Annotated in this window: 48 protein-coding genes (1 of these 48 running past the window's edge); 19 read left to right on the top strand and 29 right to left on the bottom strand. The window is 62.8% G+C overall.

Annotated elements, in window-relative coordinates:
* On the top strand, positions 1–1,859 hold the 3' portion of the coding sequence (locus LDN75_RS20485) for an ABC transporter ATP-binding protein (protein WP_275959794.1). It extends 115 nt beyond the left edge of the window; the window shows 1,859 of its 1,974 coding nt (coding positions 116–1,974); its start codon lies beyond the left edge, outside the window; it ends in the stop codon at positions 1,857–1,859.
* Positions 1,860–1,885: 26 nt separating this feature from the next.
* Here the strand turns inward: LDN75_RS20485 and LDN75_RS20480 are convergent, their stop codons facing one another.
* A complete protein-coding gene (locus tag LDN75_RS20480; protein WP_223934514.1) occupies positions 1,886–2,458 on the bottom strand; it encodes an MOSC domain-containing protein in 573 nt (190 codons plus the stop codon).
* Positions 2,459–2,548: 90 nt separating this feature from the next.
* Here LDN75_RS20480 and LDN75_RS20475 point away from each other — a divergent pair, with 90 nt between their 5' ends.
* Positions 2,549–3,328, top strand: a complete 780-nt coding sequence (locus LDN75_RS20475; RefSeq protein ID WP_223934513.1) for an alpha/beta hydrolase — start codon at positions 2,549–2,551, stop codon at positions 3,326–3,328.
* Between the two features lie 62 nt (positions 3,329–3,390).
* On the opposite strand, the gene LDN75_RS20470 is transcribed toward LDN75_RS20475, so the two are convergent.
* From LDN75_RS20470 to LDN75_RS20455, 4 genes are all read right to left on the bottom strand, one after another.
* On the bottom strand, positions 3,391–4,752 hold the full coding sequence (locus LDN75_RS20470) for a phenylacetate--CoA ligase family protein (protein ID WP_223934512.1): 1,362 nt from the start codon (positions 4,750–4,752) through the stop codon (positions 3,391–3,393).
* A gap of 10 nt (positions 4,753–4,762) precedes the next feature.
* Positions 4,763–7,129, bottom strand: coding sequence for a heavy metal translocating P-type ATPase (locus LDN75_RS20465; protein ID WP_223934511.1), 2,367 nt, complete (start codon positions 7,127–7,129; stop codon positions 4,763–4,765).
* Between the two features lie 87 nt (positions 7,130–7,216).
* Positions 7,217–7,483 carry an SHOCT domain-containing protein gene (locus tag LDN75_RS20460; protein WP_223934510.1) on the bottom strand — a complete coding sequence of 89 codons (267 nt, stop codon included), beginning with the start codon at positions 7,481–7,483 and terminating at the stop codon, positions 7,217–7,219.
* A 78-nt stretch (positions 7,484–7,561) separates the two neighbouring features.
* Positions 7,562–8,077: an NUDIX domain-containing protein gene (locus tag LDN75_RS20455; protein ID WP_223937656.1), complete on the bottom strand. Its 516-nt coding sequence runs from the start codon at positions 8,075–8,077 to the stop codon at positions 7,562–7,564.
* A gap of 242 nt (positions 8,078–8,319) precedes the next feature.
* On the opposite strand from LDN75_RS20455, the gene LDN75_RS20450 reads away from it, so the two are divergent.
* Positions 8,320–9,690: a hypothetical protein gene (locus LDN75_RS20450; protein ID WP_223934509.1), complete on the top strand. Its 1,371-nt coding sequence runs from the start codon at positions 8,320–8,322 to the stop codon at positions 9,688–9,690.
* 79 nt (positions 9,691–9,769) lie between these two features.
* Here the strand turns inward: LDN75_RS20450 and LDN75_RS20445 are convergent, their stop codons facing one another.
* From LDN75_RS20445 to LDN75_RS20430, 4 genes are all read right to left on the bottom strand, one after another.
* Positions 9,770–9,946 carry a hypothetical protein gene (locus LDN75_RS20445; protein ID WP_223934508.1) on the bottom strand — a complete coding sequence of 59 codons (177 nt, stop codon included), beginning with the start codon at positions 9,944–9,946 and terminating at the stop codon, positions 9,770–9,772.
* A 7-nt stretch (positions 9,947–9,953) separates the two neighbouring features.
* Entirely contained in the window at positions 9,954–11,069 is a 1,116-nt protein-coding gene (locus LDN75_RS20440) for a glycosyltransferase family 2 protein (RefSeq protein WP_223934507.1), read from the bottom strand.
* A gap of 191 nt (positions 11,070–11,260) precedes the next feature.
* Entirely contained in the window at positions 11,261–11,431 is a 171-nt protein-coding gene (locus tag LDN75_RS20435; protein ID WP_216926503.1) for a hypothetical protein, read from the bottom strand.
* Between the two features lie 180 nt (positions 11,432–11,611).
* Positions 11,612–12,442 (bottom strand): oxidoreductase, encoded by an 831-nt coding sequence (locus tag LDN75_RS20430; protein ID WP_223934506.1) that lies wholly within the window; start codon positions 12,440–12,442, stop codon positions 11,612–11,614.
* Positions 12,443–12,797: 355 nt separating this feature from the next.
* On the opposite strand from LDN75_RS20430, the gene LDN75_RS20425 reads away from it, so the two are divergent.
* Entirely contained in the window at positions 12,798–14,816 is a 2,019-nt protein-coding gene (locus tag LDN75_RS20425; protein WP_223934505.1) for a rhamnogalacturonan lyase, read from the top strand.
* 79 nt (positions 14,817–14,895) lie between these two features.
* Here the strand turns inward: LDN75_RS20425 and LDN75_RS20420 are convergent, their stop codons facing one another.
* The 4 genes from LDN75_RS20420 to LDN75_RS20405 form a co-directional block, all read right to left on the bottom strand.
* Positions 14,896–15,537 (bottom strand): SRPBCC family protein, encoded by a 642-nt coding sequence (locus LDN75_RS20420; protein WP_223934504.1) that lies wholly within the window; start codon positions 15,535–15,537, stop codon positions 14,896–14,898.
* Between the two features lie 68 nt (positions 15,538–15,605).
* The gene (locus LDN75_RS20415; RefSeq protein WP_223934503.1) at positions 15,606–16,862 is read right to left on the bottom strand and encodes an amidohydrolase family protein; all 1,257 of its coding nucleotides are present in this window, start codon (positions 16,860–16,862) and stop codon (positions 15,606–15,608) included.
* Position 16,863: 1 nt separating this feature from the next.
* Positions 16,864–17,358, bottom strand: a complete 495-nt coding sequence (locus tag LDN75_RS20410; RefSeq protein ID WP_223934502.1) for a GAF domain-containing protein — start codon at positions 17,356–17,358, stop codon at positions 16,864–16,866.
* 11 nt (positions 17,359–17,369) lie between these two features.
* Complete coding sequence (locus tag LDN75_RS20405) at positions 17,370–18,764, bottom strand: MFS transporter (RefSeq protein WP_223934501.1); 1,395 nt, start codon at positions 18,762–18,764, stop codon at positions 17,370–17,372.
* Between the two features lie 108 nt (positions 18,765–18,872).
* Between LDN75_RS20405 and LDN75_RS20400 the strand changes: the two genes are divergently transcribed.
* Complete coding sequence (locus tag LDN75_RS20400; protein WP_223934500.1) at positions 18,873–19,751, top strand: MurR/RpiR family transcriptional regulator; 879 nt, start codon at positions 18,873–18,875, stop codon at positions 19,749–19,751.
* Between the two features lie 20 nt (positions 19,752–19,771).
* Here LDN75_RS20400 and LDN75_RS20395 read toward each other — a convergent pair whose 3' ends face one another.
* A complete protein-coding gene (locus LDN75_RS20395) occupies positions 19,772–22,432 on the bottom strand; it encodes a Tat pathway signal sequence domain protein (RefSeq protein ID WP_223934499.1) in 2,661 nt (886 codons plus the stop codon).
* 167 nt (positions 22,433–22,599) lie between these two features.
* Between LDN75_RS20395 and LDN75_RS20390 the strand changes: the two genes are divergently transcribed.
* From LDN75_RS20390 to LDN75_RS20365, 6 genes are all read left to right on the top strand, one after another.
* Positions 22,600–22,947, top strand: coding sequence for a metalloregulator ArsR/SmtB family transcription factor (locus tag LDN75_RS20390; RefSeq protein WP_223934498.1), 348 nt, complete (start codon positions 22,600–22,602; stop codon positions 22,945–22,947).
* Between the two features lie 13 nt (positions 22,948–22,960).
* Positions 22,961–23,458 carry an SRPBCC domain-containing protein gene (locus LDN75_RS20385; RefSeq protein ID WP_223934497.1) on the top strand — a complete coding sequence of 166 codons (498 nt, stop codon included), beginning with the start codon at positions 22,961–22,963 and terminating at the stop codon, positions 23,456–23,458.
* Positions 23,459–23,620: 162 nt separating this feature from the next.
* Positions 23,621–24,199: an adenylate kinase gene (locus LDN75_RS20380; RefSeq protein WP_223934496.1), complete on the top strand. Its 579-nt coding sequence runs from the start codon at positions 23,621–23,623 to the stop codon at positions 24,197–24,199.
* Between the two features lie 258 nt (positions 24,200–24,457).
* The gene (locus tag LDN75_RS20375) at positions 24,458–26,770 is read left to right on the top strand and encodes a bifunctional SulP family inorganic anion transporter/carbonic anhydrase (protein WP_223934495.1); all 2,313 of its coding nucleotides are present in this window, start codon (positions 24,458–24,460) and stop codon (positions 26,768–26,770) included.
* Positions 26,771–27,176: 406 nt separating this feature from the next.
* Complete coding sequence (locus LDN75_RS20370) at positions 27,177–28,358, top strand: VCBS repeat-containing protein (protein WP_223937655.1); 1,182 nt, start codon at positions 27,177–27,179, stop codon at positions 28,356–28,358.
* Positions 28,359–28,455: 97 nt separating this feature from the next.
* Positions 28,456–29,061 (top strand): DUF1992 domain-containing protein, encoded by a 606-nt coding sequence (locus tag LDN75_RS20365; protein WP_223934494.1) that lies wholly within the window; start codon positions 28,456–28,458, stop codon positions 29,059–29,061.
* 133 nt (positions 29,062–29,194) lie between these two features.
* Here the strand turns inward: LDN75_RS20365 and LDN75_RS20360 are convergent, their stop codons facing one another.
* The 5 genes from LDN75_RS20360 to LDN75_RS20340 form a co-directional block, all read right to left on the bottom strand.
* Positions 29,195–30,517 (bottom strand): ammonium transporter, encoded by a 1,323-nt coding sequence (locus LDN75_RS20360; RefSeq protein WP_223934493.1) that lies wholly within the window; start codon positions 30,515–30,517, stop codon positions 29,195–29,197.
* A gap of 194 nt (positions 30,518–30,711) precedes the next feature.
* Positions 30,712–31,872 carry an MFS transporter gene (locus LDN75_RS20355; protein ID WP_223937654.1) on the bottom strand — a complete coding sequence of 387 codons (1,161 nt, stop codon included), beginning with the start codon at positions 31,870–31,872 and terminating at the stop codon, positions 30,712–30,714.
* Between the two features lie 233 nt (positions 31,873–32,105).
* On the bottom strand, positions 32,106–32,837 hold the full coding sequence (locus LDN75_RS20350) for a glutamine amidotransferase (protein WP_223934492.1): 732 nt from the start codon (positions 32,835–32,837) through the stop codon (positions 32,106–32,108).
* A 96-nt stretch (positions 32,838–32,933) separates the two neighbouring features.
* Positions 32,934–35,114 carry a transglycosylase domain-containing protein gene (locus tag LDN75_RS20345; protein WP_223934491.1) on the bottom strand — a complete coding sequence of 727 codons (2,181 nt, stop codon included), beginning with the start codon at positions 35,112–35,114 and terminating at the stop codon, positions 32,934–32,936.
* 105 nt (positions 35,115–35,219) lie between these two features.
* A complete protein-coding gene (locus LDN75_RS20340; protein WP_223934490.1) occupies positions 35,220–35,720 on the bottom strand; it encodes an ATP-binding protein in 501 nt (166 codons plus the stop codon).
* Between the two features lie 475 nt (positions 35,721–36,195).
* Here LDN75_RS20340 and LDN75_RS20335 point away from each other — a divergent pair, with 475 nt between their 5' ends.
* Positions 36,196–36,492, top strand: coding sequence for a hypothetical protein (locus LDN75_RS20335; RefSeq protein ID WP_223934489.1), 297 nt, complete (start codon positions 36,196–36,198; stop codon positions 36,490–36,492).
* An 81-nt stretch (positions 36,493–36,573) separates the two neighbouring features.
* On the opposite strand, the gene LDN75_RS20330 is transcribed toward LDN75_RS20335, so the two are convergent.
* The 4 genes from LDN75_RS20330 to LDN75_RS20315 are packed head-to-tail and all read right to left on the bottom strand — an operon-like array spanning position 36,574 to position 41,694.
* A complete protein-coding gene (locus LDN75_RS20330; protein ID WP_223934488.1) occupies positions 36,574–37,386 on the bottom strand; it encodes a bifunctional allantoicase/(S)-ureidoglycine aminohydrolase in 813 nt (270 codons plus the stop codon).
* Between the two features lie 13 nt (positions 37,387–37,399).
* Positions 37,400–38,662 (bottom strand): aldolase, encoded by a 1,263-nt coding sequence (locus LDN75_RS20325; protein WP_223934487.1) that lies wholly within the window; start codon positions 38,660–38,662, stop codon positions 37,400–37,402.
* Between the two features lies 1 nt (position 38,663).
* Positions 38,664–40,277, bottom strand: a complete 1,614-nt coding sequence (gene aceB / locus LDN75_RS20320; protein ID WP_223934486.1) for a malate synthase A — start codon at positions 40,275–40,277, stop codon at positions 38,664–38,666.
* 16 nt (positions 40,278–40,293) lie between these two features.
* Complete coding sequence (locus LDN75_RS20315; RefSeq protein WP_223934485.1) at positions 40,294–41,694, bottom strand: NAD-dependent malic enzyme; 1,401 nt, start codon at positions 41,692–41,694, stop codon at positions 40,294–40,296.
* A 221-nt stretch (positions 41,695–41,915) separates the two neighbouring features.
* Between LDN75_RS20315 and LDN75_RS20310 the strand changes: the two genes are divergently transcribed.
* Entirely contained in the window at positions 41,916–42,671 is a 756-nt protein-coding gene (locus LDN75_RS20310) for an IclR family transcriptional regulator (protein WP_223934484.1), read from the top strand.
* Positions 42,672–42,839: 168 nt separating this feature from the next.
* On the opposite strand, the gene LDN75_RS20305 is transcribed toward LDN75_RS20310, so the two are convergent.
* Positions 42,840–44,348: a nucleobase:cation symporter-2 family protein gene (locus tag LDN75_RS20305; protein ID WP_223934483.1), complete on the bottom strand. Its 1,509-nt coding sequence runs from the start codon at positions 44,346–44,348 to the stop codon at positions 42,840–42,842.
* A 158-nt stretch (positions 44,349–44,506) separates the two neighbouring features.
* Positions 44,507–45,421, bottom strand: coding sequence for a factor-independent urate hydroxylase (gene pucL / locus LDN75_RS20300; protein WP_223934482.1), 915 nt, complete (start codon positions 45,419–45,421; stop codon positions 44,507–44,509).
* 370 nt (positions 45,422–45,791) lie between these two features.
* On the opposite strand from pucL, the gene LDN75_RS20295 reads away from it, so the two are divergent.
* Positions 45,792–45,968, top strand: coding sequence for a hypothetical protein (locus LDN75_RS20295; RefSeq protein ID WP_175538651.1), 177 nt, complete (start codon positions 45,792–45,794; stop codon positions 45,966–45,968).
* Between the two features lie 174 nt (positions 45,969–46,142).
* Here the strand turns inward: LDN75_RS20295 and LDN75_RS20290 are convergent, their stop codons facing one another.
* Positions 46,143–47,078, bottom strand: a complete 936-nt coding sequence (locus LDN75_RS20290; RefSeq protein WP_223934481.1) for a type IV toxin-antitoxin system AbiEi family antitoxin domain-containing protein — start codon at positions 47,076–47,078, stop codon at positions 46,143–46,145.
* A 151-nt stretch (positions 47,079–47,229) separates the two neighbouring features.
* Positions 47,230–48,573 carry an 8-oxoguanine deaminase gene (locus LDN75_RS20285; RefSeq protein WP_223934480.1) on the bottom strand — a complete coding sequence of 448 codons (1,344 nt, stop codon included), beginning with the start codon at positions 48,571–48,573 and terminating at the stop codon, positions 47,230–47,232.
* 401 nt (positions 48,574–48,974) lie between these two features.
* Here LDN75_RS20285 and LDN75_RS20280 point away from each other — a divergent pair, with 401 nt between their 5' ends.
* The 5 genes from LDN75_RS20280 (at position 48,975) to LDN75_RS20260 (ending at position 56,413) form a co-directional block, all read left to right on the top strand.
* On the top strand, positions 48,975–49,469 hold the full coding sequence (locus tag LDN75_RS20280) for a nucleoside deaminase (protein WP_223934479.1): 495 nt from the start codon (positions 48,975–48,977) through the stop codon (positions 49,467–49,469).
* 6 nt (positions 49,470–49,475) lie between these two features.
* Positions 49,476–51,050 (top strand): NCS2 family permease, encoded by a 1,575-nt coding sequence (locus LDN75_RS20275; RefSeq protein ID WP_223934478.1) that lies wholly within the window; start codon positions 49,476–49,478, stop codon positions 51,048–51,050.
* Positions 51,051–51,403: 353 nt separating this feature from the next.
* On the top strand, positions 51,404–52,660 hold the full coding sequence (locus LDN75_RS20270) for an XdhC/CoxI family protein (protein ID WP_223934477.1): 1,257 nt from the start codon (positions 51,404–51,406) through the stop codon (positions 52,658–52,660).
* Entirely contained in the window at positions 52,651–53,586 is a 936-nt protein-coding gene (locus LDN75_RS20265) for an FAD binding domain-containing protein (RefSeq protein WP_223934476.1), read from the top strand. Before LDN75_RS20270 ends, LDN75_RS20265 begins: the two co-directional genes overlap by 10 nt.
* Complete coding sequence (locus LDN75_RS20260; RefSeq protein ID WP_223934475.1) at positions 53,576–56,413, top strand: molybdopterin cofactor-binding domain-containing protein; 2,838 nt, start codon at positions 53,576–53,578, stop codon at positions 56,411–56,413. The genes LDN75_RS20265 and LDN75_RS20260 overlap by 11 nt, the downstream gene beginning before the upstream one ends.
* A 48-nt stretch (positions 56,414–56,461) precedes the next feature.
* Here the strand turns inward: LDN75_RS20260 and LDN75_RS20255 are convergent, their stop codons facing one another.
* Positions 56,462–56,929: a GNAT family N-acetyltransferase gene (locus tag LDN75_RS20255; protein ID WP_223934474.1), complete on the bottom strand. Its 468-nt coding sequence runs from the start codon at positions 56,927–56,929 to the stop codon at positions 56,462–56,464.
* A gap of 28 nt (positions 56,930–56,957) precedes the next feature.
* Complete coding sequence (nboR, locus tag LDN75_RS20250) at positions 56,958–57,569, bottom strand: nicotine blue oxidoreductase (protein WP_223937653.1); 612 nt, start codon at positions 57,567–57,569, stop codon at positions 56,958–56,960.
* Between the last annotated feature and the right edge of the window lie 102 nt (positions 57,570–57,671).

Raw genomic sequence — 57,671 nt, 5'->3', positions numbered from 1 at the left:
CCTCCGCCCGGAGGCTCTTGGGGACCCTGCGGCCTGAACGGTTCTGGCTGACACTTGTGGTGGTCTTCGCAGTGGTCAGCGTTACTTTGTCGGTGATCGGACCCAGGCTGCTCGGCGAAGGAACCAACCTCATCTTCGCCGGCGTCGTCTCCAAACAACTGCCGGCAGGGGTCTCCAAAGCCCAAGTGATCGCCGGCCTGCGAGCCTCCGGCGAGAACAACAAGGCCGACATGCTGAGCGCCATGGACCTGACACCCGGCATCGGAATCGACTTCGGTGCGCTGTCCTCCGTGCTGCTCTGGGTGCTGGCGCTGTATGTCCTGGCCTCAGCGTTCGGTTGGATGCAGGCGTACGTGCTCAACGGCGTCGTGCAGCGCACCGTATACCGCCTCCGCGAGCGGATCGAGGCGAAAATCCATCGGCTTCCCCTGCGCTATTTCGATTCCATCCAGCGCGGTGAGCTGCTCAGCCGGGTGACCAACGACGTCGACAACATCTCCCAAAGCCTGCAGCAATCCATCAGCCAGGTGGTCTCTTCGCTGCTGACTGTGCTGGGCGTACTGGTGATGATGTTCCTGCTCTCGCCCCTGCTGGCCCTGATTGCGTTGGTGACCATCCCGCTCACCCTGGGGACCACGATGGTGATTGCCAAACGCTCGCAGAAACTGTTCGTCGCGCAATGGAAAAACACCGGCGAGCTCAACGGGCAGATCGAGGAAACCTACACCGGACACGCGCTGGTGAAGGTTTTTGGCCGCCAAAACGAAGTCCAGGAGAAGTTCAGGGCCAAGAACACTGAGCTGTTCGAGGCGAGCTTCGGGGCGCAGTTTGTGAGTGGCCTGATCATGCCGGCCATGACCTTCATCGGAAACCTTGTGTATGTGGGCATCGCCGTGGTGGGCGGCCTGCAGGTGGCCTCAGGCGCGATGCAGTTGGGTGACGTGCAGGCCTTCATCCAGTACTCACGGCAATTCACCATGCCGTTGGCGCAGCTCGGTTCCATGGCCAACCTGCTGCAGTCCGGTGTTGCCTCGGCGGAGCGGGTGTTTGATCTGCTGGATGAGGAAGAGGAATCCGCGGAACCTGTTTCCGGTACGTCCAGGGGCGCGGCGCGTGGGCGGCTCGTGTTCGAGAATGTGTCCTTCCGGTACCTGCCCGACAAGCCGCTGATCACGGACCTCAGCCTTGTGGCTGAGCCCGGCCAGAGCATTGCCATCGTGGGGCCGACGGGTGCGGGCAAGACCACCCTGGTGAACCTCATGATGCGCTTCTACGAGCTCGACGCCGGGCGAATCACCCTCGACGACGTGGATATCGCCTCCATGTCACGGCAGGAGCTGCGCTCACGGATGGGCATGGTCCTGCAGGATACCTGGCTTTTCGGTGGGACTATTCGCGACAACATCGCGTACGGGCGGCCTACTGCTTCCGAATCCGAGATCCTTGAGGCTGCCCAGGCCACCTATGTGGACCGGTTCGTTCGTTCGCTTCCCGAGGGCTATGACACATTGCTCGATGACGAAGGCGGCAACGTCTCAGCTGGCGAGAAGCAGTTGCTCACCATCGCCCGGGCCTTCTTGTCCCGCCCGTCCGTGCTGATCCTGGATGAGGCGACCAGCTCGGTGGATACCCGCACCGAGGTCCTGGTGCAGAAAGCCATGAATGCGCTGCGCTCGGACCGGACCAGTTTCGTCATCGCACACCGGCTTTCCACCATCCGCGACGCCGATCTCATCCTGGTGATGGAATCCGGGCAGATCGTGGAACAGGGGACTCACTCTGAGCTGCTCGCCGCTGGTGGGGCGTATTCGAGGCTGTACGAGGCGCAGTTCGCGGCACCGGCGGCTGAAGAGGTGTGAGCCCTTGGTTTTGGGCGCCACGGGAATCAAGGGAGCCGTGACGGCCTCATGACCGAGGCCTCGCCCGCGCGGGATGGGTCCAATGGCACTGGACTTACCAAGACGGCAGGTCCGCGGTGCAGGAGACCGCTGGAAATCACCTGGCATCTGACGCCACCCCTGCCCCGCATGGCTTTGTGTGCCCCCGGCGCCAGCATCTGGTCCATCCAGGCGCAGGGATGTGCTGGCCTGCCTGCCTTTAGCCGGACGGAGTCCCCGCCAGACTCCAGAGTGAACTCATGCCCCAACAAGGGGGCCAACTCGGCTCCGCGAAGCACTACGTTTCGCCGGGTTACCAAGGGATCGAAAGGCCCTGCATCCAGTTCAGAGGCGATGGTCTCAAGTGCTTCCACAGCGAATACGGTCACGGCGGCGTCCATGTGGGCTGCCTTGCCGAAGAACCTGTCCCCGACGATGCCCTTGCCGGCAACAAGCTGGGCCTGCTCAGCGTCCGTCGTCGGAACGTCCGCAGCGCCTTCGCGGGCACGGCCAAAATAGGCGTGCGCCGGCGACACCAAAAGATGCAGAACCTCAACGTCGTACCTGTACTCAGCGGTCATCTTTCAACGCTAGCGCCTCGAGGCTTCGTGCGGCAGCGCCCTATGCCCCAGGCCACAGCGCAAAGTTCACCGCGAAGATAAAGTGGCACAGTGAACTTTGCCCTGGCCCCTGATGGTGCTGAACTCGCCTGGACGTCCGAAGGCCACGGCGAACCAATGCTGTTGATAGCCGGCCAAGCGACCGCCATGGACGGTTGGGGCCCGACGGCGGAGCTTTTGTCCCGCTGTTACCGCGTCATCCGCTTTGATCACCGAGGCATAGGCAGCAGCGGCAAGGGGGACGCCGAGCGGTACACGACGAGGCTGATGGCGGCAGATGCAGCCGCGGTCCTTGAAGCTGCAGGCGTTGATTTAGCACACGTGTACGGCCACTCCATGGGTGGCCGCGTAGCGCAATGGTTGGCCATCGACTACCCACGGAAAGTACGGACATTGATCCTCGCCGCCACCAGCGGAGGGAAGTGGCCAGGTGAGGGCACCCAGCCGGAGAGGGCTGCCCTGGAAGCCCTGGTCAGCGGCGATATGTCCCGGCTCGAGCCGCTGTTCTTCGACGCTGACTGGGTGCGGAACAATCCGGAGGCAACCCACACCTTCTTCAATTCAAAAGCATCGGCGTGGGCGAAGGCACGCCATTTCAACGCCAGCCGCGAGCACGATGCCTGGAATGAGCTCGGCGCCATCACAGCCCCGACGCTCATCGTTCACGGCGCCGACGACGTCCTGACTCCGCTGCCCAACGCGCTGCTGCTGCGTGAACACATCAGCCGTTCGGTGCTGGTTCGCGTTCCCGGCGCGGGGCATGGGTTGCATCTCGACCGTCCTGAGACGGTCCAGTGGATCAGGCAGTTCATCTCACGGAAGACCGCCTAGCTGGCGAGAAGCATCTTGCTTGATGTTGGTCCGGAGCGTGAATCGCAACACGCTGCGGGCCCTTATGGTGCGGTTTTCATTGCGTGTACGAAAGGGGCCTTGCCGAGCGCTGTTCTTTCGAGCCTGTCCACGATTCTTACGTCCAAGTCTGTCTGTACCACGCCGGCTTCGGTTAGGGCGGTGTTCAGGCGGGCGCGAATTGCCTCTTGTGAGTTTCCAGGGGCAAGACCGGCCAAGAGGACGCGCAGCTTGCCAGGTTCCTGGATGACTTGCCATCCTGCGAGAGCTGCCTGGTCCAGCACGTCGTGGAACACGATGGGATGGACGGTGGCAGCTCCTTTCGTGCCAGGCAGGTGCAGGATGTCTTCGAGCCTGCCTTCGATGTCGTCCATGAGCGTGAAGGAGCGGCCGCAGGGGCAGCCGCGGCTGCCAAGGCGGACGGTGTCGGACATTTCGTAGCGGATCAGCGGGAGGGTGCGTGAGAACAGGACGGTCACGAGGAGCTTTGCGCCGGTGGTTCCCGGCGGCACGGGGCTTCCGTCCTGGTCCACCGGTTCGATGATCAGCAGATCTTCATGGACGTGGCGGTTCCTGAACTTGCAGGGGGAGGCGATACCTGCCGTTTCCGTCGCAGCGTAGACGTTGAAGGGCGCGGTTCCCCAAGCCGCCTCCAGTTCGACTGCGGTCTGCGGGGTGAGTACTTCGGAGGTAGACATCACGCCATGGGGGAAGATGTGCAGCCGTCCGGCGTGCTGTTCCGCGGCGAGGGGTTTGAGTGCTGAGGCGTAGCCGACCAGGATCCTGGGCTGGAACCGGTTCAGAGCGGCGACGGTGTCTTTGATGGGGTCGGTGACGTCCAGCCGGAGCGTGGGGACGAGCCTGGAATGCAGCGAGGCCCCGACGACGGCAGATTGGTGCGTGGGGACCCGGGAGCTGACCAGCGCCACTTTCACTGGCAAGGGCGGTCCGGCGGAGATCTCGGCCCAGTCGTTTGCCCGCGCGTAGGAGGCCAGGACGGTGCCCCATTCGGAGCGGTTCCAGACGAAGGTTCCGCGCCGGCCGGTGGTCCCTGCCGTGGCCGCCGCCCACCACTGGCCCCGCCAGGGCACTCCGGGGTCTCCGCCCTGTTCGGTCAATGACTTCAGGTGGGTTTCAATGTCCGCCAGCCTGAGTGCCGGTGTGGTGATGGCCTCGTCGAAGTGTTCCATCAGATCTGCCTTGGTTACAGTCGGCAGCTGGTTCAGGGGCGCGTCACGCAGGCCGGCGTGATGGCGCCGATAGAACTCCGACCCAGCGTAGGCGGCCTGGCGCAGCTCCTGCAGGGCGTGGTCCTGGTGTTGGATGATCCGGGCGGCGTCCCACCGGTCCCGCTTGCGCCACGAGGCCCGCAGGAACAGCACCCTGGAGACGAGGCGGAGGTCCATGGCCTGGGGACTAACGGTTGCCGGCCGGGGCCAACGGACGGTTCGGGCGGACAGGGATGGCCTCGGGCGTTTCGGGGCGGGGCAGCCTGAGCCTTTTGAGCAGCAGGGCGTTGACGGCGACCAGGAAGCTGGAACCCGACATCGACAGTGCCGCGATCTCCGGGCTGAGGACGATCCCGGCGAACGCGAACACCCCTGCGGCGATCGGCAGCGCTATTGCGTTGTACCCCACCGCCCAGCCCAGATTCTGGCGCATCTTCCGCAAAGTTCCTTTGCCGATCCGCAGCGCGATGGGGACATCCAGCGGGTCCGAGCGCATCAGTACGACGTCGGCCGTTTCAATCGCCACGTCCGTGCCGGCGCCGATAGCGATGCCGAGGTCAGCCTGGGCCAGGGCGGGAGCGTCGTTGACGCCGTCCCCGACCATGGAGACCTTCTTCCCTGCCTGTTGCAGTTGGGCGATCTTGGCTGACTTGTCCCCTGGCAGCACTTCGGCGATTACGTTGTCGATGCCGAGCCGGCCGGCGATCCGTTGCGCGGTGGCTTCGTTGTCGCCCGTAAGCATGACCACCTCGATCCCGGCGTCGTGCAAGGCAGCAATCGCCGCTGGCGCGGTTTCCCTGGGGGCGTCCGCCAGGGCAATCACTGCCGCAGCGCGGCCATCGACGGCGACGAGCACGGCAGTCCGGCCGGTTCCCGCCAGATCACTGCGTACCGCGGCGAGGCGGCCGAGGTCGATGTTCCCGTCGGCCATGAGTTTGCGGTTGCCAACCAGGACCCGGTGTCCGTCTACGGTTGCACCGGCGCCGTGGCCGGGAACGCTCAGGAAATCGCTGGAGTCCAGGGCGGCGGCTCCGTGTTCCCGGGCGTGCCGGACCACTGCTGCGGCGAGGGGGTGTTCGGATTCCTTTTCCACGGCGGCGACCAAGGCCAGTAGGTCTCCTTGGTCGATGCCGTCGACGACGACGTCGGTGACTTCCGGTTCGCCCTTGGTCAGGGTCCCGGTTTTATCCATCACAACGGTGTCGATCCGTGCGGAGACCTCCAAGGCGGCGGCGTTCTTGAACAGGACGCCGCGTTTCGCGCCCAGCCCGGTGCCAACCATGATGGCCGTTGGTGTGGCCAGGCCGAGCGCGTCGGGGCAGGTGATGACGACGACGGTGATGGCGAACAGCATGGCCGCTTGGAGCCCAGCGCCAACGGCGAGCCAGACCGCGAAAGTCACCGTGCCGCCGATCAGGGCCACCAGGACCAGCCAGAACGCAGCCCGGTCGGCCAGCCGCTGGCCTGGGGCTTTGGAGTTCTGGGCTTCCTGGACGAGGGCGACGATCCGGGCCAGGGAGGTGTCCGCTCCGACCTTGGTGGCCCGGACCCGCATGGTGCCGGTGGTGTTGATGGACGCGCCGATCACTTCCGATCCGATGGTCTTGGTTACCGGCAGGCTTTCCCCAGTGACCATGGACTCATCGACCTCTGATTGGCCTTCTTCGACTTGGCCGTCGACGGGGATTTTGGATCCTGGCCGGATCAGCAGCAGGTCCCCCACCTGGACGTCGGAGGTGGGGATCTCGATCATCTCGCCGTCGCGGATAACGACCGCAACTGGAGGTGCGAGCTCGAGCAGGGTGCGGATGGCCTCGTTCGCCCCGCCGCGTGCGCGCATCTCGAACCAGTGGCCCAGCAGCACGAAGGCGGCCAGGACTGTCGCGGCTTCATAGAACACTTCTCCGCCGCCGGTGAGGGTGACCCAGGCGCTGTACAGCCAGCCCGTGCCGACGGCGATGGCCACCAGCACCATCATGTCCAGCGTGCCGGCTTTCAGTGCCCGCCAGGCGCCGTCGAAGAAGATCCAGGCCGAGTAGAAGATGACCGGCAGGGACAGGATCAGGCCCATGACGTCATCGCGGAGCCCGAACGGTGTTGGGGCCGTGAAGCCCAGCATGTCCCGGCCCATCGGGGACCAGAGCGTCACGCCGATGGACAACAAGGCGGCAACCAGGAAACGGTTGCGCATGTCCTTGACCATGTCATCCATCGACATCCCGGCGTGGTGTCCGCCGTGACCCATCATCTCCTGCGGGGTTTCGTCCATCGGGTAGCACACGTGCTCCGGAACCGAAACGCCTCGGCAGTGGTATCCGCAGTCCCGGACCCATCCGGAGATCTGCTCCTCGGATGTCAGGGACGGGTCAAACTTCACGCTCGCGGTCTGGGCGACGGGATTCGCGTCGACTGCCGCGACTCCTGGCCGCCGCAGCAGCACGTGCTCGATGACTGCTTTGGAGGTTGCCCAGTGCTGGCCGCGTACCTCCACAACAGTGCTCTTCAACGTAGCGCTCAATGCTCCGTGGGCGGTGGCCTTCGGGTCAGCTGTCATGGCTGGTCCTTTCGCAGAGTTGTCCGAGCGGGCAGCCGGGGTTTTCACCCGGTGCCGGACGTTCACTGCGTGGGGGCGAGTTGCCGTTCACCGGGGCGCGGCGCGTCCGCGGCGCAGTACCGCCAGCCGTGCCGTGTATTCGTTTTCATCGATTTCCCCGCGGGCAAACCGTTCTGCGAGCAGGTCCTCGGCGATGCCGTGACCTGGCGCTACGCCCTCGTGCCGCCGGCCGCCAGCTCCCGTGGAGCGGGCGAAAAAGACGATCGCGGTGATGATAGCGCCCCAGAACAAGACGAAGCTCAGGACCATCAGCACGTAGCCCCAGCCGCCCATGTCTCCGCCCCAGTACATCATCGCCCTACCTCCTGCGCCCAAACCGTCCAGTATTCCTACCGTTCACTATCCTTCCCGGAGCTGTCGGGCGTCAGAGTCTTAGGTCCCGGATGCCCGGGTGGGTGCGGGCTCGCCGTCGTTGGGTTCTTCACGAAGCTGCCGGACCAAAGCGTCCACAATAGGCAGCTGCCCTTTGACGAGCTTTGTCCGGGCCGTGGTTTCCCGAAACCAACGGGCGTCGTCTATCTCAGGAAATTCCTTGATGGACCCGGACCCCTTGGGCCATTCCATGGGAAAGGTATTGCTGACGATTTCTTCGGGCTGGAAGGAGCCTGCCTCTGCTGCGAAAGTCGTGATGAGTTTGCCTGAGGGTTGTTTGAAAACCCCCAATAACTGGTAGTCGCCAGGTGGCGGTGGAGTACCAATTTCTTCGGCGAATTCGCGTCGTGCAGCAATCAGCGGGTCTTCATCCTCAAGGTATTCACCTTTGGGAATTGACCAGGCATGCTCGTCCTTGTGCGCCCAAAAAGGTCCTCCCATGTGGGCAATCCAAAGCTCCAACTCTCCAGTGGAACCTGCCCGGTAGAGCAGGATTCCGGCGCTGCGAATGGTGATATGACCTCCCGAAGCCAGGCCGTGTACGCGAAATGAACAGACAATGCCAAGGTTACTCCGCGCCGGGGTGCCGTTATCCAATTGATGGCATATCTCCCACTTTGGTTCTTCAATTAGCTTCCTCAGGACCGACGTCTACTTGATAATCGAGGAACTGCACGTTCCTCGTGGGGGTGGAACGTTGTTGCGGTCTCTGGCTTTTGCCGGCGACGAGTCTGGGCGCATCAATGGAGGACACGGCTATGGCATGGTCAGTAGGGCTCATTCCGCATGGGCGAATCAAAACAACAGGTTTGGCCGTCGTGCTGGCGGTCGGTTTATCAATGCTCGCTGGAACAGGCCCATCACAGGCGGCCGATACAACCCCCATGGCTGAGGACCCCGGCCCTGTGGGGAGCTTCGCCTGGAAGGGTTTCAACTGGCAGAAGCGTTTCTGGGGAGGGGCTCCGATGTACAACGCGAGTTGGGACGCGAACAACGTGAGCAACCCGGACACCAACGGGTACGTCAAACTCTCCATCACCAACCCAACCGGCTCGGCTCCCAAGGGCGCGGAGTTCCAATCCACGCGTGAGGGCTTTGGCTACGGAACGTACAGCACCACCGTGGAAAAGGACGTGAGCGCGCTCCAGAAGGAAGTCGTGTGGGGTTGCCTGTTCACCTACGACCCCGCGGCCCAACCCGGCTATACGGAAATCGACCTCTGCGAGGCGTCCGCCTGGGGAGGTGGAGCTGCCTATGGCCAGAACTGGCCCGTCACTCAAGGGCATGGCTATTGGTTTGACGCCACCCTGCCGCCTGGGCAGGGGAACAACACTGTCACGTTCGATGTCACGAACGCCCCGATCCTTACCCACAGGATGGTTTGGGAACCGGGCAAGCTCACCTTTGAGACGTTTGCCGGCGAAGGCTACGGCGGAACGCTGCTGAAGAGGACGGTCCTGCAAGGCTCCACGGTTCCACTTCCGGCCAATGAACAGATCCACTTCAATCTGTGGGTTACCGGAGGTGGTGGCGGTGATGCTGCCCATGTGGCACCTGAATCCGTGACGATTCGTGATTTCTCGTTTGTTCCGGGGATCCCGTTGACGGCCCCGACCCCCACTATTTCCGGAACGGCGTCGGTGGGATCCACGCTGACCGCCAACCCCGGCACGTGGACCACCGGAACTGCACTGACCTATCAGTGGTACAAGAACGGCACGGCCATCGCCGGTGCAACAGCAGCCACCCGTGTCCTTGCGGCCGCGGATCAGGGCGCCAGGTTGACCGTCCGCGTTACAGGGACAAAGGCCGGCTACGCAACGACCACCAAGGAATCGGCGCCCACGGCTACGGTAGTGGCAGGCACGCTGATCGCACCCACTCCCACCATCACGGGGACGCTCACGGTTGGCTCCACGCTCACAGCCAACCCGGGGACGTGGACGTCCGGAACCACCCTGACGTATCAGTGGTACCGGTCAGGTGTTGCCATCACGGGAGCAACTGCCAAGAGCTACGTAGTTGTCAGTGCCGACCAAGCAGACACCATGAGCGTGCGGGTTACGGGAAGCAAGGCCGGGTACACCACAGTTTCCAAGTACTCCGCCAATACGGGGCCCGTAACGTAGGGCAGGCATAAAACAACAAACCCGCGGTTGTGTCGCGCTGGGGGCATGATCCGACACAACTGCGGGTTTGCTGGGCCTGCTAGATTTTCTGAGCGCGGACCGGGACCATCCTCTTGATGGCCAGGCCAACGGCCAGCATGGCGAAGGCGGCCAGTGCGAACCAGAAGAGGTTCCCGGCGCCGGTCATGGCAAGGGTGCCGGAACCGGCGCCTCCTGCAATTGCTGCGCCTGCGGATCCTGCTGGGTTGTTGTACATGAGTCGTTTACCAAACTTTCTTTCTGTTGAGGACGGCATCCAGGTAGGCCTTGGCGTGGACTGCCTGGAGGAAAACGTCGATGACGGCTTCGTACATGGTTGCGGCAAGCAGCATGTACCTCCAGCCCCGGAGACGCAGGGTAATGATGCGTTCCAGGACGAAGATGCAGGTGACCGTGATCCAGAACGGGTGGAGATTCAGTCCCATTCCGGTGGTCAGGGCAAAGACGATGGACCCGAGGTAAGCCAGCGTCACCAGGACACCGATCATGGAGAGAAACTGGCGTCCCCAGTATGGGCGCGTGACTTTGGTCCACCCGTACTGCACGCAGTTCTCCACGGCTCCGCGCTTCCAGCGGAGCCGCTGAGCCCATAACTCACGCCACGTCGGCATGACTTCGGTGACCAGCGTGCAGTTTGACGGTGACGCTATGCGGTATCCGAGCGTGAGGAGCGCGAAGGACAGTTCGTTGTCTTCGGTCAGCACAGAGGTGTCATAGACGCCGCCCTCGCCGTTGCCGGGAGGAAGTGCACCGTTCAACCGTGATGCGACGACGTCCCGCAGGGTCTTGATGCGGAAAAGCGCGGCAGTCCCGGTGACTACCAGGCATTTGCCGTGGAGGCGCTCCACGTCCCTGGCGTAGCGGGCGTATTCATTTCGCTGCAGGTGTCCGACGAACCCGCCTCCGGGGCCACCGCTGAACACTCCGCCAACGGCGCCCAGAAGTTCATCCTTGAGGAGGTTGTTCGTGGCATTTTCAATGAAGTCCGGCGCCAGCTGCGAATCGGCGTCCTGCACCAGAACAAGGTCTTCGGGATCGGCTCCTGGGAGGAACTGCCCAAGGGCGAAGTTCAGCGCACCGGCCTTCTTATCCTTGTTGCCAACAGTGCGGAGGACTTCGGCGCCCTGGGCCAACGCCAGTTCTTCAGTATTGTCAGTGCAGTTATCGGCCACCACGATCACGCGATCCGGGCGGCGCGTCTGGTTATTCAGCGAGAAAAGTGTTTCGGTAATGCCGCCGGATTCGTTGTGTGCGGGGACCAGAACCGTAACCACTCCACCTGGCGCACGGTGGGATCCCCGGGGTGCAGCAATTGTCTCTGAATTGACGACCTGGTGCACTTGGGATCCTCCGTTCGGAACCTCGTAGTGGTGTTTCACTTAGGGTTCCAACGCAAACGCAAGAAAGCTGCCCGCAAAGCATCAAGGAAGTCTCAAGGTTTGATCAGGAGTTCCAGCCAGGTATTCAGGAAACGCAAGAGGACGACGCCGGGGGTGCCGGCGTCGTCCTCTTGTGGTGTGTTTGAGCTGCTTTAGCGGCTCAGGCTAACGGTGAAGGTCTTCGGTCCGCTGAGCGTTACGGCAATGCCGCAGTTTTCTGCAGCGGCGCGAGGGGAAAGATCCCGGATGGCGGCGTCGATAGTGTGGTCGATCGCCGACTTGTCCCAGATTTTCAGCGTGATGGAGTCAGTATGTGTCGTCATTGTCAGTACTTTCACTCAGGCCGTTAACAGCCCCAAGCTTCTTCGCAGGGGCCGCATCCTCGTCGGTGAGGATTGCTGATTCAGCTTGTACGGGAAACGAATTCCCTCATTCATGGTTCATGCTGCCCACCGCGATTGACAAGCTCATCCGGCCAAGTGTGACGGATTACACGTTGGAGGTTACTCCGTGTAACCCGTGCTCAGGCTCTGCTCGCGCCACCGATCCACCTCGGCACGCTGGGCCTCTTCCACCGCGCCGTAGGCGTAGACGGCGTCGGCGCCCAGGAGCAGGAAGGCCGGTGTCTCAGCTGCCTCGACGGCGGCGATAATCACCTCTGCTGCTTTGTCCGGGTCGCCGGGCTGGGTGCCGTGGACGGTGTCATTTTCCTTGCGACGCTTGCCGGCCGTCTCGGCATAGTCATCAATCGCCTGGGCCGACTGCGTCAGTGAACGCCCCGCAAAATCGGTCCTGAACGCACCGGGCTCCACCACTGTCACAGAGATACCCAGAGGCTTCAGTTCCTTCTGCAGCGAACCGGACAGGCCCTCCAGCGCAGCCTTCGTTGCTGAGTAATAGCCGGAACCGGGCGGGCAGATCCGGGCGCCAATGGAGGAAATATTCACGATCGCACCGGATCGGCGGGAGCGCATCCCAGGCAGGACGGCCTTGATCATGGCCACCGGACCAAAAACGTTCGTGTCGAACAGCGCCCGGACATCGCCGTCGTCGCCCTCTTCAATGGCTGCGCGGTAACCGTAACCGGCATTGTTGACCAGGACGTCAACCGCACCAAAGCGTTCCTCGGCCTCCCTCATGGCGGCTTCTATCTGCGACTGCTCGGTGACATCGAGTGCGACGGCGAGGGCTGTCGTCGGAAATTCTGCGGCCAGGTCCTGCAGCTTGGAAGTATCGCGGGCCGTGACGACGGCGTTGTCGCCACGCGCGAGGACAGCTTGGGCCAGTGCGCGGCCGAGTCCGGTGGAGCATCCAGTGATGAGCCAGGTGGTCATGATGTTCCTTTCATGGGTGGACGACTCCCTTGGAACGGTACCCCTGCGAGGGGTCGGCGTGGGCTCCTGACCTTCTTTGAATCTTGGGCGGCGTCAAAACAACTCCAAGCAGTTGCATTTGGCGGCAATCGACAGCAAAGAATGTAGGGAAGCAGCGAGTTCAGGCCTATTCAACTTCTGTCAAACTCTTGACTGCCATGTTTTGTCACTGGTAAACATTGAGGCGGAAAGCGTTTTCTCACCCCCTCGGACCCTCAAAAGGTGTTTCGCTTTGCGATTTATTGAAACGTTCCAACCTATGTGCGGCAGACCTACTGCCGCCCAGCATCAAAGGAGATGTTCTTTGGCTAACCCCATGAAGTGTTCCTCTCGCAGTACCAACGGCCGTGCGTTCAGGGGCCTACCGTTGGCAGCGGCGGCTTCCCTGGCCGCAGCAGCCATAGCCCTGACAGGAGTCCCACTCGCCCAAGCAGCTCCAGCCACTGTCAGCCCGACAACGCAAACCGGTCTTCCCGGCGTCGTGCCTGCCGAAAAGGCAGCCCCGACGCTCAAACGCCAGGTGGAATACCTGGATCGGGCTCCCGTCGCCGTCTTGACCGACCAAGGCGTTACCGTGAGCTGGCGCATGCTCGGCCTGGATGAGGACACCGTGGGTTTCCAGGTGCTGCGCGACGGCGTCAACATCACCGAGGAGCCCATCCGCAACGCCACCATGTTCGTGGACCCGGACGGAACGGCGGCGTCCAGCTACGTCATTAAGACGGTTGGAAATGGCCAAGGGCAGGACAAGTTGACCGAAGCGGTCAAGCCGCTGACGCAGAACTACCTGGCCATCAAGCTCGATAAGCCCGCCGACGGCGTGACTCCCGACGGCAAGGCCTACACCTACGGGGCCAACGATGCGACGGTGGCCGACCTCGACGGCGACGGCAAGTATGAGGTCATCCAGACGTGGGCGCCGTCCAACGCCAAGGACAACTCGCAGTCCGGCTACACGGGCAACGTTTACGTCGATGCCTACAAGCTGGACGGCACCAAGCTGTGGCGCATCGATCTGGGACGCAACATCCGCGCCGGCGCACACTATACCCAGGTTCTGGCCTACGACTTCGACGGCGACGGCAAGGCCGAGGTTTCCTTCAAGACGGCGGACGGCACCCGTGACGCGGCGGGAACGGTGATCGGAAACGCCGACGCCGACTTCCGCAACAGCGCCGGTTACGTCCTGTCCGGCCCGGAATTCCTGACGGTCTTCAGGGGCGAGACCGGAACCATCATGGATACCGTGGCTTACGCGCCCGAGCGCGGCACCGTTTCCAGCTGGGGCGACAACTACGGCAACCGCGTGGACCGGTTCCTGGCTGGCGTCGCGTACCTCGACGGCGAGCACCCCTCAATGATGTTCAGCCGTGGCTACTACACGCGCACAGTCCTGGTGACATACGACCTTGTGGACGGGAAGCTCGTGAAGCGGTGGACGTTCGATTCCAACGTTGCCGGGGACGAGTACAAGGGGCAGGGCAACCACAACCTCTCCGTAGTTGACGTGGACGGTGACGGCAAGGATGAATTCGTCTTTGGCTCCATGACCATCGATGACAACGGCCAGCCGCTTTACAACACCAAGTTGGGCCATGGAGACGCGATCCACACCAGCGACCTTGATCCATCCAGGCCAGGCCTTGAAACCTTCGCCGTCCACGAAAGTATGAGCCAGAGCGGCAACAGGGGAGCTACCTTCCGTGACGCTGCCACGGGTGAGGTTCTCTGGAGCATCCCGGCCATCAAGGACACTGGCCGCGGAGCCGCAGGGGACATCGATCCCCGATATGCCGGGGCTGAAGGTTGGGCGGTAGGCGGTTCCGCCTCCTGGGATTCGCCTGTAGGCCAGCTGATGTCCGCCAAGGGAGAGCTGATCGCGGAGAAGATTCCTGCCGCGAACTTCCTGGCCTGGTGGGATGGCGATCTCCTCCGCGAGATTGTGGACCACGATTACGACGCAACGGTGTCCCGTGGCGTTCCCACCATCTCCAAGTGGAATTGGGAAACCGAGCAGAGCGACCGTCTCCTGACGGCCGACGGCGCCCGCAGTAACAACACCACCAAGGGAAACCCGTCCGTCCAGGCAGACATCCTGGGAGACTGGCGCGAAGAGATCGCCTGGCCATCCACTGACAGCACCGAGCTGCGCATCTACACCACCACGGCTCCCACCGAGGTTCGCCTGCGGACGCTGATGCACGACACCGCGTACCGCACGTCCGTCGCCCGGGAGAACGTGGCCTACAACCAGCCGCCGCACCCGAGCTTCTACATCGGCGAGGGCATGCAGACGCCGGCGATGCCCGCCGTCGCCTATGCAGGCCAGAAGTAGCGGTCACTTATTAACCGCAGTGCCGCCCGGATCGTATTGATTCGGGCGGCACTGGTTGTTTGTTTCGTGCGGGTGGCTGCTACCGCTGCCCCGGCAGCCCACCCATCGGTGGGATGTAACCCGGGCCGAAGCCCTCGTCGTCCTTCCGTTCCGCGGCACTGCGCGTATCGCTGTCCGCAGTCTCGTCGGATTCGCCTTCCAGATCTGCGAGGCCATTGGTCTGATCGAAGGTGTGCGTGATGGGATCTACGATCGGGACGTCGGCGGGTGTAGCCATGGTGCTCGTGTCGGCATCCCGTTCGGGTGCCTTGTGCTCGACGTATTCCTTGAACTTCTTCAAGTCCGATTCCGCCTGCCTTTCAACCACATGCAATTTGTCGCCCAGGAATTCAAGGACGCCGTGGGGTTCGTATTCCAGTGACAGATGCAAGGACGTCTGGCTCGGTCCGGCTTCCTTGAAGTCCACCCAGCCGGCATTCTTGGCACCTTCCACAGCGGCCCATGCCACGGCCCGGTCCATGTCCTGCTGGACGATCTTTGCTTCCCAGCGGCGATGGACGCCAGCGATTTCGGCTACCCATTCCAGACGGTCCTCGCCCAGGCGCGTCACGCGTTCCACTCCGCCCATGAAACGGGGGAACTCTTCGAAATGCGTCCACTGACTGTAGGCCGTACTCACCGGAACGTTGACCAGGATTGTCTTGTCTACCTTCGTGGTCACAATGTCCTCCTCTGACTCGGTTCGGTTTGCCCGGGACGACGTCATGCGCCATCCATTAATAAGCTTACTTACCGTGGATCCCCGGGCCCAGACCAGGAGATCACCCGGCCGTCCTGGATCAGGAACTCCAAATGCTCCGATATGTCTGCCAGCACGGAAATGTCCGCCACTGGGTCCGCGCCAAGCACCAGAATGTCCGCGTCCGCGCCAGGTGCGATCACGCCAAGTTCACCTTCGCGCTCAAGCAGCTGGGCCGCCGTCGTGGTTGCTGAGCGGATGGCATCGATTGCTGGCTGGACCTTGCCAAGCAGCCTGAACTGTTCGTTCTGATGGCGGTGCATGCCGCCCAGGAGGTCGGAGCCGAACGCCATTTTCACGCCGGCTTGGTGGGCTCGGGAGATGGCCTCCAGCCCGCTGGTTAGTACGGAGTCCACCTTGGCCCACATCTCCTCGGTGAGCCCGAATTCCTTGCCCTCTTCCTTTAGCGCCCAGTAGGTGACGAGCGTGGGAACCAGGAAAGCGTCCTTCTCGATGAAGAGCCGGAGGCTTTCGTCATCCAGGAGGTTGCCGTGTTCGATCGAGCGGACGCCGGCTTCGAGTGCGCGATTGATGGCACGGGCTGTGTAGGCGTGGGCTGCGACGTAGCGATTGGCGGCTTCGGCTTCTTCCACCGCGGCCCGCATTTCTTCCATCGAGTACTGCGTGGAGTCGATGCGGTCCGTGGGGGAGGAGACCCCACCGGACGCCATGATCTTGATGTGGTGGGCGCCCTTGCGGATCTCGTCGCGAGCGGCTGCCCGGACTGCGTCAACTCCGTCGGCTACGCGACCGATTCCGCAGCACCCGCGGCCATTGGGATCGTGGTCTTCACCCGGAAGCCGCATGTCGCCGTGTCCGCCGGTCTGGCTCAGGGCGTGGCCGCAGAAGTGGATCTTCGGACCCTCAAGCAACCCTTCCTGCTGGGCCATCGCCAGGCCGAAGTCAGCGCCGGACAGGTCGCGGACAGTGGTGAAACCGCGGCGCAGCATCTCTCCCATGATCCGGGCAGTCTGTGCGTACACGTACGACGCCGGGGTCCAGGTCAGCGAGCGGAAGTCAGCACTGGAAGCGACCACATGGACGTGCGCATCAATGAGCCCCGGGATGACGAACTTACCGGTGCCATCAATGACCCGCGCACCGGCAGGGACTGATGCGTTCGGCCCGACGCTGACGATCTTTCCATCAACACTTACGACGTCGGCAGTGGAGTACGTGCCTGCCTCGACGTCCAGGACGCTTGCGTTGCGGATGACGAGCGGGGCGGCTTTGGGGGTGGTGCTCATGCTAGACATTGTCCTTCCCGGGGACTTCGGTGGCTGCGGGGACTTCGGTGGGATGGGATTCAAAGGCTTGGACGAGTTCGGCCAGATTCGTGTTGACCAGTTCGACGGCGGTTGCCACGCTGTGCTGCGTGTACTTGCCTTCTGCGTCCAGTAGCGCCAGGACTCCTACAACGTTGCGTTGCTGGTCGAGGACAGGCACGTTGATGACGGCGCCGCAGCCGAGTTGCTGAATGAGCGCGGAGTCTGCAAAGACCTCCCTCAGTGCTGTCAGATCGGCGGCCAGGAACGGCTTCTTGTCCTCGATGACCGTCCCAAGCCAGCCAGGTGAGATTTCGACCGTCTTCTCACCGCCCACCGGATACTCGGCCGGGTGGCTGGTGAACAGCCGCTTGAGGCTGGAGCGCTGGGGGATCCACTGGAGGGCGGTGAAGAGGATGACGCCGGGGTCCTGCTGCAGGGCGTCGAAAGCGTGTTGGAACGTGGTGTCGGTTTTCATGAAGTTTCCGCTCATTTGCTCACTGTCCCTGCCGCTGCCGGATCATGTTCGGCGCGGGCGTTGATGTCCTCCAAGGACTTGCCCGCCGTGGATGCGCCGAAGATCACCACGCCAAGAACGCCAATGGTCAGAACCACTGTGGTCATGGTGAACACCCCGCCGAAGCCAAGGGAAGCGGCGAAGATACCGATGATGGACGGTGCGAGGATGCTGCCGATACGGCCAACTGCGCTGGCCAGGCCAACACCGGTGGCGCGCATCCAGGTGGGGAAGAGCTCAGGGGTGTAGGCGTAGACGCCGGCATACGTGCCGTTCAGGAAGAAGGACAATGTTGCGGCGGCCACCAGGATCATGCCGGAATCGTTGGATTGGCTCAGCCAGAACGCGCTGAGAGCCGATCCCGCAAGGTACAGGGCGATCGTGTTCTTGCGGTCGATCCGGTCGCACAGCCATGCTGCCGAGAAGTAGCCCGGAATCTGCGCCAGGTAAATGATGATCGAGTATTCAAAGCTCTTGGTTACGGTGATACCCCGGCCCACCAGCAGTGTGGGAATCCAGGAGAAGAAGCCGTAGTAGGAGAAGGTGATCACGAACCAGATCAGCCAGATGACGGCCGTCCGTCGGCGCATGGCCTTGGACCACATGAACTTCAGTGCATTCCAGATGCTGATCTTCTGCTCATGCGTGGCGATTTCCTCCGGGGCTGGAGGCAGGGAAGCGAGGTTTTTGCCCGTGGCCTTGACCACGCTCTGCTCAAAGCGCTCCACCACCTCTGTTGCTTCGGCTACGCGGCCACGGCTGATGAGGAAGCGCGGTGATTCCGGCAGGCTGCGCCGCCACCAGAGCAGGAGAAGGATCGGTATGGCCGTGACCACTTGGGCCCAGCGCCAACCGTCCTCGCCCATCGGCACAATGAACCGGCCAATTAATGCAGCGCCCACAAAGCCGAAGGAGAAGAAGCCGGCAAGGGTTCCAATGAACCAGCCGCGACGCTTCGGGGGAATGAACTCTGACAGGAACGGGGCGATGATGACGCTTTCTGCGCCTGCACCCAATCCTGCAAAGATCCGTGCAATCAGGAAGACCTCGAAGTTGGGAGCCATGGCTGCCACCACTGACATGAGGCAGTAGAAGGCGAGCGCCCACAGCATGACCTTCTTCCGGCCAAATCGGTCGCCCATCCATCCGGAGAGGATGGCGCCAAAGAAGAAGCCCAACGGGGCGGCTGAACCTACCAGGCCGAGGCTGGCAGTGCTGAGGCCCCACAATTCCTGGATTCGAGGGAGCAGGAACGCGACCACTGCGCCGTCCATGCCGTCGAATGAGTAGCCGAGGCCTCCGATGAGGAGAAGCTTGTAGTGTGGTCGACTGAGAGCCAGACGATCCAAGCGTGCGGTGAGAGACATGGTGATTCCTGCCAAAGTGGGCCAAGTTGTACATTTTTAGGAATATGCACAAGTCTGTGCAGATGCGATGTATCGAAGGTACGGCGAAAGTGTGAGGTAGGTCAATAGGTGGAAGAAGATTTCGACTCGTCAACGTTGACCGAGTGGCTGGATAGCCGTGTTCAGGGCCGCAAGCTTGCAGCTCGTCAGATGCAGGTAGTTGGAATCCTGCGCTCGCAGCCCCGCCTTGCTTCCTACGGGTCCGTCAGTGACATTGCTGCCGCGGCCAATTCGAACGCCTCCACAGTGACCAGGACCGCGCAAACACTGGGATTCAAGGGCTGGGCTGACTTCCAATTTGAGCTCAGGTCACGGTTCCTGGCGTCGCTGAGCGCAGTGGAAGTTGCTGCGGAGCACAATGGCCATATCAGTAGTCCTGCACAGGCTGCCGTCTCAACCGATCGCGCCAATTTGGCCCATTTTGAACGAACTCTGGATGCCGACACAATCCACCAGATTGCCCAGGCCATTGCCGGTGCCCGGCAAACCTTCATTGTGGCAGCAGGAAGCTACGCCATCCCCGGCAAGGCCTTGGAGCACAACGCAATCATCGCCGGTTACAACGTCCGGCTCCTCGATGCCGACGTCGCCGCCCTGACCAATGCCATTGCGCGGCTGGGCGCCGAGGACCTCGTCATCGCCATTAGCCTCTGGAGGGTTTACGACAGCACCATTCGCGCCGTGGACATTGCCCACAACATCGGGGCGCCGGTGGTTTCCATCACGGATAGCGCGGGATCGCCTGTGGCAGTGCACGCCCTGCACCGGATCGTCGTCCCCACCGAAGGTGCCGGCTTCTTCCCGTCCCTGACAGGTGCGGTGGCCGCGGTCCAGGCGATCGCCGTCGAACTTGCCTCCCTGGACCGCGAACGCTCCAACCAGAACATCGCTGCCTCCGAGCGCACATGGGACCAGATGCGGATCATGCATCCGCGGTCGAGTTCCTAGCGCCGTGGCTTCCGCAGGACTTACGACGCCGGGACCTCCAAAGCGGGCAAGTCGCCTCCGATGAGGGCCAGGTTTTGGATGACGGCCAGGCCGAACTGGGCGGTGTCATTGGTGGAAACGGTTGGAGCCTCGTCCACCGGCTGAAGGACGAGCGGTGGCAGGATCTCCTTCAGCGTGAAGGCCTCGGCATGGTTGAGGTTCTCGCCGCCCTCGGCAAAGCTCTCCCACGCCAGCTCCGCCAAATCCGGGGACCCGAGTCGAGCTGCGGCGTAGGCCGTGAGTCGGCTGTGCGCCTGAGTCAGGTAGATGCCTGCAAGTGGCTGTCCAACCTCGGCCTTTTGCTCCTCCGGGCTGGCCAGGAATAACCGGCAGTACTGCAGCCACGCGTTCTCAAAAGATGCATCCGGTACCAAGCTGATCAGTTCGCTGCAGATTTCCACCAAACCAAACACGGCACTTAGGTGCGAGACGCTGATGACTTCGCGTCCGGCGTCGAACCTTCCTTTGTCCAGGTCGTAGAGCGCCTCGCCGGTGAGGAAGCCGTACTTGAGCGCGCCGATGTCAGCCATGGTGCCTAAGAGCCGGTCGCGCGAGCGCGGGTTGCCGGTGCGTTCCCAGTCGGTGAGCCACGTGGCGGCGAGCGAGCCCCAGTCGGTACCGAGCCCGACGCCCAACGCGCCGCGGTCCGGGCGGTAGGTATCGGCGTCGGGACGCACTTTGCGGACGGGGTCCAACCCGAGGAAGTTCTGGTCGCTGTCCACAAGCTCGGTGAGGAGATCGCCGGTGCGCTCGTCCGCCGTGAGGTAGTAGTAGAAGCGCCGGTATGCCGGGGTGCTGATGCGTAATTGCTTGGCGCTGCACCCCCAGTGCTGCACGTTGTGCCGGGAGCCCAGGCCACGACACGGGCCCACATGGTAGACGTCCACCTCGCCAGTGTGGCGCGTCATTGCCTCGGCGAAGCGGAAGACGTCGGCCCGGCCCGAGCGCAGGTACATGTACCAAAGCCAGAGGTCGGGCGAGAGTTCCGAGTTGTCCCACGCGTAGCCGCCGACGTCGTACCGCCAGACGTGCCTGTCCGAATCGTAGGTGTGCATGACGTCCCCGTAGTTCCAGAATCCGTACCAGCGGCGCTGCTCCCTTTGGCCTTGGTAGAAGTCGAACAGGAAATCGAGCTTGTCTTCGAGTGCCGCCCGCGCCGGGGTGCTGCGGTCCACCGGCGTCCAGTCGCCAAAGACACCCGCGGAGTGCAGGTACTCAGGTGATGGCTGCAATAGCGGGGGAGTGGACGCGCCCCGGGCGTCCGCGGCGAGAGATTCGGTGCTGGGCGTGGCGTCGTACGCGAACAGCGTGAGCTCGTGGGTTCGTGCAATTCCCGTGGGATTGCCGAAGCCGGGCTCGTAATCCTCGTACGTGATCTCGAGCCCCTCGAGTTGTTCCTCGAAGGTGTCCTGGCCGAGGCCGTCGTGATAGAAACGCAGGTCCATCGGCTGGGCTTCGGGGGAGTAGAGCCAGGCAGTTACTGTTGCGTTGTCTGTTGCGGCTCCGCGGATGTCCAACTGCCCCGGGTGCGACTGCCAGAAATCCCGCACGCCCACCCCGAATCCGCCCCGCAGGTCACTCAGGGAGCAAAAGCCCGCGGACCGGGTTCCGCCGGAAATGCCCACCCAACCGTTGCCCGGTGCCGTGCGTTTGCGCAGCTCAAAGCCGTCCGCGCTCAGCTGTGTGAGGGTGTAGTCGTTCCATGCGGGGATGAGGTGGAGCCGTTCGGAAACCAGTGTGCTCCATTCGTTCAGCGGCGGCGTTGGCCGCCCGGCGACCTGTGCGGCGCGCACATCCTCGCCCGGATCCCTTCTCAGGCCTGTGATTCCACGGACCGCCTCCACAAGGAATCCGCCGTCCGCACCGGCAATCCGGACGTGGCGATCGTGCAATTCGCTCTCGAGCGGGACAGTGAACTGGACGCCGAGTCCTGCCAGAAAGTCCTGCGCGGCATCGCCGTCCCAAATGAATGAGTGCATCACCCGCACACTCCGGGCGCCGGCGTAGAAGTAGAACCGGACGGTGAAAGGGAGCCACTCCCTGGTGCCGGCGTGGGCCTTGTGCTTGCCTTCCAAGCGCACGACGGTGCGAACGGGACCGCGCTGCTCGACCGTCAAGGCCGTGACTTCTCCAGTGAAGCCTTCGCGCGTAATGCTGCCCGCGCCTTCCGCAACGCCGTTCTGCAGCAGGCTCACGAGCCGTGCGTCCTTCGCCACCACGGAACCGTCGCGGGACAACTTGCTGAACAGGCTCGCGCCAGACCGCGGCAGGACCATTTCCAGGGGCCCAGTGGAGACGGTGACCGAGTCACCTGTTTCGGTGACCCTCACTTCAGGGGAGCGTTCGACGGCGCCTGCCGGGTCGCCGTCGTGCGCTTGCGTACCGCTTGAGGTGACGGAGTATGCGCTCGTCGGGTTGCTCGTTGCGCCAAGTGCGATGCCCGCCCACTTGAGTGAGCCGTCCGGCCAGGTGGCGAGCGGCCAGGTTTGGGCGCTGACTTTGCGGCCTGTGCTGTCGAGGACGGACAGCTCTTTGGCGTCTTGGACGGTGCCGCGTTGGAATGGCACCCCCCACGTCGTGCCACCACTGAGTCCGGTTGGCGGTTCGCCATCGATCCACGTGATCGGGGCGTGCTGAGTCATGATCGATTCCACCTAAGGGTTGGGAAAACGCTTTCTTTGTGACGTTTCAAAAAGCTACTCGCCTGCGATGCGGGCCGCAAGGGGTGGCCACGTATTGGTCGCGATCTGGGGGTCCCGTAGCCGGAAATCGTTGACAGTCCTCTTCTCCGGCGCTATCGTACAACCAAATGGTTGTAGATCAGCTCAGTTCGGTACCCGAAAAAGACGTCCAGCTTGACCGCCTGTTCCAAGCCTTGGCAGATGCCACTCGCCGGGACATTTTGACCCGAGTGACGGCCGGGGAGTATTCGGTCTCCGGCTTGTCCGCGCTCTACGCCATGAGTTTCGCGGCCGTACAGAAGCATGTCGCGGTCCTGGAACGGGCCTCCCTTGTGGCAAAGGAGAGGCGAGGGAGGGAGCAGATCGTGCGGGGGAATCATGATGGACTGCAAAAAGCCCGGCGTCTGCTGGATCAATACGAAATGATCTGGCGGGAACGTGCCCACCGGATCGCCGAAATTCTCGCTGAAGATTAGGAAGGGATCTGCCATGACCGTGGTCAGCGTGGACAAGAATGCCGAGGCCCTGAGCCTTACCGTCGTTGCCGAGTTCGATGCCGATGTCCAGCGCGTTTGGAAAATCTGGGAGGATCCGCGCCAGCTCGAACGGTGGTGGGGGCCGCCTACCGTGCCGGCCACGTTCGAAACCCACGATTTCACTCCCGGAGGCGAGGCCGCTTATTACATGACGGTGCCCGACGGCACAAAGGCCCACGGCTGGTGGCAGTTCACTACCATCAACGCCCCGGATCACCTCGAATTCGACTACGGATTTGCCGACGAACAGGGCATCCCCTTGCACGAGCATGGAGCCGCTCACGCCACCGTCAAACTCGAGCCCGTTGGCAACCGCACCCTCATGACCATGTCCACGCGCTTTGACTCTGAAGAACAGCTTCAGAAGATGTTGGACATGGGCATGGAAGAAGGGCTGCGGCAAGCGATCGGCCAGGTCGACGCACTCCTTGCGGAGCCGGCCAACGCCTGACTCCCGTACCGAATACAAACCAAAGCCGACGACGGCGGGAGGCTCCCGCCGTCGTCGGCTTGCTGTTAGGTTCCTGCTGACACTGCCGCTGCGCCGCGCCCGTTGCTATGCTCAGTCCCACGCGCGCTGGAGCGCGCGGGCCCTTCGCGAACGGACAGTGACATGGCGCGGCTGATCATCATGGGACCTCCTGGCTCTGGCAAGGGCACCCAAGCGGAGCACATCGCACGGCACTTCAACATTCCCGCCATCTCCACCGGAGACCTCTTCCGGGCCCACGTCGGCAAGCAAACGGAGCTAGGAATCGAGGCCGGCAAATACATGGACAACGGTGAGTTCGTCCCCGATTCGATCACCATTTCGATGCTCCGGGAGCGGCTGGCTGAACCAGACGCGAATGCCGGGTGCCTGTTGGATGGATACCCGCGTACAGTCATCCAGATCGGCGCGCTCGATGAAATGCTGGCTGCCAGGCGGGAGCAGCTTGACGCTGTCATCGAGCTGACCGTTGCTGACGAGGAACTCGTTGACCGGATGCTCAGGCGTGCCAAGGAACAGGGCCGCAGCGACGACACAGAGACGGTCATCCAGCGCAGGCTCGAGCTGTATCGGGATGAAACCCGGCCCGTGGTCACCGCCTACTCGCAGCGTGGAATCCTGCTGACGGTGGACGGTTCCGGCGAGAGGGAATCGATTACGGCTGCTGCGATCGCTGCGGTGGAGAAGGCGTTGGCGGGCTAGGCACCCTGCGAGCATCGGAAGCGCGAACTACGTTGCCTCAATTTATGCCGGCCAAGGCCTGCATGCCGGATCCCACACCTTTGGTGAGGTAGAGGCGGAACTCCCTAACGCCCGGCACCCCTGCAAAAGTTCCCTTTGGTCGCCACATGACGGCGCATGTTCACAGATTTTGTCACAAGAATCACATCATCTTGTCATTGCACGTGACAGCATTCCTAGGCTGGAGTGGTCAGCATTTCCGAGCCAAAGGAAAACCAAGTGCCACAGTCGAACGACTCCGCGTCCATCTCCACCGACTCCCACAGCCCGCCGGGCAAGAACCCGCCCGGAAGCCCGGGCAAAGCAACCAAGCCCAACTTCCTCAGCAACCTGAGCGCCGACCTCCCCGCATCCCTCGTCGTCTTCCTCGTTGCCCTTCCGCTCTCGCTCGGTATCGCCGCTGCCTCCGGAGCACCCGTCATGGCCGGGCTCATCGCAGCAGCCATCGGAGGAATCGTCGCGGGCAGCCTGGGCGGCTCCCCACTGCAGGTGAGCGGCCCTGCCGCCGGACTGACAGTCGTCGTGGCCGGTCTGGTTGACGAGTTCGGCTGGCAGGTGACCTGCGCTATTACCGCAGCCGCCGGCGTCGTGCAGTTGTTGCTGGGTATTAGCCGGGTAGGCCGGGCGGCGCTGGCAGTTTCGCCGGTGGTGGTCAAAGCGATGCTGGCTGGCATCGGCATCACGATCATCCTGCAGCAGTTGCATGTGCTGCTCGGTGGCCAGGCGGCTGGGTCCGCCGTCGAAAACCTGACCGCATTGCCAGCGGCCATCACCAACGTCGAACTGCATTCCGCCCTGCTGGGCTTGGCAGTTGTGGCCATCCTCCTTGCCTGGAAATACCTGCCCACTGTAGTGCGGAAGATTCCCGGCCCGCTGGCGGCGGTCGTCGCCATCACCGCTTTGTCTGCAGCAGTTGCGCCCAGCGTTGAGCGCATCAGCTTCAGCGGTTCGCTGTTCGACGCCATTGCCTTGCCCAGCTTGCCCGACGGCAACTGGCGTGCCGCCGCCATGGCAGTCATCACGGTAGCCCTGATCGCAAGCATCGAATCGCTGCTGTCCGCGGTCGCGGTGGACAAGATGCACGCAGGCACGCGCACCAATCTCAACCGCGAGCTCGTAGGACAAGGCTCCGCCAACATGGTTTCGGGAATGCTCGGTGGCCTCCCGGTGACGGGCGTGATCGTCCGCAGCGCCACCAACGTTGAGGCCGGCGCCGCGAGCCGGGCGTCCGCCATCCTCCACGGCGTGTGGGTCCTGGTGTTCTCGGCACTGTTCGCTGGCCTCATCCAGCTGATTCCTTTGTCCGTGCTGGCCGGCCTGTTGCTGGTTATCGGCGCCAAGCTCATCAAGGTCGCCGACATCAAAACCAGCCTGCGCACCGGCGACCTCTTGGTCTACGTGGTCACGCTGGCATGCGTTGTTGTACTCAACCTGCTCGAAGGCGTCATTATCGGCCTCGCACTCGCGGCCCTCTGCGTGCTGTGGCGGGTACTCCGTGCCCAGGTCCACGCCCATCCTCCCGCCGGGGGGCAGCTCCCGTGGCGCGTTACGATCGCCGGGTCCTGTAGCTTCTTCGCCCTGCCCCGACTGAACCGCGTCCTGCACTCCGTGCCCGAAGGCCAGGACGTAGTGGTTGAACTCAACGCCGATTACCTCGATCACGCTTTCCGCGAGGCGCTGGTCGCCTGGCAGACGCAACACCGCGCCAGCGGCGCCTCGGTGGTGCTGGAGGAACATGGAACCACCGCTTTCACAGACGCCGCGGACAACACGCCCCAGCGCCAAGATCCACGCGAGTTCCCCCTGCCGCCCCGGACTTCCTGGCAGCCCTCGCCTTTGCAAAGGGCCCACCAGGAAGCGCACGACGACGGCGGGCAGCTTCCGCTGCGGTCGATCCTCCTTGGCATCGACAAATACCATCGACGCTACGCAGATAAGGTTCGCCCGCTGGTGCAGGATCTGACCGAGGGGCAGAATCCGGACACACTGTTTGTTGCGTGCGTCGACTCGCGCGTGAACCCCAACCTCATCACCAGCAGCGGCCCCGGCGACCTGCTGACACTGCGGAATATTGGCAACGTAGTGTGCCCTGATGGCCGGGATGCCTCGATCGACTCGACACTGGCGTTCGCGGTCAAGGGCTTGTCCGTGGACTCGATCGTGATCTGCGGCCACTCGAACTGTGGCGCGATGAAGGCCGTCATAGCCGACGCTGAGGGTGCGCCGGCAGCTTTGGGTGGGGGATTCGATGCCTGGTTGGGGCACGCCCGGCCGAGCTACCGCTCGCTGTTGGACGGTCATCCGGTAGCCCTTGCTGCCGAAGCTGAAGGCTACAGCCGCCTCGACCAGCTAAGCATGGTGAATGTCGCTGTCCAGCTCCAGAAACTCGAAGAGCACCCAGTCACTGGGCCGGCCTTGGCAGCCGGGCAAGCGCAGGCCACGGGCTTGTTCTACGACATTTGCACGGCCCGTGTGGTCCTTGTGACTCCTGAGGGCATCGAGCAACTGGACCCGAGCATGGCCGTTCAGTAGCCGGCGCTGCTTCATGACCTGCTTTGAGGTGATACTTGCCTGACACGCCGTTCACCTGCGGCGTGTCGGGGCCGTCCGGCGTTCAAAGGGGGTCGTGAAGGCACAGATTCAGAGCCGCCGCCGCGGCGCTGCTCTACAAGGTGGTGTTCGGGCGCACGGCTGCCTGAACCGCGCTGATCAAAGCCAAGACGTACGACGACGGCGGGTGCCGCCCGCCGTCGTCGTACGTCTTTCTTGGCACACCGACTCGGCGGCAGACGGAACAGGAAACTGGTGGTAGCTTGGGCGAATTCGTGGCTTGGAAAAGCTTGAAGAAGGGTGTCCTGCAGCGCGGGGCGGAGGGGGAACCATGGCGGTAAATTGCAATCCAAAACTTTGGAGAACTGCAGCAGCAGTCTTGCTGTTGATGTCGTCGGCGGGCATCGGGGCGGCCCCGGCGACGGCGTCCGCCCCGATGCCCGCAGGATTCATTTCGGCAGAGGGCGTGGTCCCTATGCTGGGGATGCGTTTTGTCGGGTCGGAGCTGATAATGGGTGCGCCGGGCGAATTCGGTGGGTGCGACAAGACCGAATCCGCCCCCAACGGCTACACCATCGAATGGCTCAGCAGCGGACTTCCGCTGCCCGAAGAGCGGCAGGAGGAGACGCTGAAGCTCGTGCCCGAGGACCGCGGGACCTTCATTTCCTTCAGGGTCCGCCCCACGACCCCCGAGAAGCAGGGGTGCCCGGACCAGGTAGAGCTGAGAAGCAAGGAAACCGCACCCATTGCAGCGTCCAACCGCGCCATGGGCTGGACGGGCCGGGGCAATTTCGAGCTTCTAGGGCGCACCGCTTCCGGTGAATTGGTCCTATACCCGAGGACCTACACCTACCAGCCCGGATGGTGCTTCAGTTCCGGAACGTGCCCGGGATACACGTCTGAATGGGACGAGCCCAGTGTGGTCGGGACGGGTTGGGGTGTGTTCAACATTGTGTTCTCGCCCGGCGATTTTGACGGGGACGGCAATAACGACATCCTGGCACGCGATGCGGGTGGCGTCCTCTACCTGTATCCGGGCGACGGCGACGGCGGCTGGCTTCCCCGGTCAGTGGTCGGAACGGGCTGGAACATCTTTAATACCGTCCTCGGGCCCGGCGACTTCAACGCCGACGGCAACAACGACGTCCTCGGTCGTGACGCCGCCGGCAGGCTCCTGCTCTATCCGGGCGACGGCGAGGGCGGCTGGCTGCCAAGTGTCGTAGCCGGCAATGGATGGCAGATCTTCGACACGATCATCGCTCCCGGGGACGTCACCGGTGACGGTTGGGTGGATCTCTACGGGCGGGATCACGCTGGCTACCTGCACCAGTACCCCACTGACGGCCATCTTGGCTGGTACCCGCCGACCCGACTGGGCCCGGGTTGGGGCGCGATGTCCGGGATCAGCGGCGCTGGAAGCTATACGCACAATGTTGAACTGCCAGTTAATGGCGGCGTGCGACAGCCCCGGAACGACCTCCTGGCCATCAACCCCGACGGCGAGTTGCTCCGCTACTTCGCCGGCGGCGCCATCGGCACGGGGTGGGACATTTTCGTGGAACTGATTTAGTACGTTTTTGGCTCCGCAGCCACCGGGAGTTTGCGGAATACTGGACGCAGAACCACGATTTCCGGCAGGCGAGGGCTGCCGTGCAAGGGGGCCAGGCGTGAACACCGAGAACAGTTCATTCCGGCGACGGCTGGAGCGCGGCGCCGAATTGCACGCGGTACGGGCCTCGGGCGGCAATGCCCGGGAAGAGGCGGAGCTTGAAGCTGCCGAAGCCGAAGAACGCGAGAAGCGCCGGAAGGTCGATGACGCCGCCCGGGTTGAATACCTCATCCGTGATGCTATGGCCCAAGGCAAGTTCGACAACCTGAAGTATGCCGGCAAACCGATCCCGGGGTTGGGGGAAAGCTACGACCCCGATTGGTGGGTGAAGGGCCTTATCCAGAGGGAGCGCCTGAGCGGGGTTGGTCCTCCGGCGATCCTGCTCCGCATTGAGGACGCGGAACTCGACGCGAAGCTGGACCAGCAGTACACGGAGAAACAGGTTCGCGACATCCTGGAGGACTTCAACCAGCGGGTCATCGAAGCCCGGAGACAGCTCCAGGGCGGCCCACCGGTGGTCACGAAGCTCCGCGACGTGGACGTTGAGCTTGATCTATGGCGTGAACGAAGGGCCGCGTCCGCTCCGTCAGAGCCAGAACTCGAGCCGCAGGCGAAACGGAGCTGGTGGCAACGCCTCTGGAACGGCTCGGGTTCACCCAACTAAGTAGCAGGTCGGGCCGTTCTGAGCCCTCAAAACGGCCCTCATCTGCTACCTACTTGGGCGGGGCCCCGACGAACAGCAGACGACAGCGGCACGTGGGTGCCGCCGTCGTCTGCCGTTTTGCTGTGTGGTGCCGCTAGACCAGGCTGTCTTCCTTTGCCTGCGCCGACTCCTTGCGTCCACCCTTGATCAGCGACGACAAGTGCGCCTGCTGCTGGCGGAAGTGGCCGTGGGCAGTGAGGCCGAACTCGTAGGCAGACTCCGCATGCTGGGTGAGGTCCACCCCGGTGACTTCGTGTTCGTGGGCAACGCGGAAGCCGATGGTCTTGTGAATAGCGCGGCCAATGAGCAGCGTACCCAGGCCCGAGAGGGCGATGGTGAGCAGCACGGCAACTGTCTGTGCCACGAGTTGCTGCACGCCGCCGCCGTAAAGGAGCCCACCAGCCACGCCTTCCGTGGGGAAGGCAACGAAACCAAGGGAAAGTGTGCCGATCACGCCGGCCCCGAAGTGCACGCCCACGACGTCAAGGGAATCGTCGAAACCGAACTTGTACTTCAGGTCCACGAACACGGCACAGGCGGCACCAGCAACGAGTCCCAGGCCAAGGGCCGCGAGCGGGGTGATGTTGGCGCAGGAAGGGGTGATGGCCACCAAGCCGGCAACGACACCGGAAGCTGCGCCCAACGAAGTCGGGTGTCCGTGGCGGATCTTCTCCGTGATCAACCAGCTCAGCATCGCAGCGGCAGGAGCCACCAAGGTGTTGACCCAGATCAGGCCTGCCTGCTCAACAGTGGTTGCAGCACCGCCGTTGAAGCCAAACCACCCGAACCAGAGGATTGCTGCGCCGATCATGATGAACGGGACGTTGTGGGGGCGGTGGTTGGGGTCCTTGGCGAATCCGTGACGCTTTCCCACGATCAATGCGAGGACGAAGGCGGCGGTACCTGAACTGACCTCAACCACGGCACCGCCGGCGAAGTCGATCACCTGGCCGAAGATCTGCGTGACGGCCCCACCTGCGCTCATCAAGCCCCCGCCCCAGATCATGTAAGCCAGCGGGCAGTAGACCACTGTGACCCAGATGGGGACGAAGAGTGCCCAGGCGCCGAACTTGGCGCGGTCGGCGATGGCGCCGCTGATGAGTGCCACGGTGATGATGGCGAAGGTAGCGGCGAAGACTACCTTGAGGAGGTCGGGCGAACCCATGAGGTCCTGGAGCCCGAAGTGCGCGAAGGGGTTGCCGAACAAGCCCAGGAAGCCGTCGCCGGTGGTCATCGAGTAACCCCACAGTACCCATACGACGCCAACGATGCCCGCCGAGATGAAGCTCATCATGATCATGTTGAGGGCTGCCTTGGCACGGGTCATACCGCCGTAGAAAAGGCCGAGCCCCGGGGTCATGAAAAGCACCATTGCCGATGACAACATCAGCCAGACGTGTTGCGCAGAGATCTCCACTGCGTTCCCTTCTGATCAAGCCTGTCCGAAACGGGCCCGGTGTTGCGTGGCCCTCACTTCCCCCCGATCAATATTCGGTGAGCTATGTTTCCGACTCAGAAGAGCTAAGTTGCGGGTAAGTTACAGAAACCCCACGTTCGTGAAGATCACGTGACTGGCATGTTTCGGGGATGTTACCGGCGCTTCTCGTGTGGTCATTTTTCGCGTGGCCCTGCCGGGTATCCGCCGCGCTTGCTGGAAATGATGATCGCCAAGGCTATTGCTGTTGGCAGCGCTGCGGCCAGCGGCACCAACTGAGCGCCAACAGTGGTCAGCGCCAACGCACCGTACCCGGCGCCGACGGCGATCCCCAGTTGAATGGTCACTACGGTGAGTCCGTTGGCTGCATCCTTGTGCTCCCCGCCAGCGCGAAGGATTGCCGCCTGGTTGTAGATGCCGATCGCTCCGAACGAAACGCCCCAGGCAACCATCAGCGCGAAGACCCCCACCCACGTGCCGCCCAGAACCGGCAGCAGCGCGAAGGCAAGCAAAAGAAGCCCGACGGCGATAATCACCGAACGCCGTGGATGGGAATCGGCGGTCAGGCCAGCGATCCAAATTCCAACCAAGCCAGAGATCCCGACCACAGACAGGGAAATGCCAGTGAGGGCTTCGGGCAATCCAGAGGCGAGCAGGAAAGGGGCAACATATGTAAAGAGTGTGAAGTGTGCGAGCAACAAGAGCGGCCAAGCGGTGGCCACGGCGATCACACCGGGTAGCTTGAGGGCTGCCCGGATCGACGGCGTCTTGTGCGTGCCGGGATCGTGCGCAGCCGGCAGCAGCCAGAGCGCCAAAAATGCCAGTAGGACACCAACCCCGGCCAGGACCACAAAGGAAACCCGCCATGTCATGAGGGTTCCCATCAGTGTGCCGATCGGGGCCCCGACAGCCAACGCGATGCTGGTCCCGCTGAAGACCACCGCCATGGACTTGCCTACTGAGTGCGCCGGGACGATGCGCGCTACATACGGCGCCATGCTCGACCACAACATGCCATGGGCAATACCGCCCAAAAGCCTTGCGGCGATGGCCACTTCAAGATTCGTGCTCAAAGCCAGCAAGACGTTGCTGAGCGCGAAGGCAAGCACCGTCCCCATCAACAGGGTCTTCCGCGGGACCCGCCCACCAAGGAGACGGGATAGGGGAAGGGCTGTGAAAACGATGATGGCTGCATATGCTGCGGTCAGGGAACCTACAGCCGATTCATCCACACCCAGATCCCGGCTGATCTGTGGGAGCAGTCCAGAGGGAAGCAGTTCTGTGGTGACAGCCGTAAAGCCCGCGGCGGCAAGCACCAAAAGGCCGCCCCACGGAATCTTGCTCGCCGCCCGGGTTTTCGCCGGGGTTGGCTTGGTCTTTGCTTCATATGGTGACGCGTGTACCTGGGCTTCGACCGCCAAAGGGTCCTGCTTCAAAAGATTGCTCCTCATGGATGAATCACGTGCGGGGCATGTGCGTGAGTAACCACAACGCTACCCAGCGATGGCAGCGCGAGGGAGGCTCTGATAGAAACCCCCTCGTGGGGCGCAGAGCAGGCCCCGCAAGACCCCTAGCGAGCGTAGAGTTCCGTGAAATTCCTCAGCACCCGCATTGGTTCCGTCACAGAGGCATGCCTTGCGGTTTCGATGAGCTCATCGGCAGCATGCGGGGGAAAATACCCTGCGTTCTTGTAGATATTAATCCTGGTGATAAGACCATCGACATCCAGTTCCGGGTGGAACTGTGTGGCGTAGAGATTCTTCTTGATTCGGAACATGTGCACAGGGCAGGCTGCGGAACTCGCGAGCAACACAGCGTTCTCCGGCAGTTGGCTGCAGGCTTCCTTATGTCCAACGAATGCTTCGAAGGTATGAGGCAGGCCTTTGAGCAGGGGATCGCGCTCCCCGTCTGCGGTCAGTTTGATCTCCGTTGCACCGACCGGTTCCCCGTAGCGACGGTCGATGATGGCTCCCTGATGAACACCCAAGGTTCCAACGCCGTAGCAGGCACCCAGGAAGGGGAAGTCCGCGGCCACGATGCGATCCAAGAGCGCTGAGAGTTCAGCTTCGACGCGAAGCTGGGCCTGGCTCTTCTCCTCTACAGGGTCACTGGAGGTGTAAGGACTGCCGCCCACAATCACACCGGAGTAATCGGCTAACTCAACGGCTGGCAATGGTGCCGCCTCCATCCTGACGCGGACCAGTTCCTCAGCCCGGAGCCCGCAGTACCGGAGGTAGGCCTGGTACTCGTCATCCGCTGCTGCGTCTTCAGCGCGGGTCGCCAACAGAAGGAAGGGCTTCACAGGCCCAGTCTGCGGGAGGAATGGCTGGCTTTCCAAGTCTTTCCGTCAGCTGGGCTAGGCGGAATAGCGCGCAGACCGGGCCCCGCAATGCAGAACTTAGCGCGGCGCTGCGGGTGACGTGCTCGGACCCGGCGCCGGCGGGGGCGCGGGTGGGTTGAAGGCACCGCTCGGGTAGAGGGCGGTCGCCTGCATCATGTAGTTGGCCCACTGCGGGCCGGCGATCATGTAGCCGTCCAATGACTTGTAGAACTTGCCGTTGATGGTGACGTTCTGTCCCGCCCGCTGTTGTCCCGCCGTCGTATCCCCAAAGAATGAGGCCGTGGCGAGCCGGGTGGTGAAGCCAGCCACCCATGTTGCTCCGTTGTTGTTGGAGGTACCTGTCTTGGCCGCTACGGGGACCTGGTTCTGTACCTTGGGTTCGATGTAGACGCCGGATCCGAGCTTGAGCACGTCCTGAAGCACTGCGGTAACCCCTCGGGCCACGGCTGGTTTCACAGTCTCCTTGCATTCAGGAGTTTGGGCCGGGTATTTCCTGCCTTGTGAGTCGCTGATATCGGTGATGGCGATGGGCTTGCAGTAGGTGCCATCGTTGGCGAACGTTGCGTAGGCGCTCGCCAGGACCACGGGAGCGACGCCGATGGACCCAAGGAGGTTGCCGATCTGGTGCATGTTGATCGGGGCGTTGTCCAGGCCGCTGTGCAAACCAACCGCGTCCACCATTTTCTGGATGCCGCAGAAATCCAACTGGGCTGCAGTGGCGAATGTGGCGGTGTTGATCGAGTTATAGAGGCCGTAATTAATGGGCATGGGGCGGTAGTAGCCCTCATCGTTGTTCTGCAGGTCATCGTCCGCGCCAAGGTTCTGCGCCTTCTGCGCGGTGCTGTATCCACCCAGCACCTTCCCACAGCTCGAACGCCACGGGAAGCCAACCGGGTAGACCCGGCGGGAAGCATCCACCACGGCAGTGGGCGACTTGCCCTCGTTGAGCCACTCCGCGAAGATGAACGGCTTCATGGTGGAGCCGGGTTGGAAGCCACCTGCACCATTGAGGTCGTTGCCGTTTTCGTCCTTCGCGTCCACGTTGAAGTTCAACTGGGTATCGAATTTCCCGTCCTGCGGAACGAACACCGTGTTTTGTGCCATGGACAGGATCTTTCCTGTGCCTGGTTGCACGGTGGTCATCGAAGCGCCCCACTTGTCCGGGTTGGCGCCTGCAGAGGCATCCACCTGTACTTGTGCCGCCGCCTGCAACCGGCTGTCCAAAGTGGTGGTGATGGTGAGCCCGCCCCGGTACAGGAGCCGTTCGCGGTCCTCCACGGTTGCGCCGTAGGCTTCATTGTTGAGGATCAGGTGGGACACGTAGTCGCAGAAGTACGTGGCGATGGAGGCCCCTGCACAGCCTTGGAGGGACGGAGTGATTTTCAGCTCAACTGGGGTAGCGACTGCCGCGTCATGATCTACTTGCGTGATCTGGCCCTGTTCCAGCATCCTGTCCAGCACCAAGTTTCGGCGGGCGAACGCTGATTCCGGCGAGGTTGTGGGGTCATAGACGCTGGGCCCGTTCACCAGGCCTGCCAAAAGCGCGGCCTGTGGCAAGGTGAGGTCCTTCGCTGAGGTGCTGAAGAAATAGCGTGAAGCGGCTTCGATGCCGTATGCGTTCCGGTTAAAGAACACGATGTTCAGGTATCCCTCAAGAATTTGGTCTTTGCTGAAGCGCTTCTCGAGCTCCAAGGCCAGTTTGATCTCGCGCAGCTTGTCACCCATGGTCTTGTCCCCGCTGAGCACCACGTCCTCGGGCCGCCCTTGCGAGAGGCGGGACTCGTTCAGCACGTTGGTGACATATTGCTGGGTCAGGGTCGACGCGCCCTGCCGGGTCCCCTTGGTCACGTTGGACGTCAGCGCCCGGATGATTCCTTGCGCATCCACTCCCGGATGCTCGTAAAAGCGACTGTCTTCGATGGCCACGATCGCCTGACGGATGAAGGGCGACATTTGGTCCAGTGGTACCTTCACGCGGTTCTCTGCATAAAACGTGGCGATGTGCTGGCCGTCTGCAGTGACCACAGTGCTGGAAAGGGACGGCGAATCAACGTCTAGTTGGCTGGGCAGGCTCTCGTAAAAACCGATGGAACCCCCCATGGTGGTGCTGGTGAACTGAACCACTGGCACCATGAAACCGCAGATCAGCACCCCGCTGAGGATGCTCACGAAGAAAAACGCGAAGATCCTCAGGAGGACCTTGCCCAGACCTAACCGTGGACCCTTGTTCCGCGCCATTTCGTGCCATTCCGTCGAGATGTCAGGCTGAAAAGTAGCTACAGAATACGTCTGAGGACGCCACCGATCCATGGGTTGGGGCCCCAAAAAGGTCCCAAATTGGACTCAATCCAGCGGCAGCGTGACCCTCACACTGGTGCCCCGCCCAACTTCGGAGTCGATCTCGACGGTCCCGCCGGCGTCGTGTACTGCTATGGACATCAGCAGCAGGCCGAAGCCGTGCCGGCGGCCACTGGGGGCGGCGTGGATCTCGAAACCCTTGCCGTTGTCCATGATGGTGAGTTGGATGCCGTGGTAGACGGCGTTGAGGCGGATGGTGAGTTCGCTGGCTTCCGCGTAGTTGAGGGTATTGCTGAACGTCTCCTGGGCCACGTGGTAGAGCAGCGCGGCGGATGCGGACGAGATCTCGATGCCGTGGTGGGGTGTGTGCCAGTAGACGGTCACGCCGGAGCGTCGAAGCGGCGCGGCAAGCCTGTCGATGCATCCTGCGACCCCCAGTGCGTGGAAGTCCACGGGGTGCTGGTCCTGGATGATGCCCTTGACGGCGATCACCTCCGTTGGCGCTGGTGCCTGTTCCATTGGTTCCCCCACATCATCGTGATTCATGCTGGTTATTCGTTGCCGAAGCCCCTTTATATTGGTGCTTCGTCTGCTTCCAGCGTGGCGCGGCAAAATCAAGGACTGTGTTTGTTTGGCTCAATTTCCCATCAAGTTTGCGGGGCGGGCTTGCGGAGGTGGGCTACCTCGTGCGGGGGTGCCCGACGGCGGAACTTGCGTCCCGCCGTCGGGCCTTGTTGGTGGGGCCTAACTTTCCTGTGGCAGCTCCGCGAGCAGCAGTCGGCAGGCACTGGGGATCGGTTGGATGATTTCGACGGCGGTTGTTTCGGCAAGGCGTCTGGCGGCCAAGGGCCCCTGCGCCGAGCTCGTGGGAAACGTGCCAAAGCGCAGGGAAGGCTCCGGCGATTTCGCAGCTTTCCAGCGAACTCGCTTGTCGCGGCCATACCGCCAATGCCACAGTGAACCATGGCCAGAGAGGTTGCTGTCCCTTAGTTGGGTGGGCGCGCAGGCTAGACTCGCCCGCATGGGGGACAACAATACACTTGGGGAACAACGCCCACCGAGGCCTTCACGGAAACTGGCGGCCGTCGTCGTGCCCATGCTGGGGCTGATCGCCGTGATCGTTGGGCTGATCGTGGCGTGGAAGGGCAAAGACGAACCCATCGGCTGGTTTTCCTATGCGCCACTGAGCAATCAAACATTCGTGGCAAATGGCACGGCATTTATCAGCCAAGGGACGCAGCTCGGGCTGGCCGTGGCGGTTCTGGGCCTGCTCATCCTCGCGTTCTGGGCGGGGCACACCGTCGGCCGCCGCCGCTGAGTTCGCCGCAGAAACGCGAAATCGCCAGTTAGCTCCAGCGAATCAGGAGCTTTCCGGCGATCTCGGCGTGGGCAGCAAAGACTAGGTGAGCTTCACCTGGCGGTTCATGTCCTTGTACAGCAGGTAACGGAACTCGCCCGGACCACCCGCGTAGCAGGCCTGTGGGCAGAACGCGCGCAGCCACATGAAGTCGCCGGCTTCCACCTCCACCCAGTCGTTGTTGAGCAGGTACATTGCCTTGCCCTCGAGGACGTACAGGCCGTGCTCCATGACGTGGGTTTCCGGGAACGGAATCACACCGCCGGGCTGGAACGTGACGATGTTGACCTGCATGTCGTGGGCGAGGTCGCTGGAGTCCGTGAAGCGGGTGGTCTTCCAAGCGCCGTCCGTGTCGGGCATAGCGGTGGGCTCAATGTCCTTCTCGTTGGTCACGAAGGACTTGGCTTCGTAACCCTCAAGCCGCTCGTACGCCTTCCGGATCCAATGGAAGGAGACGATGTCGTCGGAGACGTTCTCCACGCCCCACTCGGAGCCGGCGGCCAGGTAGGCGTAGCCGCCCTCCTCGAGATGGTGCAGTTCGCCGTCGAGGGTGAGGTTCACCTGGCCCTTGGTCACGAAGATGACGCCTTCAACGCCTGCCTCGAACTCGGCCTTGGGAGCCCCGCCGCCGGGGCCGATCTCGACGATCAGTTGCGAGAACGTCGTGGCAAAGCCGGAGATCGGCCGCGCGATGATCCACGAACGCGTGTTGGAGAAACCCGGCAGGTTGCTGGTGACGATATCCGTCATGACACCCTTGGGGATCACCGTGTAAGCCTCGGTGACGATGGCCCGTTCCGTGGTGAGGTGGGTCTGCGGCGGCAGGCCGCCCTGAGGGTAGTAGTACTTGCTCATCGAATGCTCCTCATCAGTGGGAAGTAGGTTGTGCCAGCCGCGGGTGCGCCAGTGCGGTCAGCTGGGAAAGTTCGACGCCGGCAAGCGCCTTGACCTCGTCGGTCCCAACTGCGCCGCACTGGACGCCGCGAAGGACGAAGCCAGCGAGTGCACGCGCAGTGGCGGGTTCGTCCATGACCCCGCCTTCGGTGCGTTCCACGTAGTTGCGGAGGCGGAGTGCCGCGGCGGGCAGGCCCTCGCGATAGAAGGCGTACGACGCCGAGAAGCGGCTGGGCAGTTGGGCGGCGTGCAGGTCCCAACCCTGGTAGTAGCCGTTCTCGAGGGAACGACGCACCAAGCGCCCATGGAGCTTCCAAGCGTCCTCAACGCCATCGCCCACGGGGATGATGTTGGTGGAACCGTCGGAAAGGCGGATGCCGGTGCCGGCCACCGCGAGCTGCATGACTTCCTTGGCAAAGTCGGCCACAGGGTGCTCCATGGACTGGTACTCCGCAGAGATTCCCAGAGATGCACTGTAGTCGTAGGTGCCGTAGTGCAATGCGCTGACGCGACCAGGAACGGCGTGGGGGAGTTGTGCCACGGGAGACGTTCCGTCGGCGCCCAGAATGAGCTGCGGCGTCTCCACCTGGACCTCGAAGCGGAGCCTGCCGGCGGGAAGACCGTGGACTTCCTCAAGACGGGACACTGCGAAGTCCATGGCCTGCACCTGCGCAACCGTTGTGACCTTGGGCAGCGTGAGGATCAGTCCGGCCGGGAGCTCACCAGCAGCGGCAAGCGTGGAGACGAACAGATCCAGGGTCCGCAGGCCGCGGGCACGGGTGGCTGCTTCGAAGCACTTGAAGCGGATGCCGATGAATGGCGGAGCAGTCCCAGCCGCAACCGCGGCGGCAACAGTCTCGGCGGCAGCAACGGCGTCGGCGTCTTCTGCCTCATCGCCGCGATCGCCATAGCCGTCCTCGAAGTCCAACCGCAGGTCCTCGATCGGCTCCGAAGCCAGCTTCGCGGCGACGCGGGCTGCAACAGCGGCCGCCAGGTCCGGCTCCTGGCCCAATAGCTGGCCGAGCTTTTCCAGGCCGCCGTGCGCCTCCGCCGTCGCGAGTGCCTGGGCGCCCCACTCGACAGCCAAGGTAGGTGTGAAGCGGTCGGCGGGCACGTACACCGTGTGGATGGGCTGGCGCGAGCCGTCGTCACCGGGGTAGTTGCGGTCCAGCAACTGGTCGGTGGCGGCGAGCTGTGAATCAATTCGGGCGAGGTCCTCCGGGGTAAAGGAACCCATCTCAGCCCACCAGCTCATACGCGGGCGTGGTGAGGAAGTCCGTGTAGTCGTCGGAGAGGCAAATGTCCTCGATCAGCTTGGACGCCGGCTCGTAGTAGGCCTTGAACTGCTCGTCGCCGAACTCGATGCGCAGGCGCTCAGTCTCTTCGCCCAGGATGCGGCTGACGAGTTCGCGGGTCACGGTGTTGCCCGTGTCGGCCAGGACCGACTTGTTGCGGATCTGCTGCCAGACCTGCGAACGGGAGATTTCCGCCGTCGCAGCGTCCTCCATCAGGTTGTGGATGGCCACGGCACCGCTGCCGGAGATCCAGACGCCGGTGTACGCGACGGCGACGTAAAGGTTCAGTCGCAGGCCGGCTTCGGTGACTTGGCCGTCGGCGGAGGCGACGTCGATCAGCTGCTCCGCGGTGACGTTCACCTCGGGGCGCTGCTTGTCGATCTGGTTGGGCTTTCCGCCGTTGGCAGGGTCACCGAGGACGGAATCGAACACCTCGCGGCACGTGGAAACGAGGTCCGGGTGCGCAACCCAGGAACCGTCGAAGCCGTCGTTGGCCTCGCGCGTCTTGTCGGCGCGGACCTTGTCGAAGGCGGCGGCCGTAACGTCGGGCTGCTTGCGGTTGGGGATGACGGCGGCCATGCCACCCATGGCGAATGCACCGCGCTTGTGGCAGGTCTTGACCAGCAGCTCGGTGTAGGCGCGCATGAACGGCGCCGTCATGGCAACGGATGCGCGGTCCGGGAGGACGAACTCTTCGCCTGCATCACGGAAGTACTTGATGATGCTGAAGAGGTAGTCCCAGCGGCCGGCGTTCAGGCCCGAGGCGTGATCGCGCAGTTCGTACAGTATCTCGTCCATCTCGAACGCAGCCGGGATGGTCTCGATCAGCACGGTGGCGCGGATGCTGCCCTGCGGGATGCCAAGGAAATCCTGGGCGAACACAAAGACGTCGTTCCAGAGGCGGGCCTCAAGGTGGCTTTCCATCTTGGGCAGGTAGTAGTACGGGCCGTGGCCGTTGAGGAGCAGCTGCTTGGCGATGTGGAAGAAGTGCAGGCCAAAGTCCACCAGCGCACCTACGGCGGGTTCGCCGTCGATCAGCAGGTGACGTTCTTCCATGTGCCAGCCGCGCGGGCGGGCCACAACAACGGCCAGAGGAGCGTCGGTCCGCAGGCGGTACTCCTTGCCTTCGGGCGAGGTGTAGCTCAAAGTTCCCTGGGCTGCGTCGCGAAGGTTGAGGATCGCATCGATGACGTTGGGCCACGTGGGCGTGCTGGCGTCTTCGAGGTCAGCGAGCCATACCTTGGCACCGGAGTTCAGCGCGTTGATGGCCATCTTGGCGGGGGTTGCCGGACCGGTCATCTCCACGCGGCGGTCCTGCAGGGCCGCGGGTGCCTCGGCGACCTTCCAGTCGCCGTCGCGGATTTCCTGGGTCTCCGGGAGGAAGTCCAAACGGCTGGTGCGGGCAACGCCGTCGCGCTTGGCCTTGCGGGCCTCCAGCAGCTCGGCGCGGGTGCCGGCGAACCGCTTGTGCAGTTCTTCGATGAAGCCCAGTGCCTTGGGGGTGAGGATTTCCTCGGCGCGATCGATCGGCCGGGGATCAGTGACAGTGATAGCCATTTGGCGGTGTCCTTTTCTAGAGTGCGCTGGCGGCGTTGGCGTGCGCGGCTGCTGCTACGGCACTAGCCACATCGGCGGCAACATGGGGATCGAAGACGCTGGGGATAATGTAACTCGCGTTCAGCTCATCGTCAGCCACCCGGTTGGCAATTGCCTCGGCGGCGGCCACCAGCATGTCCGGCGTGATGTCCGATGCTCCGGCGTCCAGGAGTCCCCGGAAGAAGCCCGGGAAGGCCAGGACGTTGTTGATCTGGTTGGGGAAATCACTGCGTCCGGTGGCAACCACGGCTGCGTGCTTGGATGCGATGACGGGATCGATTTCCGGCGTCGGGTTGGCCATGGCGAACACGATCGCGTTCTCGGCCATCGAAGCAACCTGCTCTTCGCCGATCACGTGCGGGGCGCTGACGCCGATGAACACGTCCGCTCCCTTGAGGGCGTCGTGCAGGGTGCCGGAGAAGCCTTCTTCGTTGGTGTTCGCGGCAATCCAGGAGCGGTGCTCGTCGTCGTACTTCTCGCCCGAGTGGATGGCGCCCGAGCGACCGGCGGCGATGATGTGCTGCGCGCCCTGGGCCTTGAGGAGCTGGATGATGGCTGAGCCGGCAGCGCCGACGCCCGAGACAACGATCTTGACCTCGGAGAGCTTCTTGTCCACTACGCGCAGGGCGTTGACCAATGCGGCGAGGGTGACGATTGCGGTGCCGTGCTGGTCATCGTGGAACACCGGAATGTCGAGTTCTTCCCGGAGGCGGTTCTCGATCTCGAAGCAGCGTGGGGCGGCGATATCTTCCAGGTTGATGCCGCCGTAGACGGGGGCCATGGCCTTGGCGATCATAATGATTTCTTCGGTGTCCTGCGTGTCCAGGCAGACCGGCCAGGCGTCAACGTTGGCGAATTGCTTGAACAGTGCGGCCTTGCCTTCCATGACCGGGAGGGCCGCGGCCGGGCCGATGTTGCCCAGGCCCAGGACAGCCGAGCCGTCGGTGAGGACAGCGATCGTATTGCGCTTGACCGTCAGGTTGCGGGCAGCGGCGGGGTCTTCGGCGATCGCCAAGCAGACGCGCGCGACGCCGGGCGTGTAGGCGCGGGACAGGTCGTCACGGTTGCGCAGGGCTACTTTGGGGACGACCTCGAGCTTGCCGCCCAGGTGCATGAGGAAGGTCCGGTCCGAGACGTGCTGGACGGTGACGCCTTCGAGGGCGTTCAGGGCGTCCTTCACGCGGGCTGCGTGGGCATCGTCCGTGGTGTTGCAGGTGACGTCCACAACCAAGGTGTCGTGGTGGGATTCGGTGACGTCCAGCGCAGTGATAGCAGCGCCGGCCGCGCCTACTGCGGCAGCAAGTTCGCTGGTTGCGGTAAAGCTGGACGGTGCGGCGACGCGCAGGGTAATCGAGTTTCCGGGGCTCGGATTCGCCATTGAAATTCCTCCTGTTAGGCCCGTTCCCGGGCCGCCGTTCCAAACTGAATGTTTTCGTATTATGGATATTATTATCTACAAAGTGGAAACACAACCCCTTGCTCGGTCATCTTCGGTGTCGTCGCGCGTGGGGCTAACGTGCTGTATCTTGGGTGTTCTAAGCAATTCTTTTCACGATGCGGATAAGAGTTGTCGGAATCTGAGTCATTGGAGACAAGGGAATGGCTGAAAAAGCCTCCGGAGGCGTGCAGTCCGTTGAGCGCGTCTTTGAACTGTTGGAACTGATCACGGATGCGGGCGGCGACGTCACTCTCAGCGAGCTATCGTCATCCACTGACCTGCCCTTGCCCACCATCCACCGCCTGCTGCGCACCTTGGTATCCCTCGGCTACATCCGCCAGCTGCCAAACCGCCGCTACGCCCTGGGGCCGCGGCTCATCCGGCTCGGCGAAGGTGCCAGCAAGCAGCTCGGTGCTGTGGCGCGTCCTCAGTTGAAGACCCTCGTGGAGCGACTGGGCGAGACCTCCAACATGGCCGTCCTCGATTCGGACATGGTCATCTACGTTGCCCAGGTCCCATCAATGCACTCCATGCGCATGTTCACCGAGGTCGGCCGCCGCGCCCACACGCACGATACCGGCGTGGGCAAGGCCATCCTCGCCCAGCTCGACGACGACGTCGTCCGCGGCATCGTAGCCCGCACCGGCATGCCCACGCCCACGGCCAAGAGCATCGGCGACATCGACTCCCTGCTGGCGGACCTCAAGCTGATCCGGGAGCGCGGCTACTCCATTGACGAGGAAGAGCAGGAGCTCGGCGTACGTTGCTTCGCCATGGCGGTGCCCAACGCTCCCACTCCTACAGCTATCTCTGTCTCCGGACCGATTACCCGCGTGGACCAAAGCTTCGCGGACCGGGCCGTGCCCATGCTTCGCGAAGCTGCACTGGCGATCTCTGCGGAGCTGAACCAGAACTAGGTCCTACCCTCCCCGCCGAGTTGGCATTTGATGGCAATGTTTCCCAGAAACATTGCCATCTTTTGTCATCTCGGCGCAGTGCCGCCGTCGTAGGTTCTGCACAGGGGCGCAAAGAGCGGCAGTGTCCCCCAAGGAAACACTGCCGCCCGTTATCGTTGCGGAAGGGTGCTAGTGCTCTGAGGCGCTGGACGTCTTGAGCGGGACTTCCTTGCCTTCAGCGTCGATCAGCTTGCCGTTCTCGAAGCGGTCGCCATCGGCCAGGCACTTGATGTCCTCCTCGCTGACGATGCGGTCCGTGCCGGCGACGAACACTGACTGGTTGTCCGTGTTGCCTGCCTTGAAGTGGTTGAACAGGATGTTCAGCAGGATCGCCATGACTGCCGCGGAGCTGATGCCTGAGTGGAAGATCGTGGAGAACCAGGATGGGAACTGGTCGTAGAACTTCGGGGCAGCGATGGGGATCATGCCGAAGCCGATCGATGCGGCAACGATGATCAGGTTCATGTTGTTCTTGTACTCAACCTTGGCCAGGGTACGGATACCGCTGGCCGCCACCGTTCCGAAAAGCACGACGCCGGCACCGCCCAGGACGGGCGTCGGAACCGCTGCGACCACTCGGCCCAGCACCGGCAGGAGGCCGAGGATCACGAGGATGAGGCCGCCGGCGCTGACAACGAAGCGGCTCTTGATGCCCGTGATCGCCACGAGTCCGACGTTCTGGGCAAAGGCGCTTTGCGTGAACGAGTTGAAGAGCGGCGAGATGGCGCTGGAGAGCATATCTGCGCGGAGGCCATCGCCGATGCGACGGGAGTCGACTTTGGTGTCCACGATCTCGCCGACGGCGATGATGTCCGCAGACGTCTCGGTGAGGGTCACCAGGATGACGATCAGCATGGAGATGATCGCTGCGATTTCAAACGTAGGAGCACCGAAGGCGAAGGGTGTGGGGAACGCGACGATGTCGCCCTGGCCAACCTTGGAGAAGTCTGCCATTCCGGCAACGAACGCGATGATGGTGCCGATGACCATGGCCAGCAGGATGGAGAGGCGTGAGATGGCAGCGTTGCCAACTTTGCTCAGGAGCAGGACTACGCCCATGGTGGCCGCGGCCAGGCCGATGTTTGCCACGCTGCCGTAGTTCCCGGCCTTGGCGTTTCCGCCCATGGCCCAGTTGGCGGCTACAGGCATCAGTGTCAGGCCAATGGTGGTGATGACCGTTCCGGTGACCACGGGCGGGAAGAACTTGATGATCTTGGAGAAGAGGGGAGTAATGGCCAGGCCGATCAGGGAGGCCACAATGACCGAACCGAAGACCGCCTGGATGCCCCCGCCACCCTGGACGATCGCGACCATTGTTGAGACACCCGCGAAAGACACGCCTTGGACCAGCGGCAATTGCGATCCGAAGAACGGGATGCCAACCGTCTGGAGGATGGTGGCGAGGCCGCCAACGAACAAGCAGGCTGCGATGAGGAGGCCGATGTCCTGCGAGGACATGCCCGCGGCAGCGCCGATAATCAGCGGCGGGGCAATGATTCCGCCGTACATGGTGAGGACGTGCTGGAAGCCGTAAGCGAAGGTGCTTCCGATGGAGAGGCGCTTGTCCTCGGGGCGTTCTGGCTGATGCTTCTGCGAAGGGGTGGTATCCGCAGTGCGGGATTTCTTCTTCGTGTTCATGGCAGACTTTCTGGGTTCATGGCAGACGTCTTCGTCTGGCTAACTGTGTCTGGCTAACAAAATCTTGGGGTTTTTGGGGTTGGGTCTGTGTGCAGGCCAGGATCCTCTCCGGTTTGTTGAGGGCTGGCCTGCACACAGCTATTGGTTACGGGTGGTGCTTAGCAGAAGCCGGCAATGCCGCTCCAGGCAACGGGTGCAGCCGTGGTGTTTTCGCGCTGGACGGTTGCTTCGATGAGGCCGTACGGGCGGTCCGCGGCGAAGAAGACCTCGTTGGGGTTGTCCAGGCCGAACGGGCTCAGGTCAACCAGGAAGTGGTGCTTGTTGGGCATGGAGAACTTGATCTCGTCCACTTCGCTGTGTGCTTCCAGGACCTTTTTGCCCATGTCGAACAGCGTCTGCTGCAGGGCGTGGGAGTAGTTCTCCGTGAAGCCTTCCAGCAGAAGGGCCTTGATGTCCTCGTAGCTCTTGTTGAAGTCCGTGCCAGCCAAGTCGACGTTGGTGTTGTAGCGCCAGCGTGCAGAGACATCCGTGGCAAGGATGCGGTCCGTGGTTTCCGGCAGGGTGGTGTACTTATCGCGCGGGTAGCCGACAAAACCGGACTGCGTGGTCTTCAGGACGGTCAGGTCCTTGAGGCCGGAAATCACGTGGGTGGTGGCGCCATCACGGACTACGACGGCGGTACGTACCTCTTGTCCGTTGCGGACGAAGCTGTGGTCGTGTCCCTCTCCGTGGGCCTGGATACGGTCCCAGCTGTAGGCCTCGGCTTCCCAACGGCCGCCCGTTACCCACTCGAACTCGCTGGTGAAGTGGTCCGCGAGGCGCAGGAGGAAGGACTCCGGCGAGCCGATGCCGTCACGGGCAAAAGCGTAGACAGTGTTCTTCTGGGTATCGGTGGCAACGACGTGGCCGTTGTCGCCTTCGAGGTGTGCCGCCTGGAAATCGCCACGAAGCTGCGAGGTGACGTTCAAGTCTTCAATGTGGTGGCGGTCAGTATCCCGAGTGACTTTGACGACGCGGACTTCCGCTTTGCCGTACTGGTTTTCGCCGAGGACGATGTTGTTGCTCATGGTCATATCCCAACTTCTGTGAGGTGGAACCTACGTTCCATCAATGAAATTAAGCGCGTGTTTCCACCGCGTTTCTGGTGGAGCCGACCCAACAAAAAAGAGCCGGCATCCATTGATGCCAGCTCATTACGACCCTGCCTGCTGCTCTCAGGTTACGTGACGTACGCCACGAACTCATTCGAGAGTAGCGCATGATTTCAGCTTGTGTACATGGCTTTCCGGAGATCGTTATGAACCAGCCGAATGTGACCGGAGCAACTCTGGTTGCCTCTTGGACAGGTCTTGACGCTCGCTTCCCCGCTCCTTACACTTTTCACATAGCAATAAACAATTTCCGAAATACGGAAACTGACTGCACTGGAAAGAGGAGGAACAGATGGACTCGAAGGATACGAACAAGGTCGTGGAATTCCCGGCACCGGGTCAGGAGCTGTACCTGCCCTTCGGTGCAACGGATCCGGACTTCTACATTCCGGCCGACTGTGACCGCAAAGCCGGAGGATTCTCCCGCTGGCTCCGCGCGCTCCCGGTGTTCGGCCGGCAGCGCCCCTAGGATCTTTCCTGCATCCAACGGGCGCGGACTCTGCCCAACAGAGCCAAAGAGGCGGGCGATACCTGGGGAGGTATCGCTCGCCTTTCCGTTGCCCTGCCGGCCTCCGTTTCGTGGGTTCCCGGCGTAGAGTGCCGGGCGTGCCAGCGAATGCGCAGCGCACCCCCGAAACGGGCTCTAGCCTGTCCCGCGCAGAACCCGAAGCACGCTCGTTTTGAACTCCTGTTCTTTGAAGAGGTGCTGCCACTTCACTCGGATAATCTTCCAGCCGAGCTCGGTCAAAGCCTTTTCGCGCTGCCGTTCCTGGTAAATCACCTCGGCAGTGGGTGCGTAATCGAAGTACTTCACCCTTCCATCGAACTCAAGGGCCACCTTCTTCTCCCTCCACGCAAAGTCCAGCCGATGGCGACCTTCCGCGGACGTCACCTCCACCTGTAGGTCGGGCATTTGGATCCGAAGTCGTTGGAGTAGCTCGCGTGTCAGGGTTTCGCCGGGTGACTCGGACCTGGCATCTGCGTTGTCAAGAGCCCGGCGAAGCGTGAGAACTCCGTTGCGGCCGGCCAAGGATGCGCACATCTGTTGCAGTTTCGAGCTGTCCGCACCTTTTCGGAGTGCGTGGTCCATCAGTACCAAGGCTTGTTTGTAGTTCAGCATGAGGCAGCAGTCCACCACTGTCTGTTCAATTGTGGTGCAAGGCATTCCCTCGATGAAGGTAAGTTCCGTTGGCTCCAGCGGACGAGTGTGCGGCACCACGTCCCTGCCGTGTGAAGTGGTTGACGCCGTCGTCTCCGCGGTGACGTGCACCTTGTCTCCCACGTCCCACAGGAACAAGCCGTGGAGGCGCGCGGCTGAGGTGTGGCTGTAGACCAAGCCGCCGGCCGACGTCGGAAGCGTGCCGTGTGCGTGCGCGGCGATCAGCTGCAGACTGCGAACCCATGGCTTTTGGGCTCTCCATGTGCTGCCTCGGATATAGCAACCGCGGCGTAGTCGTACCAAGACACCGATTCGAACCAATGCTGCAATTCTCCGGTGATTAACCCCCAACTCCTGGAGCTCGTTGGTCCGCCATAAATCCATCCCCGTGGAAAGCTCGTTGCTGTTGATCTTTGTCATGAGTCAAGACTTGAATGAGCAGGAGCGCGAGCACAGGGGTGAGTTGGCCTATGTGGAGAAGCCCGCTTCGAGGGTTCGCTGCGGAAAGTGCCGTGCGAACGGCATGATACGCAGCGAGCCATCGAAGCGGGCGCCACCCAGCGAAACAGGCCTATCCCGCCACCAACTTCCGGGCCGCCGCCGAGTGCTCAGCGATGAGCCCGGCAACGTCCAAACCGGGAATCGCGCCATCAATCACGCGCCACGCGCCGCCCACCATCACCCGGTCTGCCCGGTCCGCCCCGCAAAGCAGCAAGGCGGCGACGGGGTCGTGGCTGCCCGAAAACCGCAGGGAGTCGGGCTTGAACAGGGCAAGGTCGGCTTGAAGGCCAGGAGCCAACTGCCCAATGTCGGAGCGGCCCAGGACGGCAGCGGACCCACGTGTTGCCCAGCCAAGGGCCCGCTCCACAGGAACGGAAGCCCCGTAGCGGAGTCGTTGCAGATACAGTGCCTGGCGGGCTTCGAGGATCATGTTGGAAGCATCGTTCGACGCCGATCCATCCACGCCCAGCCCCACGGGCACACCCGCTGCCTCAAGTTCCAGGACCCGCGCGGTCCCGGATGCCAGCCGCATGTTGGAGGTTGGGCAATGCGCGACGGCGGTGCCCGCGGCTCCCAGGCGAGCGATCTCGTCGTCGTTGAAGTGGATGCCGTGTCCGAGCCAAGTTCGGGATCCCAGCCAGCCCACACTTTCCAGGTAGTCAACGGTCCGCAGCCCAAACATGGAGCGGCAGAAGTCTTCTTCGTCAATCGTTTCGGCCAGGTGGGTGTGTAGCCGGACGTCGTAACGCTCGGCCATGGCGGCGCTCTCGGCCATGATCTCCTTGGTCACGGAGAACGGCGAGCAGGGGGCAAGGGCAATCTGCACGGCAGCCCCATCGCCTGTCTCGTGGTACTCACGAATCAGCCGTTCGCTGTCCGCAAGGATCGTCTCGGGTGACTGGACGGTGGTCCGGGGCGGCAGCCCGCCGTCGTCCTCTCCCAAAGTCATGGATCCGCGGGTCAGCGTGGCCCGCATCCCCATGGACCTCACCGCAGCCACTTCGATGTCAATGGCGTCTTCCATGCCCTCGGGGAACAGATAGTGGTGGTCGGCGGCGGTGGTGCAGCCGGAAAGCAGCAGCTCCGCCAGTGCAACCTGCACTGCAAGCTCAAGGCTCCGTGGCGTCAAACGTGCCCACACCGGGTACAGATTCTGCAGCCACGGGAACAGGGGTGCGTTGGCCACCGGACCCCATGCCCGGGTGAGCGTTTGATAGAAGTGGTGATGCGTGTTGATGAGGCCGGGTAGGACCACGTGCCCCGAAGCGTCAAAAACGGAAGCAGGAGTAGAGGGTTGCCCGCCCGAGGGCACGAGCTCCACAATTTTCCCGTCAGAGATCACCAAGCCGCCGCCGGCGTCGAGGTCGTTTGCGGTGAAGATGCCCAGCGGATTCTTGATCCAAAGAGGGGTCATGACAGGTTCCTTGTCTGGTCGGCATGTATGCGTTCCAGCTCAGTTAGGCCCTGTCTGCTGATCCAGGAGCCAGGCGCCAACGGGAGCGCCTGGTGCAAAAAGCGTAAAATGCTCGACGGCGGCCGTCAACGTCACGGAGCGTCCCACGGTCACATCCCGCTGCCAAGAATGAATTTCGTATGACGAAATTAAATTTTCAAAAAACTATGGCGCGGCTCACAAACCTGGTGCTACGCTCTAACTGCCAAAGGCGGGCACCCGGACCTCGGGAAGCTATCTACCAGGCGCAACTTAACCTTCATCGCACATGCTGAAGCCTGGTAACCAAGCTAACTGGAGCTCCTCTCCATAGCGCCCCCCAACAGGTCACCTGGCTTCCTCAGCACTAAGGAAGTCGCAACATGAGTACAACCGTCACGGCCGAGCAATTCCTGGCCACATCCATTGAGCTGGCAACAGCCAATGTCCTCAACAGTGGTGGCCCCTTCGGCGCCGTCATTGTCACCGCGGACGGACAAGCCTTCGAAGGCGTCAACCGCGTTACCGCCACGAACGATCCCACCGCACACGCAGAAGTCACGGCCATCCGTAACGCCTGCCGCGAACTGGGAACCTTCGATCTGAGCGGAGCAACCCTCTACACCAGCTGCGAGCCATGCCCCATGTGCCTGGCCTCCGCACTCTGGGCACGCATTGACCGCGTGTTCTTTGCCGCAGACCGTCACGACGCCGCATCCGTCGGCTTCGACGACGCCGTCTTCTACGAGTACTTCGAGAACGACAACCGGGACGCGCTGATGCCGGTAGCCAAGCTGGAACTGGGCGACCCCCAGGCACCAGCGGCCCTCCAGCCGTTCAACACATGGAACACGCTTGATTCCAGGATCGACTACTAGGGCCCGGTGGCTGACATGACAATCCTGGATCCCGCAGAAATGCAGACAGCAGCTGAAAAGCAGGCTGCGCTCCTCCCTAACGGGGGAAACAGCGCAAAGCACACGGCAACCGGCCTGGCAGGCGGCAATAGCAACAGCAAGCCCCCGGTGTCGAACTCCTTCCTGGATAAGTTCTTCCAGATCACCAAGCGTGGCTCCACCCTGGCCCGCGAATTCCGCGGCGGCTTGGTCACGTTCTTCACTATGGCGTACATCGTCATCCTCAACCCGCTCATCCTGGGCGGATTCTCGGCAGACAATGCCCCGGTGGATGTGGCCGGCGGCTGGCTCTCCGCAGCACAGGTGGGCGCAGTTACCGGCCTGACCGCAGGGGTCATGACCATCGTCTTCGGACTCGTCGCCAACCTGCCCTTCGGCCTGGCAGCAGGTCTGGGCATCAATTCCTTCCTCGCCGTCGCGGTCATCCAGGAAGTCACATGGCCAGAAGCCATGGGCCTGGTGGTCATCAACGGCATCCTGATCGTACTTTTCGGCGCCACAGGTGCCCGGACAGCGATCTTCAAAGCAGTCCCCAAGGAACTCAAGGCCGCCATCACCGTTGGCATCGGCCTGTTCATCGCCTTCATCGGCTTCGTCGACTCCGGGTTTGTCCGCCCCACCAAGGGCGGCCCTCCGGTCCAGCTCGGCACGGACGGTTCCATCACCTCCATCCCCACCCTCGTCTTCATCATCGGATTGCTCGTCATGGGTATCCTCGTGGCGCGCAAGATCCAGGGCGGCCTGCTGATTGGCATCGTCGCCACCACAGTCCTCGCCGCCGTAGCCGAGGCCGTGTTCCACATTGGCCCGGGCTCCGCCGACAACCCCGGCGGCTGGCACCTCAACGTGCCTATCCTGTCCAGCCAATTGGTGTCCGTCCCGGACCTCAGCCTGGTAGGCCAGTTCGATCTCTTTGGTTCGTTCGCCAGGATCGGCGGATTGGCTGCGACCATGCTGGTCTTCACCTTGGTGTTCACCAACTTCTTCGATGCCATGGGCACCATGACAGGCCTGGCCAAGAGCGCAGGTGTGGCACACAAGGACGGTACGTTCCCCAAGCTGAAGTCTGCCTTCATCGTTGAAGGCATGGGCGCAGTGGTGGGGGGCGCAACGTCCGGTTCCTCCAACACCGTCTACATCGACTCCGCAGCAGGAATCGGCGAAGGCGCCCGCACAGGCTTGGCCTCGGTTGTCACTGGCCTGCTGTTCCTGGGTTCGATGTTCTTCACTCCGCTCACCTCGGTTGTCCCGCTGGAAGTAGCAGCAGCGGCGCTGGTGGTGGTGGGCGCGATGATGATGGCACAGATCCGCGAGATCAAGTTCACCAAGTTCGCCATCGCGTTGCCGGCGTTCCTTACCATCGTGACCATGCCCCTGACATACTCCATTGCCAACGGCATCGGCGTCGGGTTCATCTCCTTCGCGGTAATCAGTGCGGCGTCAGGCAAGGCCAAGAAAGTCCATCCGCTGATGTGGGTGGTCACGGCTGGCTTCATCATCTACTTCGCCCGTGGCCCGATCAACGCCCTGATGGGCGTCTAGCCGGAGCCCACCCCGAGCCGGCGGGTCCCATTCCGGCACTTCGAACGGCGGTCCATCCGCACCCACCGCACGAATAGGCGCCTGCCGTCGTGGTCCCTTGGGAACGGGCACGACGGCGGGCGGCGGGACGGTGCTGTTGCTCCGCTACGGAGCGGACTGCTCCAAAGCGAGCAGACCGCCCAACGGGAGTGGGGCAGGGAGATGAAGCCCTGCCCCACTCCCTACAAATCTGTTGAAACCAATAAGCCGCGACTCCCTCCGCATCCTCCGGAAAATGAGAATATGAGGGCAAGATCGCGCACTGCTCCGGCCGGGCCACCTGGCCGGGACACCTGGAAAAAGGACGTGTTGCCATGCTGGATCTAATGCCTTCACTGGGCAGCTGGCGGCCTGCGGTCTCTGGCCAACTGTGCGCTGTGGCCACGATCGTAGGGACTGGCGGCTCAGTGCCGCGCCCCACGGGGACTTCCATGATGGTCTCCGAAGACGGCGAAATCCTGGGCAGCCTGTCCGGGGGCTGCGTGGAAGGCGCCGTCGTTGAGGCGGCCTTGGAAGCAATGCGCGACGGCGGACCACGCCTAGAGTCTTTTGGCTACAGTGCCGAGGACGCATTCGCCGTCGGACTCACCTGTGGAGGAGAACTGGAAGTCCATATCCAGCCACTCGGGGAGGGATCACCGGAACTCGCTGTGTTTGCAGAAACCCAGCCACCTGCGGCCCTTATCCGCAGGCTCGGCGGCGGCGGGGGAGTAGTGGTGGTTGATGATCCTGTGCGGTTCCGCGCCATGGAATCAACGCAGCTGGCGCATCTGGTGGGGGATCATCCCGCTACTCTTTTCGCCGCCGCGGCACAGGTTGAGCCGTTGCTCCAAGGCGGGCGCGCAGGGTTGGTCCGCCTGGCACCTCCCGAGGGCTGCAATGATGGCTGGGTTACCACCGAAAGGTTGGCGTTGCCCAAGCAGGAGGAACCCCAACCGGAACCCATCACGTTGTTCGTCGAAAGCCGTTTGCCTGCCGCGCGCATGTTGATCTTCGGCGCCAACGACTTCGGAGCCGCGTTGCTCCCCGCCGGACAATTGCTCGGCTACAACGTCACGCTATGCGACGCCCGGCCCGCGTTCGCCACGCAAAGCCGTTTCGCGGGTGCTGACCAAGTGGTCACCGACTGGCCCCACCGGTACCTCGATGCCGAGGCAGCGGCGGGACGCATCGATGCCCGGACCGTGGTGTGCATCCTGACCCACGATCCAAAGTTCGACATTCCCCTGCTTGAAACAGCCCTCCGCTTGAACCTGGCTTACGTTGGCGCAATGGGATCGCGTCGTAGCCACCGGCAACGGATTGACGCCTTGATGGAAGCCGGCACGCCCCCCGAAGCCCTTGAACGGCTTCATTCCCCGATCGGACTAAACCTTGGTGCAGTGACACCAGCAGAAGTCGCGGTCTCCATCACTGCGGAAATCATCGCCGAGCGGGGAGGCATTGCCAGCACGGCCCCCGGCCGGAAAAAGGCCCACCACAACGTAACCGGCTTCCCCTCGCTGAAGGACAGCACCGGGCCGATCCACCCTGCACCTCAACACCTCACCCAGGAGGACCCATGGACATGAACACCATCGAGGCCGTGGTCCCCACCACGGATCCTTCGCAATGGCGCGACGGCGATGCCTGGCTCGCCGGAGGAACCGTCCTTTTCTCCTACGGCAGTACCGAACTCAAGCGGCTCCTCGATTTGGGCCAGGCGGGTTGGCCGGCCATTACAGTAACCGACCAAGGCATTGAACTCGCCGCAACCTGTACTGTTGCCGAGCTCTACGCGTTGCCTCAGGACCCAACGATGAACCACCGCGAGTGGCCGGGGCTGGCCTTGATCCGTCCGTGCTGCGACTCTTTCGTGGCATCGTTCAAGATCTGGAACACGTCCACGGTAGGCGGCAACCTCTGCACGTCTTTGCCGGCGGGCCCCATGATTTCGCTGTGCGCAGGGCTCGATGCCGTGGCCACCATCCAGAGCCCTGACGGCAACAGCCGCAGCGTATCTGTGGCCGATTTCGTCACCGGAGACATGGAGAACGTGCTGGCCCCAGGGGAGCTACTCCGCAGCATCCACCTGCCGGCTGTGGCGCTCTCGGCGCGCGTTGCCTTCCGGCGTTTGTCGCTGAGTAACCTTGGCCGCTCCGGCGTGCTGTTAATCGGACGCCTCGACCCCGACGGCGGTTTGGTCATCACGGTGACAGCCTCCACCAAAAGGCCTGTACAACTGCGATTCCCCGCCGGGCAGGTTCCGGACGCAGGGATGCTGGCCGACGCCGTCGGGGATTCCATTCCCTGGCCGCTGTACCACGATGACATCCATGGGCTCCCCGCGTGGCGCCGGGACATGACGTTCAAACTGGCCGAGGAAATCCGGGCCGAGCTGCTGGGCGAATCGATGGGTGTGTCGGGCGACTTCTGGCCGCCGCATGACACCTCGCCGCAACCGTCCACGCAACCCGAAACTCCAGGCGCCCAGAAGGAGGCCTCCCATGGCAATTGAGATCAACGGCTCTGCCTCGCAGGCCACACCCCGCCCCGGCCAATGCCTGCGCACTTTCCTGCGGGAACAGGGCAACTTCGGCGTTAAGAAAGGCTGCGACGGCGGCGACTGCGGGGCCTGCACCGTTCACGTCGACGGCACCCCCGTGCACAGCTGCATCTACCCGGCCGTCCGTGCCGAGGGCAAAGCGGTCACCACCATCGAGGGCCTCTCCACCGGCGAAGGCCTGCACCCTGTGCAGGAGCAGTTCCTTGAGGCCCAGGGGTTCCAATGCGGTTTCTGTACGGCTGGCATGATGATGACCGCAGCCACTTTCGATGACGAGCAGCGCGCCAACCTCCCTCGCAACCTGAAGGGCAATCTGTGCCGCTGTACCGGTTACCGCTCCATCGCCGACGCGATTTGCGGTCACGGCGGCGAACACAAGAGTGGCGAGCACAAGCACGACGCCGCAGCTGACGTTTCCGGGGCGCAGTCGCCTGCCGCCGGACATCCTGCCGCTTTGGAAGCCACTCCGGGCCAGCTCGGGGACAATGTGCCCGCACCCGCCGGCCAGGCCGTGGTTACCGGAACTGCCCGGTACACCCTGGATGTCCCGGCCGACCAGCTGCCGGGCCTGCTGCACCTCAAGCTGTTGCGTTCCCCGCATCCCCACGCCCGGATCGTATCCATCGACAAGAGCGCGGCACTCGCAGTTCCTGGCGTCGTCGCTGTTTTCACGCACGAAGACGCACCAGCACAGTTGTTCTCAACTGCACAACATGAGCACTTCACTGACGATCCCGACGACACTCGAGTCCTGGACAACGTGGTGCGGTTCATTGGGCAGCGCGTCGCCGCAGTCGTGGCTGAGTCCGTTGGCGCCGCAGAGGCCGGAACCCGGGCGCTTGCCGTGGAGTACGAGCTTTTGGAGCCGGTGTTCACGCCAGAGGAGGCCATCTTGCCCGGCGCCCCGGCCATCCATGGCGACAAGGACGCGGACTATTCCAGGATTTCCCGGCCCCTTGAAAACGTGGTGGCCGAGGTCCACGCCGAGTTGGGCAGCGTCGCTGAGGGCTTCGCGGCCGCCGACTTCATTCACGAGCACACGTACAAGACGCAACGGGTTCAGCACGTCGCCATGGAAACGCACGCGTCCATTGCCTGGATGGATGAGGATGGCCGGCTTGTGGTCCGTTCCTCCACGCAGGTTCCCTTCCTGGTGAAGCGCACCTTGATGCGTTTGTTTAACCTGCCGGAGGAGACCGTTCGCGTGGTGGCCGGCCGCGTCGGCGGTGGTTTCGGCGGCAAGCAGGAGGTCCTGACCGAGGATCTTGTGGCCTTGGCAGCCCTGACCCTGCGCCGGCCTGTGCAATTGGAGTTCACCAGGACCGAACAGTTCACATCGACCACAACGCGCCACCCCTTCACTATCAAGCTCAAGGCGGGAGCCAACCGGGACGGATACCTGACCGCCCTGCAATTGGACGTCATGACCAACACCGGCGCCTACGGCAACCATGCGCCCGGCGTGATGTTCCACGGTTGCGGCGAATCGCTGGCCGTCTATAAATGCGTCAACAAGAAAGTGGATGCGCAGGCCGTCTACACCAACACCGTTCCCGCCGGGGCTTTCCGGGGTTATGGGCTGAGCCAGATGATTTTCGCGATCGAGTCGGCCATTGATGAGCTTGCCATCGGAATTGGCATGGATCCTTTGGAATTCCGGCTTAAGAACATGGTCCGGCCCGGGGATCACATGTTGTCTACTACACCCGAACCTGAGGAAGACGTCCACTACGGTAGCTACGGTTTGGACCAGTGCGTGGCCTTGGTGCGGGACGCCCTGGACCGTGGCAAGGAGCGTTACCGGGCCGCCGGGCTCGAGGACCTCGGCCCGGACTGGGTCACCGGTGAAGGCGCGGCATTGTCCATGATCGACACCGTTCCGCCGCGCGGCCACTTCGCCCACACCCGGGTGAGCCTGGAAGCGGACGGAAGGTTCGCCGTCGACGTCGGCACTGCAGAGTTCGGGAACGGCACCACAACCGTTCATGCGCAACTGGCTGCTACCGCGCTGGCGACGGAGGCGTCGAAAATTACCGTCCACCAGTCCGATACCGACCTCGTGGAGCACGATACCGGCGCGTTCGGTTCGGCCGGAACCGTGGTTGCCGGCAAGGCGACGCTCGGCGCAGCCCTTGAACTCGCCACGAGGATCCAGACCGTCGCCGCTTCGCTGACGGGGGCACCGTTGGCGGAGTGCCGTTTGGTGGGCGGGGCTGTTCAGTGCGGCGACCGTACGGTGCCGCTGACGGACGTTGTCGACGCCGCCCGCCTGCAAGGCGTTCGGCTCGCCACTGATGGCAACTGGGGCGGAACCCCGCGGTCAGTTGCCTTCAACGTGCACGGATTCCGGGTTGCCGTGAACACTGGAACGGGAGAGCTGCGGATCCTGCAGAGCGTGCAGGCCGCAGATGCTGGAGTTGTGGTGAACCCGCGTCAGTGCCGTGGGCAGATCGAAGGCGGCATCGCGCAGGCGCTTGGCGCCGTGCTGTACGAGGAAGTGAAAGTGGACGACGCCGGACGCGTTACCACGGACATCCTGCGGCAGTACCACATTCCGTCCTTCGCGGACGTGCCCCGGAGTGAGGTCTATTTCGCGACAACGAACGACAGCACAGGGCCCCTCGGGGCAAAGTCCATGAGTGAGAGCCCGTTCAACCCAGTGGCAGCTGCCTTGGCCAACGCAATCCGCAACGCCACCGGGGTTCGTTTCGGAGAGCTGCCCATTGCCCGCGACAAGATCTACCTTGCCCTCCGGGACCGCACCCTCATCCCCAACTGAGTCGCAGCTGAGCGCGTTTTGAGCCGTCAAAACGCGCTCAGCTGCTACCTACTTGGGTGAAAGGGTGAGCTCCATGAACACGCTGTTCGGGTCCAGGGTGTAATCCGCGAAGGGCGGGCACTCGGTGAATCCGTGCCGTGCATACAAGCGACGCGCCGGCGCAAAGTACTCTTCGGTTCCCGTTTCCAGGCTGATGCGTTCGTAGCCCCGCTCGGACGCCTGGGCAACGATGTGCTTGAGCACCAGGGTGGCCACTCCGCGCCCACGGGCATTGGTGGTGGTGCGCATCGACTTGATCTCGGCATGCCCGTCGGTAAGCTCCTTCAGTGCGCCGCAACCCAGCAGCACGCCGTCCTCGCGGGCTGTCCAGAACGTGATCGCTTCATGCGACAACGCCGAATGGTCCAACGCATGGACGCTTTCTGCCGGCGACGTGGCGAACATATCGGCCAGATGCTCGCTGAGGAGCTGGTGGACATCAGGACGCGTGGGATCGTCAGGTGCAATCTGGATCATGGATCCAAATTTACCGGCACTTGATTGGTCAGCCCTCCAGCAAATGCAACTGGTCCTTGGTATCCAGGTCCTCGCCCGAGCAGAGGTCGCTGCAATCCACCAGATCCACAAGGCCCGGGTGCGCCTTCAGGAAGGATCGTGCGCCCGTGTCACCGTTGGCGGCCTCCGCCGCCTGGGATCGGAGCTCGACGTCGAAAATCACTGGGTGCCGACGCTTAAGGTGGCCTGACTCGTCAGGGTAGGCGGCTGCCGTGACCCGACCAGGACGGTGGCTGCCCAGCAACCTGCTGACCGCCGTCGGGGTTAATCCAGGCTGGTCCACCAGCGCCACCATGATGCTGTGACCCGGCGAGGCCGCCTCGATTCCTGCGCGGAAAGAGCCAGCCATGCCCTTGGCCCAGTTTTCGTTCTCGACGACGATGTAGGTACCCAGATCGGTGGTGCTTCGAATGAGATCCGCCTCCGCCCCGACCACCACCACAACCTCCCGGCAGCCGCCGTCGAACAGCGTATCGGCGAGCACCTCAACCAGCGTTCGGCCGCGGTAGGGGAGCAGCGCCTTGGGTCCGCGGCCCAAGCGCGTACCGGCCCCCGCAGCAAGCAAGACACCCGTGGTGGGCGCCACGCCGGATTCAGTCATATCCTCACGATACGCGCGGGCATCCGTGAGGTCTGTAGCTCCTTCAGGGCTTTCCATGACATCTACCAAAATCGGTTGCAAACTACTCCTCAGTAGGTCTGT

The sequence above is a fragment of the Arthrobacter sp. StoSoilB5 genome, from assembly GCF_019977235.1.
Classification (GTDB): Bacteria; Actinomycetota; Actinomycetes; order Actinomycetales; family Micrococcaceae; genus Arthrobacter.
Note: the sequence above shows the minus strand (reverse complement) of the source record. Positions and strands in the feature narration are given on the sequence as shown.

Excerpts from the sequence above, each read along its gene's own strand:
- LDN75_RS20480 (WP_223934514.1), bottom strand. The coding sequence starts at position 2,458 with ATGACCGCTGAGTACAGGTACGACGTTGAGGTTCTGCATCTTTTGGTG.
- LDN75_RS20470 (WP_223934512.1), bottom strand. The coding sequence starts at position 4,752 with ATGGACCTCCGCCTCGTCTCCAGGGTGCTGTTCCTGCGGGCCTCGTGG.
- LDN75_RS20465 (WP_223934511.1), bottom strand. The coding sequence starts at position 7,129 with ATGACAGCTGACCCGAAGGCCACCGCCCACGGAGCATTGAGCGCTACG.
- LDN75_RS20460 (WP_223934510.1), bottom strand. The coding sequence starts at position 7,483 with ATGATGTACTGGGGCGGAGACATGGGCGGCTGGGGCTACGTGCTGATG.
- LDN75_RS20450 (WP_223934509.1), top strand. The coding sequence starts at position 8,320 with ATGGCATGGTCAGTAGGGCTCATTCCGCATGGGCGAATCAAAACAACA.
- LDN75_RS20445 (WP_223934508.1), bottom strand. The coding sequence starts at position 9,946 with ATGTACAACAACCCAGCAGGATCCGCAGGCGCAGCAATTGCAGGAGGC.
- LDN75_RS20435 (WP_216926503.1), bottom strand. The coding sequence starts at position 11,431 with ATGACGACACATACTGACTCCATCACGCTGAAAATCTGGGACAAGTCG.
- LDN75_RS20430 (WP_223934506.1), bottom strand. The coding sequence starts at position 12,442 with ATGACCACCTGGCTCATCACTGGATGCTCCACCGGACTCGGCCGCGCA.
- LDN75_RS20425 (WP_223934505.1), top strand. The coding sequence starts at position 12,798 with ATGAAGTGTTCCTCTCGCAGTACCAACGGCCGTGCGTTCAGGGGCCTA.
- LDN75_RS20415 (WP_223934503.1), bottom strand. The coding sequence starts at position 16,862 with ATGAGCACCACCCCCAAAGCCGCCCCGCTCGTCATCCGCAACGCAAGC.
- LDN75_RS20410 (WP_223934502.1), bottom strand. The coding sequence starts at position 17,358 with ATGAAAACCGACACCACGTTCCAACACGCTTTCGACGCCCTGCAGCAG.
- LDN75_RS20405 (WP_223934501.1), bottom strand. The coding sequence starts at position 18,764 with ATGTCTCTCACCGCACGCTTGGATCGTCTGGCTCTCAGTCGACCACAC.
- LDN75_RS20395 (WP_223934499.1), bottom strand. The coding sequence starts at position 22,432 with ATGACTCAGCACGCCCCGATCACGTGGATCGATGGCGAACCGCCAACC.
- LDN75_RS20390 (WP_223934498.1), top strand. The coding sequence starts at position 22,600 with ATGGTTGTAGATCAGCTCAGTTCGGTACCCGAAAAAGACGTCCAGCTT.
- LDN75_RS20385 (WP_223934497.1), top strand. The coding sequence starts at position 22,961 with ATGACCGTGGTCAGCGTGGACAAGAATGCCGAGGCCCTGAGCCTTACC.
- LDN75_RS20380 (WP_223934496.1), top strand. The coding sequence starts at position 23,621 with ATGGCGCGGCTGATCATCATGGGACCTCCTGGCTCTGGCAAGGGCACC.
- LDN75_RS20370 (WP_223937655.1), top strand. The coding sequence starts at position 27,177 with ATGTCGTCGGCGGGCATCGGGGCGGCCCCGGCGACGGCGTCCGCCCCG.
- LDN75_RS20345 (WP_223934491.1), bottom strand. The coding sequence starts at position 35,114 with ATGGCGCGGAACAAGGGTCCACGGTTAGGTCTGGGCAAGGTCCTCCTG.
- LDN75_RS20340 (WP_223934490.1), bottom strand. The coding sequence starts at position 35,720 with ATGAATCACGATGATGTGGGGGAACCAATGGAACAGGCACCAGCGCCA.
- LDN75_RS20335 (WP_223934489.1), top strand. The coding sequence starts at position 36,196 with ATGGGGGACAACAATACACTTGGGGAACAACGCCCACCGAGGCCTTCA.
- LDN75_RS20330 (WP_223934488.1), bottom strand. The coding sequence starts at position 37,386 with ATGAGCAAGTACTACTACCCTCAGGGCGGCCTGCCGCCGCAGACCCAC.
- LDN75_RS20325 (WP_223934487.1), bottom strand. The coding sequence starts at position 38,662 with ATGGGTTCCTTTACCCCGGAGGACCTCGCCCGAATTGATTCACAGCTC.
- aceB (WP_223934486.1), bottom strand. The coding sequence starts at position 40,277 with ATGGCTATCACTGTCACTGATCCCCGGCCGATCGATCGCGCCGAGGAA.
- LDN75_RS20315 (WP_223934485.1), bottom strand. The coding sequence starts at position 41,694 with ATGGCGAATCCGAGCCCCGGAAACTCGATTACCCTGCGCGTCGCCGCA.
- LDN75_RS20310 (WP_223934484.1), top strand. The coding sequence starts at position 41,916 with ATGGCTGAAAAAGCCTCCGGAGGCGTGCAGTCCGTTGAGCGCGTCTTT.
- LDN75_RS20305 (WP_223934483.1), bottom strand. The coding sequence starts at position 44,348 with ATGAACACGAAGAAGAAATCCCGCACTGCGGATACCACCCCTTCGCAG.
- pucL (WP_223934482.1), bottom strand. The coding sequence starts at position 45,421 with ATGACCATGAGCAACAACATCGTCCTCGGCGAAAACCAGTACGGCAAA.
- LDN75_RS20295 (WP_175538651.1), top strand. The coding sequence starts at position 45,792 with ATGGACTCGAAGGATACGAACAAGGTCGTGGAATTCCCGGCACCGGGT.
- LDN75_RS20290 (WP_223934481.1), bottom strand. The coding sequence starts at position 47,078 with ATGACAAAGATCAACAGCAACGAGCTTTCCACGGGGATGGATTTATGG.
- LDN75_RS20285 (WP_223934480.1), bottom strand. The coding sequence starts at position 48,573 with ATGACCCCTCTTTGGATCAAGAATCCGCTGGGCATCTTCACCGCAAAC.
- LDN75_RS20280 (WP_223934479.1), top strand. The coding sequence starts at position 48,975 with ATGAGTACAACCGTCACGGCCGAGCAATTCCTGGCCACATCCATTGAG.
- LDN75_RS20270 (WP_223934477.1), top strand. The coding sequence starts at position 51,404 with ATGCTGGATCTAATGCCTTCACTGGGCAGCTGGCGGCCTGCGGTCTCT.
- LDN75_RS20265 (WP_223934476.1), top strand. The coding sequence starts at position 52,651 with ATGGACATGAACACCATCGAGGCCGTGGTCCCCACCACGGATCCTTCG.
- LDN75_RS20260 (WP_223934475.1), top strand. The coding sequence starts at position 53,576 with ATGGCAATTGAGATCAACGGCTCTGCCTCGCAGGCCACACCCCGCCCC.
- LDN75_RS20255 (WP_223934474.1), bottom strand. The coding sequence starts at position 56,929 with ATGATCCAGATTGCACCTGACGATCCCACGCGTCCTGATGTCCACCAG.
- nboR (WP_223937653.1), bottom strand. The coding sequence starts at position 57,569 with ATGACTGAATCCGGCGTGGCGCCCACCACGGGTGTCTTGCTTGCTGCG.